The 55,665-nt window shown below is 56.0% G+C and carries 50 protein-coding genes, 1 tRNA gene and 1 pseudogene; 28 read left to right on the top strand and 24 right to left on the bottom strand.

Annotation, left to right across the window (positions count from 1 at the left end; all coding sequences use genetic code 11):
* Positions 1–830 precede the first annotated feature (830 nt).
* Positions 831–1,157: a DUF440 family protein gene (locus ACFOSS_RS09485; RefSeq protein WP_377152092.1), complete on the top strand. Its 327-nt coding sequence runs from the start codon at positions 831–833 to the stop codon at positions 1,155–1,157.
* An 80-nt stretch (positions 1,158–1,237) separates the two neighbouring features.
* Here the strand turns inward: ACFOSS_RS09485 and ACFOSS_RS09480 are convergent, their stop codons facing one another.
* The 3 genes from ACFOSS_RS09480 to ACFOSS_RS09470 form a co-directional block, all read right to left on the bottom strand.
* The gene (locus ACFOSS_RS09480; RefSeq protein ID WP_377152091.1) at positions 1,238–2,077 is read right to left on the bottom strand and encodes a CvfB family protein; all 840 of its coding nucleotides are present in this window, start codon (positions 2,075–2,077) and stop codon (positions 1,238–1,240) included.
* A gap of 101 nt (positions 2,078–2,178) precedes the next feature.
* The gene (rplY, locus tag ACFOSS_RS09475) at positions 2,179–2,466 is read right to left on the bottom strand and encodes a 50S ribosomal protein L25 (protein WP_377152090.1); all 288 of its coding nucleotides are present in this window, start codon (positions 2,464–2,466) and stop codon (positions 2,179–2,181) included.
* Positions 2,467–2,577: 111 nt separating this feature from the next.
* Positions 2,578–3,204, bottom strand: a complete 627-nt coding sequence (locus tag ACFOSS_RS09470) for a LysM peptidoglycan-binding domain-containing protein (RefSeq protein WP_377152089.1) — start codon at positions 3,202–3,204, stop codon at positions 2,578–2,580.
* Between the two features lie 85 nt (positions 3,205–3,289).
* Between ACFOSS_RS09470 and ACFOSS_RS09465 the strand changes: the two genes are divergently transcribed.
* Positions 3,290–4,189, top strand: coding sequence for a DMT family transporter (locus ACFOSS_RS09465; protein WP_377152088.1), 900 nt, complete (start codon positions 3,290–3,292; stop codon positions 4,187–4,189).
* A gap of 45 nt (positions 4,190–4,234) precedes the next feature.
* Here ACFOSS_RS09465 and ACFOSS_RS09460 read toward each other — a convergent pair.
* Positions 4,235–4,322, bottom strand: a tRNA-Ser gene (locus ACFOSS_RS09460).
* Positions 4,323–4,514: 192 nt separating this feature from the next.
* Here ACFOSS_RS09460 and ACFOSS_RS09455 point away from each other — a divergent pair.
* Both ACFOSS_RS09455 and ACFOSS_RS09450 read left to right on the top strand, forming a co-directional pair.
* Positions 4,515–5,249: a DsbA family protein gene (locus ACFOSS_RS09455; RefSeq protein ID WP_377152087.1), complete on the top strand. Its 735-nt coding sequence runs from the start codon at positions 4,515–4,517 to the stop codon at positions 5,247–5,249.
* Between the two features lie 64 nt (positions 5,250–5,313).
* Positions 5,314–6,471, top strand: a complete 1,158-nt coding sequence (locus tag ACFOSS_RS09450) for a ribosomal protein uL16 3-hydroxylase (protein ID WP_377152086.1) — start codon at positions 5,314–5,316, stop codon at positions 6,469–6,471.
* On the opposite strand, the gene ACFOSS_RS09445 is transcribed toward ACFOSS_RS09450, so the two are convergent.
* Together ACFOSS_RS09445 and ACFOSS_RS09440 are read right to left on the bottom strand one after the other, a co-directional pair.
* On the bottom strand, positions 6,454–6,627 hold the full coding sequence (locus tag ACFOSS_RS09445) for a hypothetical protein (RefSeq protein ID WP_377152085.1): 174 nt from the start codon (positions 6,625–6,627) through the stop codon (positions 6,454–6,456). The two genes, ACFOSS_RS09450 and ACFOSS_RS09445, sit on opposite strands and share 18 nt — an antisense overlap.
* A gap of 49 nt (positions 6,628–6,676) precedes the next feature.
* On the bottom strand, positions 6,677–7,213 hold the full coding sequence (locus tag ACFOSS_RS09440) for a YaeQ family protein (protein ID WP_377152084.1): 537 nt from the start codon (positions 7,211–7,213) through the stop codon (positions 6,677–6,679).
* 221 nt (positions 7,214–7,434) lie between these two features.
* Between ACFOSS_RS09440 and ACFOSS_RS09435 the strand changes: the two genes are divergently transcribed.
* Positions 7,435–7,854, top strand: coding sequence for a hypothetical protein (locus ACFOSS_RS09435; protein ID WP_377152082.1), 420 nt, complete (start codon positions 7,435–7,437; stop codon positions 7,852–7,854).
* A 59-nt stretch (positions 7,855–7,913) separates the two neighbouring features.
* Here ACFOSS_RS09435 and ACFOSS_RS09430 read toward each other — a convergent pair whose 3' ends face one another.
* Entirely contained in the window at positions 7,914–8,153 is a 240-nt protein-coding gene (locus tag ACFOSS_RS09430) for a hypothetical protein (protein WP_377152081.1), read from the bottom strand.
* Between the two features lie 259 nt (positions 8,154–8,412).
* Positions 8,413–8,883: a YhcH/YjgK/YiaL family protein gene (locus tag ACFOSS_RS09425; protein WP_377152080.1), complete on the bottom strand. Its 471-nt coding sequence runs from the start codon at positions 8,881–8,883 to the stop codon at positions 8,413–8,415.
* Positions 8,884–9,002: 119 nt separating this feature from the next.
* Between ACFOSS_RS09425 and ACFOSS_RS09420 the strand changes: the two genes are divergently transcribed.
* From ACFOSS_RS09420 to ACFOSS_RS09395, 6 genes are all read left to right on the top strand, one after another.
* The gene (locus ACFOSS_RS09420) at positions 9,003–10,274 is read left to right on the top strand and encodes an MDR family MFS transporter (RefSeq protein ID WP_377152078.1); all 1,272 of its coding nucleotides are present in this window, start codon (positions 9,003–9,005) and stop codon (positions 10,272–10,274) included.
* 282 nt (positions 10,275–10,556) lie between these two features.
* Positions 10,557–11,936: an ethanolamine permease gene (gene eat / locus ACFOSS_RS09415; RefSeq protein ID WP_377152077.1), complete on the top strand. Its 1,380-nt coding sequence runs from the start codon at positions 10,557–10,559 to the stop codon at positions 11,934–11,936.
* Positions 11,937–12,010: 74 nt separating this feature from the next.
* Positions 12,011–13,402, top strand: a complete 1,392-nt coding sequence (locus ACFOSS_RS09410) for an ethanolamine ammonia-lyase subunit EutB (protein ID WP_377152076.1) — start codon at positions 12,011–12,013, stop codon at positions 13,400–13,402.
* A 23-nt stretch (positions 13,403–13,425) separates the two neighbouring features.
* Positions 13,426–14,241, top strand: a complete 816-nt coding sequence (eutC, locus tag ACFOSS_RS09405) for an ethanolamine ammonia-lyase subunit EutC (RefSeq protein ID WP_377152075.1) — start codon at positions 13,426–13,428, stop codon at positions 14,239–14,241.
* Between the two features lie 137 nt (positions 14,242–14,378).
* A complete protein-coding gene (locus tag ACFOSS_RS09400; RefSeq protein WP_377152093.1) occupies positions 14,379–15,368 on the top strand; it encodes a 2-hydroxyacid dehydrogenase in 990 nt (329 codons plus the stop codon).
* Between the two features lie 354 nt (positions 15,369–15,722).
* Positions 15,723–16,793, top strand: a complete 1,071-nt coding sequence (locus ACFOSS_RS09395) for a BMP family lipoprotein (protein WP_377152074.1) — start codon at positions 15,723–15,725, stop codon at positions 16,791–16,793.
* Position 16,794: 1 nt separating this feature from the next.
* Here ACFOSS_RS09395 and ACFOSS_RS09390 read toward each other — a convergent pair whose 3' ends face one another.
* Positions 16,795–17,604 carry a M90 family metallopeptidase gene (locus ACFOSS_RS09390; protein WP_377152073.1) on the bottom strand — a complete coding sequence of 270 codons (810 nt, stop codon included), beginning with the start codon at positions 17,602–17,604 and terminating at the stop codon, positions 16,795–16,797.
* Positions 17,605–17,806: 202 nt separating this feature from the next.
* On the opposite strand from ACFOSS_RS09390, the gene ACFOSS_RS09385 reads away from it, so the two are divergent.
* The gene (locus tag ACFOSS_RS09385) at positions 17,807–18,376 is read left to right on the top strand and encodes an acetate uptake transporter (RefSeq protein WP_377152072.1); all 570 of its coding nucleotides are present in this window, start codon (positions 17,807–17,809) and stop codon (positions 18,374–18,376) included.
* Positions 18,377–18,429: 53 nt separating this feature from the next.
* On the opposite strand, the gene ACFOSS_RS09380 is transcribed toward ACFOSS_RS09385, so the two are convergent.
* The 9 genes from ACFOSS_RS09380 to lrp form a co-directional block, all read right to left on the bottom strand.
* Positions 18,430–18,903 (bottom strand): type II secretion system protein, encoded by a 474-nt coding sequence (locus ACFOSS_RS09380; protein ID WP_377152071.1) that lies wholly within the window; start codon positions 18,901–18,903, stop codon positions 18,430–18,432.
* A 207-nt stretch (positions 18,904–19,110) separates the two neighbouring features.
* On the bottom strand, positions 19,111–20,382 hold the full coding sequence (sstT, locus tag ACFOSS_RS09375) for a serine/threonine transporter SstT (protein WP_377152070.1): 1,272 nt from the start codon (positions 20,380–20,382) through the stop codon (positions 19,111–19,113).
* A 238-nt stretch (positions 20,383–20,620) separates the two neighbouring features.
* A complete protein-coding gene (gene purF / locus ACFOSS_RS09370; protein ID WP_377152069.1) occupies positions 20,621–22,141 on the bottom strand; it encodes an amidophosphoribosyltransferase in 1,521 nt (506 codons plus the stop codon).
* A gap of 39 nt (positions 22,142–22,180) precedes the next feature.
* Positions 22,181–22,663, bottom strand: a complete 483-nt coding sequence (locus ACFOSS_RS09365; protein ID WP_377152068.1) for a CvpA family protein — start codon at positions 22,661–22,663, stop codon at positions 22,181–22,183.
* Positions 22,664–22,791: 128 nt separating this feature from the next.
* Positions 22,792–24,090 (bottom strand): serine--tRNA ligase, encoded by a 1,299-nt coding sequence (gene serS / locus ACFOSS_RS09360; protein WP_377152067.1) that lies wholly within the window; start codon positions 24,088–24,090, stop codon positions 22,792–22,794.
* A gap of 135 nt (positions 24,091–24,225) precedes the next feature.
* A complete protein-coding gene (locus tag ACFOSS_RS09355) occupies positions 24,226–25,566 on the bottom strand; it encodes a replication-associated recombination protein A (RefSeq protein ID WP_377152066.1) in 1,341 nt (446 codons plus the stop codon).
* Positions 25,566–26,174 carry an outer membrane lipoprotein chaperone LolA gene (gene lolA / locus ACFOSS_RS09350; RefSeq protein WP_377152065.1) on the bottom strand — a complete coding sequence of 203 codons (609 nt, stop codon included), beginning with the start codon at positions 26,172–26,174 and terminating at the stop codon, positions 25,566–25,568. The genes ACFOSS_RS09355 and lolA overlap by 1 nt, the downstream gene beginning before the upstream one ends.
* A gap of 19 nt (positions 26,175–26,193) precedes the next feature.
* The gene (locus ACFOSS_RS09345; protein WP_377152064.1) at positions 26,194–28,803 is read right to left on the bottom strand and encodes a DNA translocase FtsK; all 2,610 of its coding nucleotides are present in this window, start codon (positions 28,801–28,803) and stop codon (positions 26,194–26,196) included.
* A 173-nt stretch (positions 28,804–28,976) separates the two neighbouring features.
* Complete coding sequence (gene lrp / locus ACFOSS_RS09340) at positions 28,977–29,468, bottom strand: leucine-responsive transcriptional regulator Lrp (RefSeq protein WP_377152063.1); 492 nt, start codon at positions 29,466–29,468, stop codon at positions 28,977–28,979.
* Between the two features lie 602 nt (positions 29,469–30,070).
* Here lrp and trxB point away from each other — a divergent pair.
* From trxB to infA, 5 genes are all read left to right on the top strand, one after another.
* Complete coding sequence (trxB, locus tag ACFOSS_RS09335) at positions 30,071–31,024, top strand: thioredoxin-disulfide reductase (RefSeq protein WP_377152062.1); 954 nt, start codon at positions 30,071–30,073, stop codon at positions 31,022–31,024.
* 98 nt (positions 31,025–31,122) lie between these two features.
* On the top strand, positions 31,123–32,385 hold the full coding sequence (locus tag ACFOSS_RS09330) for a diguanylate cyclase (protein ID WP_377152061.1): 1,263 nt from the start codon (positions 31,123–31,125) through the stop codon (positions 32,383–32,385).
* A 78-nt stretch (positions 32,386–32,463) separates the two neighbouring features.
* Positions 32,464–33,201: a leucyl/phenylalanyl-tRNA--protein transferase gene (gene aat / locus ACFOSS_RS09325; RefSeq protein ID WP_377152060.1), complete on the top strand. Its 738-nt coding sequence runs from the start codon at positions 32,464–32,466 to the stop codon at positions 33,199–33,201.
* Positions 33,164–33,877 (top strand): arginyltransferase, encoded by a 714-nt coding sequence (locus ACFOSS_RS09320; protein WP_377152059.1) that lies wholly within the window; start codon positions 33,164–33,166, stop codon positions 33,875–33,877. The genes aat and ACFOSS_RS09320 overlap by 38 nt, the downstream gene beginning before the upstream one ends.
* Positions 33,878–33,946: 69 nt before the next feature.
* Positions 33,947–34,165 carry a translation initiation factor IF-1 gene (infA, locus tag ACFOSS_RS09315; protein WP_015879384.1) on the top strand — a complete coding sequence of 73 codons (219 nt, stop codon included), beginning with the start codon at positions 33,947–33,949 and terminating at the stop codon, positions 34,163–34,165.
* Positions 34,166–34,230: 65 nt separating this feature from the next.
* Here infA and clpA read toward each other — a convergent pair whose 3' ends face one another.
* Together clpA and clpS are read right to left on the bottom strand one after the other, a co-directional pair.
* Positions 34,231–36,525 (bottom strand): ATP-dependent Clp protease ATP-binding subunit ClpA, encoded by a 2,295-nt coding sequence (gene clpA, locus ACFOSS_RS09310; RefSeq protein WP_377152058.1) that lies wholly within the window; start codon positions 36,523–36,525, stop codon positions 34,231–34,233.
* 50 nt (positions 36,526–36,575) lie between these two features.
* The gene (gene clpS, locus ACFOSS_RS09305; protein ID WP_377152057.1) at positions 36,576–36,896 is read right to left on the bottom strand and encodes an ATP-dependent Clp protease adapter ClpS; all 321 of its coding nucleotides are present in this window, start codon (positions 36,894–36,896) and stop codon (positions 36,576–36,578) included.
* A 247-nt stretch (positions 36,897–37,143) separates the two neighbouring features.
* Here clpS and cspD point away from each other — a divergent pair, with 247 nt between their 5' ends.
* Positions 37,144–37,362 carry a cold shock domain-containing protein CspD gene (gene cspD, locus ACFOSS_RS09300; RefSeq protein ID WP_377152056.1) on the top strand — a complete coding sequence of 73 codons (219 nt, stop codon included), beginning with the start codon at positions 37,144–37,146 and terminating at the stop codon, positions 37,360–37,362.
* Positions 37,363–37,469: 107 nt separating this feature from the next.
* Here the strand turns inward: cspD and icd are convergent, their stop codons facing one another.
* On the bottom strand, positions 37,470–38,723 hold the full coding sequence (gene icd / locus ACFOSS_RS09295) for an NADP-dependent isocitrate dehydrogenase (protein ID WP_377152055.1): 1,254 nt from the start codon (positions 38,721–38,723) through the stop codon (positions 37,470–37,472).
* Between the two features lie 164 nt (positions 38,724–38,887).
* On the opposite strand from icd, the pseudogene rluE reads away from it, so the two are divergent.
* The 5 genes and pseudogenes from rluE to purB form a co-directional block, all read left to right on the top strand.
* Positions 38,888–39,496 (top strand): annotated as a pseudogene (rluE, locus tag ACFOSS_RS09290) (23S rRNA pseudouridine(2457) synthase RluE); the annotation flags it as partial.
* Entirely contained in the window at positions 39,496–40,026 is a 531-nt protein-coding gene (locus tag ACFOSS_RS09285; RefSeq protein WP_377152054.1) for an NUDIX hydrolase, read from the top strand. The pseudogene rluE and the gene ACFOSS_RS09285, both read left to right, overlap by 1 nt.
* A 103-nt stretch (positions 40,027–40,129) precedes the next feature.
* Positions 40,130–41,239, top strand: a complete 1,110-nt coding sequence (gene mnmA / locus ACFOSS_RS09280; RefSeq protein ID WP_377152053.1) for a tRNA 2-thiouridine(34) synthase MnmA — start codon at positions 40,130–40,132, stop codon at positions 41,237–41,239.
* A gap of 2 nt (positions 41,240–41,241) precedes the next feature.
* Positions 41,242–41,862, top strand: a complete 621-nt coding sequence (gene hflD, locus ACFOSS_RS09275; RefSeq protein ID WP_377152052.1) for a high frequency lysogenization protein HflD — start codon at positions 41,242–41,244, stop codon at positions 41,860–41,862.
* Between the two features lie 24 nt (positions 41,863–41,886).
* A complete protein-coding gene (purB, locus tag ACFOSS_RS09270) occupies positions 41,887–43,257 on the top strand; it encodes an adenylosuccinate lyase (protein ID WP_377152051.1) in 1,371 nt (456 codons plus the stop codon).
* 106 nt (positions 43,258–43,363) lie between these two features.
* Here the strand turns inward: purB and ACFOSS_RS09265 are convergent, their stop codons facing one another.
* Positions 43,364–43,816 carry a GNAT family N-acetyltransferase gene (locus ACFOSS_RS09265; protein WP_377152050.1) on the bottom strand — a complete coding sequence of 151 codons (453 nt, stop codon included), beginning with the start codon at positions 43,814–43,816 and terminating at the stop codon, positions 43,364–43,366.
* Between the two features lie 95 nt (positions 43,817–43,911).
* On the bottom strand, positions 43,912–44,547 hold the full coding sequence (gene pdxH / locus ACFOSS_RS09260; RefSeq protein WP_377152049.1) for a pyridoxamine 5'-phosphate oxidase: 636 nt from the start codon (positions 44,545–44,547) through the stop codon (positions 43,912–43,914).
* A 433-nt stretch (positions 44,548–44,980) separates the two neighbouring features.
* On the opposite strand from pdxH, the gene pulA reads away from it, so the two are divergent.
* The 4 genes from pulA to ACFOSS_RS09240 all read left to right on the top strand — a co-directional run bounded on the left by pulA (position 44,981) and on the right by ACFOSS_RS09240 (position 53,206).
* Positions 44,981–49,138, top strand: coding sequence for a pullulanase-type alpha-1,6-glucosidase (pulA, locus tag ACFOSS_RS09255; RefSeq protein ID WP_377152048.1), 4,158 nt, complete (start codon positions 44,981–44,983; stop codon positions 49,136–49,138).
* Positions 49,139–49,279: 141 nt separating this feature from the next.
* Positions 49,280–49,720: a methyltransferase family protein gene (locus ACFOSS_RS09250; protein WP_377152047.1), complete on the top strand. Its 441-nt coding sequence runs from the start codon at positions 49,280–49,282 to the stop codon at positions 49,718–49,720.
* 342 nt (positions 49,721–50,062) lie between these two features.
* Positions 50,063–51,499, top strand: a complete 1,437-nt coding sequence (locus ACFOSS_RS09245; RefSeq protein WP_377152046.1) for an MFS transporter — start codon at positions 50,063–50,065, stop codon at positions 51,497–51,499.
* Positions 51,500–51,610: 111 nt separating this feature from the next.
* The gene (locus ACFOSS_RS09240; RefSeq protein WP_377152045.1) at positions 51,611–53,206 is read left to right on the top strand and encodes an ABC-F family ATPase; all 1,596 of its coding nucleotides are present in this window, start codon (positions 51,611–51,613) and stop codon (positions 53,204–53,206) included.
* Positions 53,207–53,596: 390 nt separating this feature from the next.
* On the opposite strand, the gene ACFOSS_RS09235 is transcribed toward ACFOSS_RS09240, so the two are convergent.
* A complete protein-coding gene (locus tag ACFOSS_RS09235) occupies positions 53,597–54,598 on the bottom strand; it encodes an integron integrase (RefSeq protein ID WP_377152044.1) in 1,002 nt (333 codons plus the stop codon).
* Positions 54,599–54,826: 228 nt separating this feature from the next.
* Between ACFOSS_RS09235 and ACFOSS_RS09230 the strand changes: the two genes are divergently transcribed.
* Entirely contained in the window at positions 54,827–55,105 is a 279-nt protein-coding gene (locus tag ACFOSS_RS09230; protein ID WP_377152043.1) for a hypothetical protein, read from the top strand.
* Positions 55,106–55,665 lie beyond the last annotated feature (560 nt).

Here is a 55,665-nt window from a genome sequence, read left to right as displayed (position 1 = left end):
AAAATTTTTGACTGCCAATCCTGCGAGTGCCCACACAGATTGCTTGATTTGATTGTTAAAGAGCGTGACGACCGCGTCGTCGATGTGGGCGCATTATAGGGGGGAGATCACAGTTGGCAAGCAAAATTCGTGAAAAACAGATTGATTGCTCACAAAGCAAACAACACCAGTAAATAGCCTGTCCATTTTCATATTTGTAACGGGCCGTAAATGTAAAAAGCTGCCAAGCGGCAGCTTTTTACTGGTGCAGCGCTAACGAATTACTTAGTCTCAGTCGCTGCAGATGTTGCGGCTGAAGTTGCAACTGCAGCAGACGTTGCTGCTGCCGCAGAGGTGGCTTCGGCAGCTGAGGTCGCAGCAGCGGCAGAGGTCGCAACAGCAGCAGAAGCAGCGGCCGGAGCGGCAGCCGCCTCATCAACCTTTTTCTCACCACAGGCCGTCAAAGATACAACCAGCAAACCAGCCAGAACCAGAGCATGTTTCATTTGTCATTCCTTCATTCGTTGTTATTAACTCAAGAACCCTAAATTGACTAGGGCGCACCAAAGTGCAGCGTAATTTTAACAAGAATGATCCAAGAATCCAGCCCCATTTGCGACTAACACTCTAAATTCGCAGCCATAAAATATATAAGCATCTTGTTTTATATATCTGGAGACATTCAGAATCATCTGTTTTTTTTGAATGACAGAGCCCGATTTTTATTCACGAACAAATCTCAGGATAGGCATCTGGTTTAATCAATTTCGATTTTTTGGATCGCGGTCTGCTGATCGCCTCATCATTTACTGTTTAAATAGCAACCTAGATACTGATTAAGAGAGCCAATAATGTCTGCTACTTTATCTCCTGACACCTTGATTGAGTTGGGATATGAATTATTTCTTAAGCATGCAGCTGATCACCTGCCACCGGAAGCGATCGTTGATATCACATTGGAATTTGAACAACGCGGTGCTGTTGATGCGATAGAGCCAGCTGCAGATTGGGTAGATTTCAATGCCGAGCAATGGAGTAAGGATGCTTGGTATGAGATCCTGATCGGTCTACTTAACCATCAGGACGACTTTGAAATCATTTACTGCCGAATACTGATGCCTAAAGATGGCAATACTGCACATGCACAATTGCGCTGGATGGAGCAGGATATCCACTGAGAGCTGAACATCAGCGCAAAATCATCACATTCACCGCGTCGAGGGAAGCCAGCTCAGGCTTCCCGGTTACCAGCGGCATTCTAATCCTCTTTTCCCTGCAGGCGAATGCCATCCTCATCCAACCTGATGACCCCTTTTTTATACAAGGCACCGATCGCTTTTTTGAAGGTCCCCTTACTCATGGCAAACAGCTGATTAATGACTTCAGGTTGTGTTTTATCGCCGACGGGTAGAAAGCCCCCCTGTTTCTGTAAGCGTTGCAGGATCTTCTCCGCCGCTGTATCCGTACCGACTTGCCCACCTTGGTTCAGGGTCAGGTCAATTTTTCCATCATCACGAACCTGTTTGATGAAGGCCTTAACTTCACGGCCGAGCGTGACTTTTCCGAAGACCTCATTGCGATAAAGCACACCCCAGAATTTCCCATCGACAATCGCTTTAATACCTAGCGGTGTTTGTTCTGCAGGCAAGACAGCAACGGAATCCCCTGGCTGATATTCTGGCCAGCCCTCTATCAAAAAGCGGTCCAACTTACTGGTTGCTGAAACCCGGCCATCTTGATCAAGATACAAATACACCACGTAGTAACGGTCGACCTGCATGGGTTGAGACTGTTCTCGAGCAGGGACAAACAGATCTTTTTTTAGCCCCCAGTCCAAAAATGCTCCTAACCGATTGGCACTAACCACCTTAAGGCCAACAAACTCTCCAACTTGCGCATAGGGTTTGAAACCGGTGACGTTGAGTTCCCCTTCGCCATCGAGAAAGACAAATACCTTGACGCCCTGGCCTGGTTTGGCATCGCGAGGTAACTGGCGCAACGGCAGCAAAACCTCACCAAAAGTATCAGCATCCAGCCACCCCCCCTTTTCATCGCGGCGCAGGAGGGTCAATGTATTGAGAGAGCCAAGTCGGATCATGGAAGCCTACCTTGTGTGATTAATCAGCGGTGACATTAGGTTAGCGAATTTTTGACAACAAAAAAGGCGCTCGATGAGCGCCTTTTGGTCACCTATGGTGCTTAAACGCGAACGAAGTCCAGGTGAACAACCTTCGGCTTGACCGGGTGGCGTTGAACTGCAGCAACCTTGACTGCAACTTCCTTGCCGTCGATAACCAGAGTGATGGTTTCGTTGTAGAAAGCGTCGTTGGCTTGAGCAACGATGATCTTGTTGTGATCGACGGTAACAGATACTGCTTCTTGACCAGCGCCATAAACAACAGCCGGAACCTTTTCGTCACGACGCAGGCGGCGGCTCGCACCTTTCCCCAGGTCGGTACGCAGTTGAGCTTCGAAAGAATAAGCCATGATAGTTCTCACTTAACGAGTTTGATTGAGTGGTGGTTAGATGCGACCGTCCAGCCACCTCGAGTAAAACGGCGCGCATATTAACACCGCCGGGGAAATGGTACAAGTTACTTAGTGACGGGACAGCCGGTGACCATACCCCACTAATCGGCGATATAACAATTTTCGCTCCTGCTGCGACAAACGGGCCAGTTGCAGCAGCGCCTGCGGTTGTGGGCAATAGAGTCGATCGCCAATTCTGAGCTCATCGGGGTTATTGTCCAGTTGCTCGCGGTTTGCCGCGAACAATGCCAATATATAGAGATAAGGATCCCCGTTGGGCCCGGCCAACTGTGAGCCAATACCCCATAGCGTCTCTCCAGGCTGAGTGACGCTATGACAGACGGTGTCGTTATTGTTTTCAGAAACATCGGACACCTCAGTGGCAACGCCCAGCCTGGGCTCAACCATTGCGGCTGAACCCGAATCATCAAGTGATAGCTGAACCTGTCCCCGGGCTTGTACATGAAAACGAGCCAGCCAAAGCCCATCCCGCAGCACCACGCTTTCGGCAGGATAGGTCTTCCCTTGCCATAACAGGTGTATTGTTGCCGCCGGAGGCGAACCACTAACCATGTGAACAGGGATACGGATCCAGGTTTCATCCGCGATGGATTGCGCCTGTAATAGCAACACCACCGACATCAATAATGCTTGCAAAATATCCCCCTCGCCGTTTATCTGGAGCTGAGTAAGCATGGCTGGCACTGTGCGATAATCACAAGTAACTTGTGTTACTGGCGCAATACCGCGATCTCACGCTCCCATTGCTATTGGAAAAAACATGCCTTTTGCCAAAAACATACCATCACACGCCGTGGGTGTTTTCCTCGCCTTGCTTGCGGCCTGTGGCTTCGCCGCCAAGGCTATTTTCGCCAAACTGGCATATCGCTACGGTGTGGATGCCATCACCATGGTGACACTACGTCTCGGCTTGCTGGTTCCGATACTGTTACTGATTCGCTGGCGCAGCATGGCATCCGAGCCACCGTTGAACGGAACACAGCGATTATGGCTGCTCATTCTAGGACTCCTGGGCTACTACCTCTCCAGCCTGCTGGACTTCATTGGACTGGAAACCGTCAGTGCCAGTCTGGAACGGATGGTGTTGTGTCTCTACCCAACACTGACGGTATTGCTATCAAGCTGTCTGCATAAGCAACGTCTACACCCTCCGCTGATTTTTGCCTTGGCCTTGACGTATGGAGGGATGGGACTGGTCTTGCTGCCTGACCTTGGCAAGGCTCATGCTGACTTGATGGGGCTGTTATGCGTGCTGGCCAGCACCATTACCTATGCCCTCTACCTGACGCTCAGTCCTACCACCATTCAACAGATAGGCGCCCGCCGTTTCACCGAGCTGGCATTGCTCGTTTCTGCAGCTGCGATGTGCTGCCACTTCCTGTTAACGCGTAGTCCACAACTGATTATCGAGCAACCGTGGCAAGTTTGGAGTTATGCCTGTGCCATGGCCCTCTTATCAACACTGTTTCCCCTTTATGCCCTGAGTGCAGCCATGCTGCAAATTGGAGCCAGTAAAGCCGCCATCATCGGTAGTCTGGGGCCAATATTAACCATTCTCTTCAGCATGGAGTTGCTGGATGAATGGTTATCTGGCTGGCAGTGGCTAGGCGTGTTGCTGGTAATCGGCGGGGTGACCCTGACGAGTCGCAAAGGCAAATAGCAACCAATAGAAAAAGGCCCACTAAACTAGTGGGCCTTCTCAATCTGGCGGAGGGGGTGGGATTTGAACCCACGGATGGTCGCCCATCGACGGTTTTCAAGACCGTTGCATTAAGCCGCTCTGCCACCCCTCCGTAACGGGAGCGAATACTAGCGATATCATAACGGCTTGTAAATGGTGTCGGATCTCAACTGCTGCTATTTGCGGCAATCTTCGCGTTTGTTGTGCAAATAATCGCCCTACTCGCTCTGAAACTTGACTTGCATGCGTAAAGTCAGACTAGATAAGGTCTTGTCTCCACACATTTTAATCTTGGTAATCACTCATGAAGATCTCCCATCGCCTTCTGCCGGCACTCGCCTGTCTCGCACCGCTCGCCTTCCCTGTTCACGCCGCCGAGCTCGAACGGCAGGATGTCGAGAAAATTGTTCACGATTATCTGCTCGCCCATCCGGAATTGTTGATCGATATGTCCAATGCCCTGCGAGCCAAGCAGGAGTCCCAACAGCAAGAGGCGGACGTGCAACTGATTAAAGCGCATCATGATGCGCTATTTGCCGATAAGCGAGACCCTGTTGCGGGCAACGAGAAGGGCAGTGTGAACGTGATTGTCTTTTTCGATTACAACTGCGGCTATTGCAAGCGCGCCACCCCGATGATTGACACCCTGCTGCACGACAATAAGAAAGTCCGTTTGGTATATAAGGAATTCCCCATCCTGAGTGAGACCTCTTACATCGCCGCCAAGGCGGCTTTGGCTGTCAACAGTCTGCATCCGGATAAATACAGCGCGTTTCATGCTGCCCTGATGGCTCATCAAGGTGCGTTGAGCAGTGACAAGGATCTCGCGGTGATCGCCAAGAAAGCCGACCTGAACTGGCCTGCCATCGAGAAGAAGATGCAAGACCCGACCATTGAAAAGCAGCTGCTTGAGACGCGACAACTGGCCGAAAAGCTCGGCCTGACAGGAACACCGGCATTTGTGATTGGCGATCAGATTCTGCGCGGCGCCCCGCGTACCACGGACGATCTGAAAGCCTTGATCAACGACGTAAAGTAAGCGTCCTTATGCCGATCGTCATACGGTCGGCATGAATTTCTCCAAATTCCATCATGGAGCGCGTATGGCGTATCACGTTGCCATTCACTGGCCTGACTTTCTACAAAAATACTGGCAAAAACAGCCTGTGGTATTACGGCGCGCACTGTTTCCGTTTGTGGATCCGCTGAGTGCCGATGAATTGGCCGGGTTAGCCATGGAGGAGCTGATTGACAGTCGTTTGGTCAGTCGCCAGCAAGGCAAATGGCATGTCCAGCACGGTCCGTTCGAATCATTTGATCACTTGGGTGAATGTGACTGGTCGCTGCTGGTCCAGGCGGTAGACCATTGGCATCCCGTTGCAGCCGGACTGATGGAGCCATTCCGTAGCCTGCCCAACTGGCGTCTGGATGATCTGATGATCTCCTTTTCTGTCCCTGGTGGTGGCGTTGGGCCACATATCGATCAATATGATGTATTCATCATTCAAGGGATGGGCCGCCGACGCTGGCGTGTCGGCGCAAAAGGCGATCATCCGCAGGTTTGTCCGCACCCAGGTTTGCTGCAGGTTGCAGATTTTACTCCCATCATTGATGCCGAACTCGAAGCCGGTGACATCCTCTATATTCCACCCGGTTTTCCCCACGACGGCTATGCACTCGAGCCCGCATTAAACTATTCCGTCGGTTTCAGGGCCCCCAATCAACGAGAGTTATTCAGTCATTTTGCAGATTATCTACTGCAGCAGGATGGCGGTAATCAGCGATATAGTGATCCCGAATTGCAGCCGAGCACCGCGGCTGGCTGCATTCAGAATCACGAAGTACAACAGCTGCGTGACATGATGCAGGCGCTGTTGACTCATGATGATTTCGCCCACCAGCTGGCACAAAGTCTGAGTGAAGCCAAGCACGAGCTCGCGCTGGAACCCGTGGAGCCGCCGTTTACCGAAGGCGAAATCTACGACCGGCTCGAGGCGGGTGAACGTCTGGTTCGTCTGGGCGGGTTACGCGCACTTTATCTCGAAGGCGAAGAGTTAGTCTGCTTCATCAATGGTGAGGCCTTTTCCGTACCTGACGGTGCCTTTGCATTGATAAAGCTATTGTGTGACCAGACGGTGACCATGCCTAACCAGCTAGACGCATACCTCAGCCAACCTGAGGTTCTTGCATGGCTGAGCATGCTGATCAACAGCGGCTACTGGTATTTTGAGGCCGATATGCAATCAGAAGACGAGGCGTGATAGCGCCTCACGCTTCATGCCGATAGAACAAAGCACGCGCCGCGTGCTTTGTTCTTTACTGCCCTGGTTGGCTTTTCGTGACGTCGGTGCCAGCAGGCAGATTGTTGGTCGAGAACCGGTAACTTCCAGCTTGTGCAGCCGGCGCATGATGAGCATCGATGCAAGCTCCCGGCTTATCGTGCGCCCAGAGCCCCTGTCTTCTGAGTCAAAGCCAGCGTTCTGGTGTCCAGCATAGCGCTACCTCGCCACTGCTGATCCAGACAGTGCCCTCGCTAATCGTCACCTGAATCGCCATGCTCCGCTCGGCCAATGCCGCCAGCGGCTCCAAAAGTGCATCATCCACATAATAAATCTGCACATTGGATAATTTACTGACCTCGGACTGATGCTGCTGCCACCACACCTGGGCGGCGCGCGCACCATATGCAAACAGATAGACCTGCTGTGCCCGATTACTGGCCCGTTTCAACCGCTTTGGCTCGGGTAATCCCACTTCAATCCACTCGGCAATATCGCCATGCAGCTCATGGCGCCACAGATCCGGCTCATCGTCCGCGCACAGACCGCGAGTAAATTCCAATTCTGGTGCCGACCGTAAACACCATGCCAACAGACGCACCATCATACGTGCATCCGTCTCCGAAGGGTGACGGGCCAGGGTTAATGCCTGTTCCAGATAGACGTGGCGGTCGGTATCGGCCACATTGACAACTGCCTTGAAAATCGTCGCTTTTAGCGCCATGGGTCACAAACCTGACTGAAGGGGTGGCCCAGTCTACTGATCCAACGCACAGGCAACAAATTTATATCGCCAGCCCTCTTTTGTCGTCAGCATTGCCCCATATACTAAAAGCGTCTGCGGGACGACAGGATACACGCAGCTTCTCTCGCCTGCAGCCGCAGCGAAGTCAGGATTATAATCACAACAGCAACAGGCGAGTCTTTTGGACAGAGGGAATGATGATGGAAGTACAAGCCGTGAAAGACCAAGGCAAAGAGCGCATCAAGGTTGTGTGGCTCATCAAAGGGATCGCCAAAAGCAAAATCACCTTGCAACCGGCGCAATTAAATGCAGACGCTCTGCCGACGCGAGTTATCAGTTGGCGAGAGGGTGACCCTCGACCAGTACGTGTGCCTTGGGTCGTGGCGCGAACCAAGTCAGCGACGCTGGATCTGGTCAGCCAGAACAGACTCGAACCTCAAGTAATCGATATGCGCAAGCGTGTTCAGTGGCGCGATACCTTACCGCGGCTTCAAGTCTCGTGGATGACTCGCAACACGCCAGCACCGGTGCATGACGAACGGTTGCTCACTGTTTTGCTGCCCAAGAAGGTCAGCTGGCAATGTGGCGATGAACCCAAACATAACGTCAGCTGGGTTTAACCACCGCCCGTTTGAAACCAGAACGCCCATAATGAGGGCGTTCTGTGTTTTAGCGGGAATTAATTTAGCAAGAAACGCACCGCGGTCTTCATTGAAGAAGCTCGTCCTCGTTCGTCGCCAAGACAGCCACATGCCAGAAACTCGCCCTGTTGTGTCCCTGCCTTCACCTCCCCCACCCGGCATGGCCAGCCTTGTGCATTTTCCTTGCGGATCATCCAGCTAGGGCCGGCCAGCGCTTCGGCATAAACACCAGGGTATATTTCATTGCCCACAAACAGACCGTTAACAAATACGCTCATGGCTCTCTCCTGAAAATCCGTTATCAAGTCGTGATGCATCGCTGAACGCCACTACACTGCCGGCGTATCCAATGTATGAATTAACAGTACTGTATGTGAATACAGTATTCAATCTTTTTTTAACCTGTTTGTGGTCATCAACTAAACAAAACGGGGCGACACCAAGGTGCCGCCCCGTCTGCATTGAGCAGGGATAACCCAATGCTCTCATTATCGCTTCAACCAAAAAGCGCTCTGTACCCCTGCAAAATCGGGGTCATCAGTCGAGCATCGCCGCCTCGACTTTCAAGATTGCCTTGCGCACTGGCGCGGGATCATCGATAGCACATAGCGGCCGATGCGGCTCGCCAGGCAGAAAGACCACCAGTTCACCGGGTGCCAGATCCACAAACTGCTCGCCGACGAGTTGCTCGAAAAACGCTAAGTCCTGTGTCACCAGGCGATCATCATCTGGCGGTGTCGTGGCACGACGAGCACGAATCCCATAACGCTCATGGCCCGCAATCACTAACTGTATATCCAGATATCGAGCATGGATCTCAGGTCGCAGGCTAGCCGCAGGTTTGGTCATCTCTTCACAGACCAGCACAAACGCCTTATCCCCCTCGATAGGATAACGCCCAGGCTGGGGGTGCTGCTCCAGCAATGCCAACATCTGGTGCAGATAGCGTTGCAGTACAGGAGGCAGTAACGCCAAGGTAGACGCATCGTCTTTGTGAGCCAACAACATAGAGTTCAGTCCCTTCATCAAAGTTGACGGCAGCATACCCCTAGCCCAAGCCACTCACCAGCCGTTTGCAGTTGTTAGGGCAGACAGTTAGGCTATCTGTCCAAGCCAAGGAGTTGTCCATGTCATCTCGCCCCACCACGCCTCCCGCTGAACCCGCCAACTCCCGTCTACTCTCTTTCACCCGGTTACGTCATTTGCCACACATAGTGCACGTGATCCTGCTAGGAACCCTGCTGTCGCGGTTTGCATTCTTCATGGTCTGGCCCTACCTGGGATTGATGCTTTACCGTCAGTTCGGGCTGTCGGCGACTGACTCGGGTCTGATACTGGCGTTGTCTTCGGGATTTAGCACCCTGGTCGGTATCTACGGCGGCAATCTCGCCGATCGCTATGGCCGCGGCAGAGTCATGTTAACGGGCAGTGGGCTGGGTATCGCCGGCATGACACTGTTTGCCTGTGCAGGCTCACCAACCGGTTTTGCCTTGGGTGCCATCAGTAACGGTATGATGCGCTCGCTGCTGGAGAATCAAGGCCGCGCCATGATCGCCGACCAGTGCCCGGACGCCATGGACCGCGAGCTGGCGCTGCAATTGCGTTATTATCTCATCAACCTTGGCGGCGCTATCGGCCCGCTGTGTGGCCTCTGGCTCGGCATGGCCGGTCAGCAGAGCACCTTCTGGCTGGCAGCGCTGGGGTATCTACTCTATGGCACCTTACTGGCCGCGACCCTGTGGCACATCAGTGAACAACGCCGTCAAACACTCAGTGCCCTCGGCTTTGGTGCTACCCTGCGCGTACTGGCTCGGGATCGCGCCTTCAAATGGCTAACGCTGGGCAATATCTTGACCATGTTTATCTATGCCCATTTTCAAAGCACGCTCGATCTCTATCTGATGCGACAAGGGATCCCCGGCATCGCCGTCCTGATCACGCAACTGCTGCTGATCAATACGCTGACCATAGTTCTGTTACAACTCCCCCTGGTACACTGGCTGGCACGATTCTCGGCCGCCGAACGGATGCGCTTTGGCACTGCGCTGTTTGGCGTGGCGCAGATTGGTTTCTGGTTGACGCCGGTGCACTGGCCCACTGGCTATCTGCTGGCGGCGTTTGTACTCAGCGTAGGCGAAGTGATCCTGTTTCCGGCGTTGAATCTCCGTGTTGACGAACTGGCGCCCCCACATCTGCGCGGCACCTATGTCGGCGCAGCCTCCCTCTACCTGATGGGATCGGCCTGTGCCCCCCTCATCGGTGGTCTGGTTATCGATCAGCTCGGGGGCGAATGGCTCTTCATGCTCTGCCTGCTATTGGCCATCCTCGCGTGGGGGGGATACCGCTATTCCGAACGGCTGCCCATCTCCTCCCAGCCGAGCCTCGCCGCCGAACCCTAGTCGCTCGTCGTGGTACGCCCTCGTTGTCCATCGATGGTGGTCTAGCTCAAGCGCATGGTGTTGCGCAACATGGCCCATATGCCCCGAGCAGCCTGCACCTGTCTGGCTCGCCCCTGTCGCACCAGATTGGTGATTCTGCGCTGTGACGACTCGTCCCAGCTGGCCAGCTAATTCATATGTACTTGATTTTATTCAATAGAGGCCTCTGTTCTCAGGTTGGTACGCGGTTTGCGATGTGATTGTTACTTGTCATACAAAAACCGCGCCTCAGAGGACATACACATGCATACGGATAGCAATAAACCTGCTCTCAAACGGACCCTTGGCAGCTTCCACCTATGGGGCATCGCCGTCGGTCTGGTCATTTCCGGCGAGTATTTTGGCTGGAGCTATGGCTGGGCCCAGGCCGGCACCCTCGGCTTCCTAGTGACAGCCCTGATCGTAGCGGCCATGTATACCGCATTTATCTTTAGTTTTACTGAACTCACCACCTCGATTCCTCACGCAGGCGGCCCCTTTGCCTATGCCTATCGCGCCTTTGGCCCGGTCGGCGGCTACATCGCCGGTTTTGCCACCCTGATCGAATTCGTGTTCGCGCCCCCGGCCATCGCCATGGCGATCGGCGCCTATCTGAACGTGCAATTTCCAACGCTGGATCCGAAATGGGTGGCTGTCGGCGCCTATCTGGTCTTTATGTCGCTGAACCTAATTGGCATCAGCATAGCGGCAACCTTTGAACTGATTGTCACCCTGCTGGCGATCTTCGAACTGCTGGTCTTCATGGGGGTTGTCAGCCCTGGCTTCAGTGTGGCCAACTTCGTCGCTAACGGCTGGGCCGGCAGTAATGAATTCAGCAGTACCGCGATCTCCGGCATTTTTGCCGCCATCCCGTTTGCCATCTGGTTCTTCCTGGCGATTGAAGGCGCCGCCATGGCGGCGGAAGAGGCCAAAGAGCCGAAGAAAACCATCCCGAAAGCCTTTATCGGTGGCATTCTGACACTGGTGGTACTGGCGATTGGTGTAATGGTGTTTGCCGGTGGTGCCGGTGACTGGAGCAAACTCTCGAACATCAATGATCCCTTGCCGCAAGCGATGAAAATGATTGTTGGTGACAGCAGTGGCTGGTTGCACATGCTGGTATGGCTCGGTCTGTTTGGTCTGATCGCCTCATTCCACGGCATCATCATGGGATACTCGCGGCAAATCTTCGCGCTGGCCCGTGCCGGCTATCTCCCCAAGGGTCTGGCCACCATACATCCGCGATTCCAAACCCCGCATTGGGCCATTCTGGCCGGTGGAGTGGTCGGCATCCTGGCCATCTTCTCTGACCAGCTGATCGTGATCGGCGGCATGCCGCTGACGGCCAACATCGTCACCATGTCCGTGTTTGGTGCCATTGTGATGTACATCATTTCGATGGCTGCGCTCTTCAAGCTGCGCAAGAGCGAGCCCAAGCTAGATCGTCCGTTCGTCGCGCCCCTGTTCCCGTTTGCCCCGGCACTGGCACTGGGTCTGGCCGTGCTGTGTCTGGTAGCCATGGTCTACTACAACCAGCTGTTGGCCATGATCTTCGGCGGCCTCATGCTGGCCGGTTACGGCTACTTCCGCCTGACGCACGATGAAAGCGCCGCCGCCAGCGACGTTGAACTGGCCAAGGCCTGATCCTGTTCCAACCCCAACGTAACATCTGGTGATTTGCCACCGGCTCGGCCGGTGGCCTTTTTCATGAGGTTCCTATGTACCAGACCACGCTCTCGCATCGCCGTTACCACTTCCCCGACCTGCGCAGTCTAATGGCCAAAGCGACCCCTGCCCGCTCTGGCGATTATCTGGCCGGTATCGGTGCCGAATCCGCCGAGGAGCGGATGGCGGCCAGAATGGCGCTGGCCGATCTGCCCTTGACCACCTTTCTCAATCAGACCCTGATCCCCTATGAACAGGATGAGATTACGCGTCTGATCATCGATACCCATGACGCCGCCGCCTTCATGTTGTTGCGACATATGACGGTGGGTGACTTTCGCAACTGGTTGCTCTCCGAAGCCGCAGATAGCATGACGCTGGCTCGTGTCGCACCCGGCATCACCCCTGAGATGGCCGCAGCCGTCAGCAAGTTGATGCGCAATCAAGATTTGATCCTGGTAGCACGCAAGTGCCAGGTGGTAACCCGGTTTCGCAACACCATTGGCCTGCCTGGACACCTGAGCGTCCGTTTGCAGCCGAACCATCCAACCGATGATTGGCAAGGGATCGCCGCCACCCTGCTCGATGGCCTCTTGTATGGCTCCGGCGATGCCGTGATTGGCATCAATCCGGCGAGTGACAACCTGGCCGTGCTCGGCGATCTGAATCGCATGCTTGACGAGGTGATCCAGCGTTTTGCCATCCCGACCCAGTCCTGCATCCTCACCCATGTCACCAACACGCTGCAATTAATCGAACGCGGTGTCCCTGTGGATCTGGTATTCCAGTCCATTGCCGGCACCGAAGCTGCCAATGCCGGTTTCGGCATCAACTTGGCCATGCTGGAGGAGGCGCGTCAGGCGGCATTGGCATTGGGACGCGGCACTGTAGGTGACAACGTCATGTACTTCGAGACCGGGCAAGGCAGCGCCCTGTCGGCCAACGCCCATCATGGCGTCGACCAGCAAACCTGCGAGGCACGAGCCTACGCGGTGGCACGCCACTTTAAACCCCTGCTGACCAATACCGTGGTCGGCTTTATTGGCCCTGAATACCTGTACGACGGAAAGCAGATCATTCGTGCCGGGCTGGAAGATCACTTCTGCGGCAAGCTACTTGGCGTCCCGCTGGGATGCGATGTCTGCTACACCAATCATGCCGAGGCCGATCAGGATGACATGGACACCCTGCTCACGCTGCTGGCAAACGCCGGCTTGACCTTCCTCATCGGGGTGCCCGGCGCCGACGACATCATGTTGAACTACCAAAGCACCTCCTTTCACGATGCGCTCTATATCCGCGAACTGCTGGGGCTTAAGCATGCCCCCGAGTTCGGTGCCTGGTTGCAACAGATGCAATTGACCGATGCGGGCGGACACCTGCTGGCAGCCGGGCAACGTCACCCCTTGTTGACCAGCCTTAGCGGTAGCGGGCGGGCCGCCTGATGTATTTAATTCGAGGAGATGCCATGACACCGACCCTGGTTCAATCCAATCCCTGGCAGGAGTTGCGTCAATTTACGGCCGCCCGGATAGCACTGGGGCGCACCGGAGCCAGCTTGCCAACCGAGGCCTTATTGCAGTTCGGGCTGGCCCATGCCCAGGCCCGTGACGCCGTGCACCAACCACTGGATTTTCCAGCACTGCAGCTGGCGTTAGCCGCGCTGGGATTACCAACCATCACCTTGCACAGCGCCGCCCGGCATCGTGATGAATACCTGCGACGCCCCGACCTGGGTCGCCGGCTCGATAGCGAGAGTGCTGAGCGCCTGACCTCGTTAGCCAATCCGGCTTGTGATGTTGCCCTGGTGATCGCCGATGGGCTCTCCTCGACCGCCATCGCACATCATGCCGAGCCGCTACTGCGCACGCTGCTGCCACAGCTTGAGGCCTGCGGGCTGAGTGTCGGGCCGCTGACGCTGATCGCTCAAGGTCGTGTCGCCATCGGCGATGAGATCGGCGCCTTATTGAATGCTCGCCTGGTCGTGGTCTTGATAGGTGAGCGTCCCGGTTTGTCGTCGCCTGACAGCCTCGGCCTCTACCTGACATGGCACCCCCAGCCCGGACGCATGGATTCAGAGCGCAATTGCATCTCGAACGTACGGCCTGCCGGGCTCGATTACCCGCAGGCGGTGCACAAGTTGCAGTGGTTGATTGACCAGGCCTTTACCCGTCGCCTGACCGGAGTGCAGCTCAAGGATGAGAGCGATGAACTCTTGCTCACCCACGCGCCTGAGCGGCCTTGCGCCATTAGAAGTGAGCAAAACCACACGCCAAATATGTAATTTTATTACATAAACTCGCAGCCAAATAGCGAAGAATAGCGAGCGGCGGCTACATATGCCGCTTTTTATTAACAAGAGTCGTTGACATGGTGCCAGCAAGGTGTAATTTAATTACATATTTTCCTGGAGGTGTAATGATGAAAATTGCCATGTTCAGCGCCAAAGCCTATGACCGTGACCACTTTGAGTTGGCCAACGCCCAGTTTGGCTACAAGGTTGATTATTTTGACGTGCGCCTCGACCTCAAGACCTGTCGCCTGGCTCACGGTTACCCTGTCGTCTGTGCCTTCGTGAATGACGATCTGGGCCGTGATGTGCTGAGCGAACTGGCCGCCAATGGTACCAAGGTTCTGGCCATGCGCTGTGCCGGTTACAACAACGTCGACCTGCAGGCGGCCAAGGCGCTGGGCCTGCGAGTTGTCCGGGTGCCGGCCTACTCTCCTGAAGCCGTCGCCGAACACACCATTGGCCTGATGATGACGCTCAACCGTCGCATTCATAAGGCTTATCAGCGCACTCGTGACGCCAACTTCGCCCTGGATGGCCTGGTCGGCTTCAATATGTATGGCCGTACGGCCGGTATTATCGGTACTGGCAAGATCGGTATCGCCACGCTGCGCATCCTCAAGGGCTTCGGTATGCGCCTGCTGGTGAGCGATCCGTACCAAAATCCGGCGGCGCTGGAGCTGGGTGCCGAGTATGTCGATCTCGATACCCTGTTCCGTGAAGCCGACGTCATCAGCCTGCACTGCCCGCTGTTCAAGGAAAACTATCACCTGCTCAATGCCGACGCCTTCGCCAAGATGAAGAAGGGGGTGATGATCATCAATACCAGCCGTGGCGCGCTGCTCGACTCGGTCGCCGCTATCGAGGCTCTGAAACAGGGCAAGATCGGGGCGCTGGGTCTCGACGTTTACGAAGAGGAGCAGGAGTTGTTCTTCGAGGACAAATCCAACGAAGTGATCACCGATGACGTATTCCGTCGTCTTTCTGCCTGTCACAATGTGCTGTTTACCGGCCACCAGGCATTTCTAACCAAAGAAGCCTTGCTGGCCATCGCAACAACCACGCTGGAAAATGTCCAAGCGTTTGCCGCCGGCACGACAAATGGCAATGAAGTAGAGTAATCGACCGCCGGGTCTGTTAACGATGACAGGCCCGGCGCTCTTATTTTCTGTGCTACGAGACGTTATTTTCCTCTCACACTCCGCATCACGTTAACCTACAGATTATTCGTAAGTTTTTATTTCCGTTCCGACTCTCTTTGATATTCCTGGCACCGATCACCACCACTGGAATATATCTCGTCTACCGACTGAAATATTGCCTCTTGAAAACGTTTGCCAAGACAAATTAATAAATGGAAGCCGTTACATTGCGCCAAAAATCAATCTGACCTTGATCACGGATTCAAAAGCGACAACAATCTGCGGCCATTCGGGCTCCCGGGTTTCAGGAGCCTCTCGCTATGAGGACGTAACATGCTTTCTGTCGCACGGATGATGATGTTCGGGATCGCACTCGCTTTGCCATCGTGGGTTTTGGCCGCCAGCAAACCGGCCGTGGTCTATGGTCTCGGTGGCAAATTCGATGGCGCGGTGAACCAGCAAGTCTTTGAAAAAGGCGTACAACGATTTAGCCAGGAGACCGGTGTCGCCGTGACCGAACGGGAGCCGGCCAGCGTTGCCGAACGTCAGCAGATGATACGAGAGCTCGCTAAGCAAGGTTTCAGCCCTATCGTGCTGATCGGTGACGACGAACCTTCCAGCCTGCTTCCGGTGGCCGATGAATATCCCAAGACACACTTCACGCTGGTCGATGCCCAGCTGAATAAAGCCAATGTTCGCTCTTTGCTGTTCAATGAGCAGGAAGCGGCGTTTTTGATTGGCGCCATCGCCGCAGCGGAGTCGGAGACCGGCATCATTGGCTTCGTCGGTGGCATGGATCTGCCGACCATTCGCCGCTATGCCTGCGGTTATGAACAAGGCGCACTCTTTGCCAACCCGAGCATCGAGGTCAAGCAAAGCTACGTCACCTCGATCCCAAGCATGGCGTTTAATGATCCGGCAAAGGGCACCTTTGTCGCCAAGGGGCTGATCGACGACGGAGCGGATATCGTCTTCGCTGCCGCCCGCGGGACCGGCCAAGGTGTCTATCAGGCAGCGGCGGATGCCGGCGTCAAGGCGATCGGCTCGGACTACAACCAAAATAGCCTTTACCCTGGCACCATGCTGACATCGCTGTATAAAAACAGGCCGCTGGCGGTCTACCTGGCACTGGAGGAAGGCGAAACCGGAACCTGGAAAGCCGGCATTCGCCAGTTGGGGCTGGCCGACGACTATGTGGGCTGGGCGCTGGATAAGCACAACCAGGCCCTGCTCTCGGATGCCCTGCGCAGTAAACTTGAAACCCTCAGAGTGGAGATCCTGACCGGGAAGATCCAGGTTAACGATGTATTGCAACAGGGGCATTGTGAACTGGTGCGGCCGCAACAAGGAGCCCTGTGCGCGGCTATCGAACAGCGCAAGCCGGGCAGTCTGTGCAAGAGCTGACTTATTGGCCACCCAGGCGTGGCCAATGCCGTGTTTCGCTGGGTTGGCGCCGGACAGGATCCTGCTGATACCAGCCTCTGAGCAGATCATAGAGCGCAGGATACTGCTGTTGCAGTGCCAGCGGTTGACAGAAGAAGACTTCGCTGGCTATCGCAAACAACTCATCCAGGCCATCACAGGCCTGCTCATCCAGGCAACAGTTAACACCGGTATCGTGACAGTGACACACAGCGGCATAACTGGACTCCATCACCGACTGCCATCTGGCGATCGGCACACCTGGACGCTCCGGAGGCATGCCGTTGGCTATGCCGTCCGCCAGCATGTCCAACTTGTGGGCCAATTCATGGATGACAAGATGATAGCCATCCCAGTGGCCATCGTGTAACACTTCGGGCCATACCAGCACCACGGGCCCCTGCTCCCAGGCTTCGCCCAGATGCAGGCTGGTTTCCTCGGCGACCAAGCCGGCACCCAACGGGATTTCATCATGCCGCTCGACGGGAGCCGGCAATAAGATGATCTCGTAAAAGTTACGGTACCAGTCCAATCCTAGCTGCATGATAGGCAAACAAGCCTGTAATGCCATTGCTGCCATCTGCTCTGTACGCGGAGTCACGCCGATGCAGGTGATGCTCTTTTGTTGTAAAAACTGCCAGGCCAGATGCTGCAAGTGCTCGCCTTCATCCTCGCTGAGTCCACGCAAAATAGGCACTTGCAGCCGCCAGCAGCGCCAGGCGTCGGCTTGGTAGCGTGTGGCCGCCACCCGCTGTGACTTGCGCTGCCACCAGGTGACCAAACGAGACAACATACGCCTCCAGAAGCGACATGAAATAAAGAATCAGCGACAATCGACAGGGTAACGACACAACGATGATTGGCAAAACAAAATTAATCGTCAAGTCAGCCTCCCCACGCTTGTCAGCCTTGCACCTTCCCTCTAGAATCCGCGCGCTATATCCCTAACCAGCGGCAACCGGATTGCCGCTCACAACCTCATTGGAGATTTTAACGTGAACGAAAAACTGGCCAACCCGGCTCCACTCGGCCTGATGGGCTTTGGTATGACTACAGTGCTGCTGAATATCCACAATGCCGGTTTCATGCCAATCAGCGCCATGATCCTGGCCATGGGGCTGGCCTATGGCGGTCTGGCACAAGTCATCGCCGGTATCCTGGAGTTCAAGAAGGGCAACACCTTCGGTCTGACGGCTTTCACCTCCTATGGTTTCTTCTGGATCAGCCTGGTGTTTTTACTCCTGCTGCCGAAGCTGGGTCTGGGCGAAGCGGCAGATGAGTTCGCCATGGGCTGGTATCTGCTGATGTGGGGTATCTTCACCCTGTTCATGTTCTTCGGCACCCTGAAGGGCCCGAAAGCACTGCAGTTCGTATTTGGCTCTCTGGTCGTGCTGTTCGGCCTGCTGGCCGCTCGCGATTTCCTCGGCAGTGCCACTCTGGGAACCATCGCCGGTTTCGAAGGCATCGTCTGTGGCGCCTCGGCCATCTATCTGGGCATGGCGGAAGTACTGAATGAAAAATTCGGCCGCACCGTACTGCCTATCGGTGAGCCCGCTGCACACTAAGTGCTGGCTCGCTAAAAAAGGCGCCTGTCGGCGCCTTTTTCATTTAGTGCCTGTTATTTGCAGCCGGAAGTCTCGATATCCATCACCGGTTTCTTGCCTGCCGCTGTTGCCTGCCGATACCGCAAGTAACACTGCCCGACCCCCGCATCCTCCTGCAGGGTCCCATGCCAGTAAACCCAGGCGCCGGCATAGACACTCGCGCGTTGATGCCAATCCCCTGCGGGAAATTCAATCAATGACGAAAGACCCGCACTGACGCCGCCAGCCGGGTAACCATAGACCAGCGGGATAGTCTGTGTATTGTTAACGACTGATGCACTGGCACTGTTTTCCAGCCCGCGTACGGCCGCCAGCGCATACGTCTGCTGCCCGACCGCCTCAATCGCCGAGCGCATCCCGTACAGGGTACTGACCAGAGACTCCTTCCGCAGCGAGATCATCTTCGATGCCGCTAGCACACCGAGGATCCCCAGCAACACGATTACTATGACCAGTTCAATCAGGGTGAAACCACGCGCTTTTGTCATGTTATTTAGCTGGTTAGTTCGATAAAGCGAGGAACGGACTCGCATAATACGCAAAAAGTCCGGGATTGGTACATCGAAGACGCGGGAATGTGAGCTCGCATGAATCCGCAGCCTGGGCATCGCTTAACCCCTATCCACTGTGATGCCAAATACAACAGGCGGCCTTGGCCGCCTGTCGTATCGCAATAAACAAGGGTTGAGCACCACTCAGGCGTCGGCAGACTCGATAGCCGGAGTCCCCGCCAGATCGGGTGCTGACGCTTCTGTAAGACAGGCCGCTGCCGTAAACAACACATCGGTGGAGCTGTTAAGCGCTGTCTCAGCAGAGTCTTGCAGCACGCCGATGATGAAGCCAACCGCGACAACCTGCATCGCCAGGTCATTGCTGATGCCAAACAGGCTGCAGGCCATCGGAATCAGCAGCAAGGAGCCGCCAGCCACACCGGATGCGCCACATGCACCCAGTGTCGCCACCACGCTCAGCAAGATAGCCGTGCCGATATCAACCTGGATGCCCAGTGTGGTTACGGCGGCCAGTGACAATACCGTGATGGTAATTGCCGCCCCGGCCATATTGATGGTGGCACCCAGCGGAATAGAGACAGAGTAGGTCTCCTCCTGCAGTCCCAACTTCTCACACAACGCCAGATTGACGGGAATATTCGCCGCCGAGCTGCGGGTGAAGAATGCGGTCACACCACTTTCGCGCAGGCAAGTCCACACCAGCGGATAAGGATTACGACGAATTTTCACGAACACGATCAGCGGATTGACAACCAGTGCCACGAACAGCATAGATCCAATCAACACCGCAAGCAGATGTGCATACTGCCACAAAGCCGCAAAGCCGCTCTCCGCCAGTGTCGATGCCACCAAGCCAAAGATCCCCAGCGGCGCCAGACTAATGATCAAGCGGACCAGCGATGACACGCCATGCGCAAAATCGTCTACAACCTGCCGTGTTGCTGCCGCGGCATGACGCAAGGCCAGTCCCAGTGCCACCGCCCAAGCCAGGATGCCCATGTAGTTCGCTTCAGCGACGGCCTTGACGGGATTGCTGAAGATGTTGAACAACAAGTTACCCAGAACCTCTTTCAAACTGCCTGGCGAGGTCAGCGCCTCTTGTGTCGCAACCAGCGTTAAGTGCGAAGGGAACAGGAAGCAGGCGATCACCGCCACCACAGCTGCACTGAAGGTGCCCAGCAGATAGAGAACCAGGAGCGGCTTGATATTAGTCTTTTGCCCATGTTTGTGACCCGCTATCGCGGACATGACCAGCAGCAGAACCAGCACCGGGGCCACCGCTTTGAGTCCACTTACGAACATGTTCCCCAGCAAGCCCGCTGCACTGGCCCATTCAGGTGCCACTGCCGCCAGCACACCGCCAGCAATCAAGCCAATAATAATGCGAGTAACCAACCCGGTGCGCCGTAGCCAGGCGACAGGACCATGAGCTGAAGATGAAGAATTGTGCGGCATAAACACTCCATGAGTTAAAACAGTTCCATACATTTCCCCGATTGCGCGCGGCAACAGGAAATGCCGACACTATCCCACGTGACATTAACAATATCCAGATAAAGAGAGGAAAACGTGAGTGATACACAACTAATAGTCGTTTCTGCAGGATAAAAATGTTGGGCTTGGTGATGATGGCCTTAGATGATTCAGCTTAAAAAAAACGGCCCGCAGGCCGTCTTGTTCTTTAGGACAGGTTTCAGCTTTCGCCATTGTACAGTTCGAGATCGGCGACGCCTTCACTCCACTCGCGCACCGCCTTGGCATCGTCATTGCGCAGCACATTAAGGTAATTCAGATAACTCTGATCCACATCACCGGTTACATAATGGCCATTGAACACTGAGGTCTCAAATTGCGTCAGCGCCGGATTTTCCTCGCGTACCGCCGCCTGCAGATCATCCAGATCCTGGAAGATCAGACCATCGGCACGGATCAGGCTGCAGATCTCGTCAACATCACGACCATAGGCGATCAGTTCATTGCTGGTCGGCATGTCAATGCCATACACGTTCGGGAAGCGGATCTCGGGTGCGGCTGAGGCGAAGTAAACCTTCTCGGCACCGGCTTCACGCGCCATATCAATGATTTGGCCAGAGGTGGTGCCACGGACGATGGAGTCATCAACCAGTAACACCTTCTTGCCTTTGAACTCGGAAGAGATGGCGTTGAGTTTGCTACGCACGGATTTTTTGCGCTGCTTCTGGCCAGGCATGATGAACGTACGACCGATGTAACGGTTCTTGACGAACCCCTGCCGGTACGGCTTGCCAAGACATTGAGCAATTTCGAGCGCGATATCGCATGACGTCTCAGGAATGGGGATGACGACATCGATATCCAGATCCTGCCACTCACGCTTGATTTTTTCGCCCAGCTTGCGCCCCATGTGCACCCGTGCCGCGTAGACGGATACCTTGTCGATGCAGGAGTCGGGACGGGCAAAATAGACATATTCGAAGATACAGGGTGACAGCTTGGGATTGTCAGCGCATTGCAGGCTGAACAGCTGCCCCTGCTCGGAAATGTAGATCGCCTCCCCTGGCGCTACATCACGCATCAACTCAAAACCAATGACATCCAGCGCTACGCTCTCAGAGGCCACCATGTATTCGATGCTGCCATCTTCGTTGACACGACGACCAAGCACCAGCGGCCGGATGCCATGCGGATCTCGAAATGCCACCATGCCATGGCCGATAATCAAGGCTACCACGGCATAAGCACCGCGGACTTGACGATGCACACGGCTGACGGCGGCGAACACATCGTCTGCACGCAACGGCATGTCGACGGCACGCTCCAGCTCATGGGCGAAAACGTTTAACAACACCTCAGAATCAGAGGTGGTATTGATGTGACGGCGAGCCAGGCGAGTTTGTTGCTCACGCAGATCCTTGGCGTTGGTCAGGTTACCATTGTGCGCCAACGTGATGCCAAACGGCGAGTTGACATAAAACGGCTGGGCTTCAGCAGCACTGGAACTGCCCGCAGTCGGGTAGCGCACATGGCCGATGCCCATGTTGCCTTTCAGGCGCTGCATGTGCCGGGTCTCAAAGACATCCTTGACCAGACCATTGGCTTTGCGCTGCTTGAAATTGCCATCAGCGATGGTAACGATACCCGCCGCATCCTGCCCGCGATGCTGCAGAACGGTCAAGGCATCATACAGGGCCTGATTAACCGGGGTGGTGCCCACAATACCGACGATACCACACATGTCCTTGTTTCCTCGAGGTCACTAGTTTAAATAAATCAGTTACTTAATAAAGCTCGACGAGTTTTTCATAAACTCGAAGAACCAGTCGATGACAACCCCGAATTCGGGTATCAACACCGATTTTTTCCACCACTCCGCACTGGGCGCACTGGTAAAGGTATCCATGAAAAACAGCAGCGCACTGACGATCAATACGCCACGAATCGCACCGAAACAGACACCCAGTGTTCGATCCGTTCCGGACAGGCCGGTCTTGTCGACCAGCGTCGAGATGATGTAATTGACGATAGAGCCCAGAATCAGGGTGGCGATGAACAGCGCCAGAATGGCAGCACCATTGCGGATGAGTGAGTCGGAAATCGAAGTAAAGAAGACGGCAAGATCGCCATAAAAATTGCTGGCCACAAAGAACGCGGCAAACCAGGTCAACAGCGACAAGGCTTCCTTGACGAAACCACGGATCAGGCTGATCAAGGCCGAGAGGGCTATCACCGCCAGTATCGCAAAATCAATCCAGACCACAGCTACTCCAGGAGGGTCAAATTGCGGCGCATTCTAGCAAAAACGATTGCGCTTTGCTTGGAGAAATTCAGACGCCCAAGGCGTCCGCTACTGGATAAACCAGGGGCCGCGATGCGGCCCCTCCTGCACTACCCGATGTGTGTCAAGCCGCCCATGTAGGGTTGCAACACGGCAGGGACCTCAATGCGACCGTCCGCCTGTTGATAGTTCTCCAGCACGGCGACCAAGGTGCGGCCGACCGCCAGGCCAGAACCATTCAGCGTGTGCAGCAAGGTCGGCTTGCCGTCGGCACCGCGCACCCGGGCTTGCATGCGACGGGCCTGGAAGTCGGTACAGTTGGAACAGGACGAGATTTCACGATAGGTGTTCTGTGCCGGCAACCAGACCTCCAAATCGTAGGTCTTGGCCGCAGAGAAGCCCATATCTCCAGTACACAGAGTGATGACCCGATACGGCAAACCAAGCAGCTGCAGTACCTTCTCGGCGTGGCCAACCATCTCCTCGAGGGCGTCCCAGGAAGAGTCCGGGCTGACAATCTGCACCATCTCTACCTTGTCGAACTGGTGCATGCGGATCAGACCGCGCGTATCGCGACCATAGGAGCCGGCTTCGGAACGGAAACACGGGCTATGCGCGGTCAGCTTCAGCGGCAGCGCCTTCTCATCGATGATCTCATCACGCACCAGGTTGGTCAGCGGCACTTCAGCCGTCGGGATCAATGAGAATTTGCGTACCTTGCCCTCTTCATCGCCCTCACCCGTGATGGCGGTATGAAACAGATCGTTGTAGAACTTGGGCAGTTGTCCCGTCCCTTGCAGACTATCGGCATTGACCAGATAGGGGACATAGCACTCGGTGTAGCCGTGTTGCTGGGTATGCAGATCCAGCATGAACTGCGCCAGCGCACGATGCATACGGGCAATCTGACCTTGCATGACCACAAAGCGGGAGCCAGAGAGTTTGGTCGCCGCAGAGAAATCCAGACCACGAACCCCCTCACCCAGAGCGACATGATCCTGCACCGGGAAATCAAACGCGCGAGGCGTTCCCCAGCGACGGGCTTCAACATTATCATTTTCGTCACGTCCGGCAGGCACAGACTCATGAGGCAGATTCGGAATCGTCAGCGCCAAGGCCTCCAGTTCCGCCAACACCTCGTCCTGGCGACGCTTGCAGTCCTCCAGCTCGCTTCCCAACGCGCCAACCTGAGCCATCAACGGTGCCGTGTCTTCACCACGACGCTTGGCATCACCAATCGCTTTCGAGCGACTGTTACGCTCGGCCTGCAACTCCTGGGTTCTCGTCTGCAGCGTCTTGCGCTGCTCTTCCAGAGCATTAATTCGGGCGACGTCGAGGGAAAACCCACGTGCAGCAAGGCGATCGGCGGCGACATCGATATCGGCGCGCAAATATTTGGGATCTAGCATGTCTGACCTGCTTTTTTGTTATTAACCAATGAACGTACTGACATCGATTGTGTCAGCAGGATGCATCAAGAAGGCGTCATGCCTTCGCATCGACAGGGGAACAGTCTATCAAATCTGATCTCGAGCTGCCACGCATCACTTCCCGGGGTAACGCTTGCGCTGGCTGTGGGCATCCAGCTCGGCCAAATAGGCCAACTTCTGGCCGATCTGTTTCTCCAGGCCACGATCCGTAGGGTAGTAATAACTGCGGCCATCCAACTCTGGCGGGAAAAAGCTCTCACCGGCGGCATAAGCGCCAGGTTCATCATGGGCGTAACGGTATTCTGCCCCGTAGCCAAGTTCGCTCATCAGTCGCGTCGGAGCATTGCGCAGGTGAGCGGGTACCTCATAGTCCGGTAGCGTACGGGCATCATCCAGCGCCGCTTTCCACGCGACGTACACGGCATTGCTCTTGGGGGCACAGGCCAGGTAGACGATGGCTTGGGCAATCGCCCGTTCGCCCTCGGCCGGACCAACGCGCTCGAAGCAATCCCACGCGGCCAGAGCCACCTGCATGGCCTTGGGATCGGCATTACCCACATCTTCCGAGGCAATCGCCAGCAAGCGACGTGCGACGTATAGCGGATCGCCTCCGGCATTGACAATGCGTGCATACCAGTACAGCGCCGCCTGGGGGGCCGAACCGCGCACGGATTTGTGCAGTGCCGAGATCAGGTCATAGTAAACATCACCCTGTTTATCAAAACGGGCCATGCGTTCACCACTGACTGCAGCCAACAGCGCGCGGTCAATTCGCTTGTGACCCTGGTTGACCTGGGCCATATCGTTCAACAATTCGAGGTAGTTGAGCGCCTTGCGACCATCGCCATCTACCAGCTGTACCAGCGATGTCAGCACCCCTTCTTCAAACTGCAGGTTTTCGCCTGCCAAACCACGGGGATCGGTCAACGCCTGGCGGATGATCGCCTCGATTGCCTGCTCATCAAGACGTTTGAGCAGATAGACCCGCGCTCGGGACAAGAGTGCATTATTCAGCTCAAACGAGGGATTTTCGGTCGTGGCACCAATGAACGTAATGGTGCCGTCCTCTATGTGCGGCAGGAAGGCATCTTGCTGGCTCTTGTTAAAACGATGGACCTCATCCACAAACAACAGGGTGCGGATCCCACGAAATTTGTTATCACGTGCCTTATCGATCGCTGCGCGGATCTCCTTGACGCCCGATGTCACCGCCGACACACGCTCAACTTCTGCCTGGCAATAATGGGCCATCAACTCGGCAAGCGTGGTCTTGCCTGTTCCTGGCGGCCCCCACAAGATCATCGAATGGCACTGACCCGCCTCCAGCGCTCTACGCAACGGCTTACCTGGTGCCAGCAGATGCTCCTGACCAATATACTGCTCAAATGTCTGCGGCCGCATGCGCGCCGCCAGCGGTCGAAAATCAGCAGCAAAATCCAGCGGTAAGCTGCTCATTAGCGTTGGTCATCAATCGTCACACCATCCGGCACCTTGAAGCTGAACACGGAAGCGGTGACCTGCGGGGACAGGTTAAAGGCCGAAAGTTGAAATTCGCTGCGCTGGCCTTGCGACTCATCGACTTCGAACCGGCTCAGGCGACCTTGTTCATCAAACACGATGCGCAATGACTCGATGCGCTGATTTTTGTTACGGCTGGTGACCATATAGCTGCCGTTTTCCTGATGAACCTGATACTGCTGCCAAATCTGCGGATTGCTGCTGGTGATCAGCAAAAAAGGGGTATTCTCGATCGCCTTGCCCAGTTTGAGCACTGACACCTGCTCGACAAACGGGTCATAAACCCAGACATCCTTGCCATCAGAAACAATCAGGTTCTCATCCGGCTGGCGAGTATCCCAACGAAAGCGATCCGGGCGCGCCACCAGCATCTCGCCACTGGACTTCTGCAGGATCTTGCCCTGGGCATCCAGCACCGTCTGTTCGAAATGGGCCGAAAACTGACTGATTTTAGCCAGCTGGTTGCGCAAATCAGCCGCATCGTCAGCCCAGACAGGAGTCGCAAACAGACACAACCATGGAAGCAGTTTTACCAATTTCATCATTCTCTCCTGTAACCACGGATTAATTGCGCATTGGAGCAGGCGCCAGAACATCACGCTGGCCATTACTGCCTGGCGGACTGACAATCCCCTGCATCTCCATCTGATCAATCAGGCGGGCGGCGCGGTTATAACCAATCTTGAAGCGACGTTGCACGCTGGAAGTCGAGCCACGACGCGACTCGACCACAAATGCCACTGCCTCATCGAACAGAGGATCCAGATCATCATCACTGCCTTCAAGTTGCTCGCCGGGCAACACGGTTTCAGCGGTGATCTCGCCACTGAGAATTTCATCAATGTAATTGGGCTCACCCCTGAGCTTCCAGTCTGCGACCACCTTGTGCACTTCGTCATCATCGACAAAAGCACCATGAACACGGGTCGGCGTGCTATCGCCGGCCGGCAGGTACAACATGTCTCCCATCCCCAGCAGCGATTCGGCGCCTTGCTGATCGAGGATGGTACGAGAGTCGATCTTGGAGGAGACCTGGAACGAAATCCGGGTCGGGATATTGGCCTTGATCAGACCGGTAATCACATCGACTGACGGACGCTGTGTCGCCAGGATCAGGTGGATACCTGCCGCACGCGCCTTCTGCGCGATACGGGCGATCAGTTCTTCAACCTTCTTGCCGACAATCATCATCATGTCAGCAAACTCGTCAATCACCACGACGATCTGCGGCAACTTTTCGAGATCAGGCGCTTCGGCATCCATTGAGTCACCCGGACGCCATAATGGATCCTTAATCGGATTGCCACTGCCCTGTGCCGCCATCACCTTGGTATTGAAGCCCTTGAGATTGCGCACCCCCATGACCGACATCAGCTTATAACGACGCTCCATCTCACCCACACACCAACGCAGGGCATTGGCGGCATCTTTCATGTCAGTCACCACCTCGGTCAGCAGATGAGGTATCCCCTCATAGACCGACAACTCGAGCATTTTCGGGTCGATCATGATGAAGCGCAGATCATCTGGCGTGGCTTTATACAGCATCGACAGGATCATGACATTGACACCGACCGATTTGCCCGAGCCGGTTGTCCCGGCTACCAGCAGGTGAGGCATCTTGGCCAGATTGACGACCACAGGCTCACCCGAGATATCTTGCCCCAGCACCATGGTCAACGGACTTTCCGCTGCCCGGAAACGCTCGCTGTCGAGCACCTCTTTCATGTACACGGTCTGACGCTTGCTGTTTGGCAATTCCAGTCCGACATAGGGTTTGCCGGGGATGACTTCAACCACCCGCACACTGACTGCCGACAAGGAGCGCGCCAGATCCCGCGACAAGCTGGTGATTTTGCTGGCTTTCATGCCGGGAGCCAGCTCCAGCTCAAAACGTGTGATCACCGGGCCTGGATAGACATCCACGACGCGAGCCTGGATATTGTAATCCGCCAATTTGGCCTCAACCAGACGCGCCATCCGCTCCAGCTCGTCATTGCTCATGACCTGGGTTTTGATCGGCGGTGTGTTAAGCAGATTGAGCGACGGGAAGGTCCCCTCCACTTTCGGTTTTGGCTTGATTGCCGCAATGGCCGCAGCCAGTGTCTGTGGCATGGCTGGCGGCTGTACTGCGGCTGTCGGCGCAGCCACAGGTATTGCTGCGCTGGAGGTAGGGACAGACTCGCTCGCAGACAAACCATGCCAAGGTAGATCGACGGTCTGCTCTTGCAAGTCTTCATCGTCGTCATACTGATCCGCTGCGATAACCGGTGCCTCTGCTACAACCGCATGCCCTTCGCGTCCAGCTAGAGAGAAATGTGGCTCCCGACGTCCGGTTATGACGGCAGAGGTCGATACCGCTGGCAGCTCATCGTCATCCTCATCGTCGTCATCGACCGCCAAGAAGGGTTCAGTGACGGCCGGCCGGGTTGCAGGGGTAAAACGCGGCGCTTTTTGCACCGGAGCAGTCGAGGCCATCTCGGCGGCAGCGTCATCATCCTCATCATCGTCATTATCAGCTGCGTTCGCAGAAACGGGTTCATAGCCTGCCTTGCGGGCAAACCAACCGGCAATCCGCTGTGGCAGGGTAGCCACAAAATGCCCAGATCCTGTGACACACTCCCCCAGCTTCTCGGCAATCATGATCCAAGACCAGCCAGTAAACAGCGTGATGCCCGCTGCAACACAACAGAGCAAGACAAGGGTACTGCCAAGCGAGCCAAACAAGGGCTCTATGCTGGTGAAAATCATATCCCCCAACAACCCGCCGGAGGAGAAGTTGTGGATATCGGTAAAATTCATGCTGCCAAGGGCGGCCAGCGAAAGAAACATCAGCAAGAAGCCGATAATACGCAGCCCCAGGGCGAGATAATCCACCTCAAGCAAACGATAGGGGCGCCAGAATACGCTCCAGCCAAAAAATACCAGAATAGCCGGGATCAGATAGGCAAAGACGCCAAATACAAAGAAGGTCAGATCGGCGATCCACGCTCCGGCGCTGCCGGCGGCGTTATGTACTTTGCCACCCCATGCCGTCTGCGACCAGCCTGGATCGGCTGGGTGATAGGTCAACAATGACAACAGTAAAAACAGAGCTCCGACACTCAGGACGATGAGACCTGTTTCAAAGATGCGCTGAAAACCCGAGATTGGTGTGAACTTCCTGGCAGTCAAACCCCGACTCCTTATTATGATACTCACTACCTGTTGCAACAGACCCGACAGCCTGTAGAACAGGACGGCACATTATACGCGGGACTGCTTGCCAGAATGCAAATAGGAAATGAGCGGCAATCCGCTCATTTCCTGTATAAAGATACAGCCTTGTCATCTCGGGGACAAGTGACTCAGCGTGTGCTGATCACCAGACGGTTGGTTTGCTTGACTTCTTCCATCACGACGTAGGTCCGAGTGTCATTGACACCAGGCAGGCGCAACAAGGTCTCGCCCAGCAAGCGGCGATAAGCGGACATATCAGATACGCGTGTTTTCAGTAGATAGTCGAAGTCACCGGAAACCAGATGACACTCCTGGATCTCTTCCAGAGTTTGAACGGCCTTGTTAAATTGCTCGAATACATCTGGCGCGCCGCGATTGAGCGTAATCTCGACAAACACCAGCAAGGAAGCGTCCAGGAAATGCGGGTTGAGAATTGCGGTGTAACCTTCAATAAATCCCTGCCGCTCCAAACGACGCACGCGTTCCAGACAGGGAGTCGGGCTGAGGCCGACACGTTTGGACAATTCGACATTGGAGATGCGACCGTCTTTTTGCAGCTCGTTGAGGATATTTCTGTCGATCCGGTCCAGATCCCGCAGCCTACTGTTCTCTTCCAGCATAATATTCCATCCTTTGATAAACTCTCAGAGTTATATTCCAAAAATCTATAATTTAACCACAATTTGTGTCAACAGAAGCCTAACCGGTAGTTCATAACTTTTTGGAATAACTTCTCGCGATCAGCTATATCACTGTGACGACAACAAAGCACGGCAATATAAATACACGGTTTTCGCATAATTATCCATAATCATGCTGAACAAAAAACGTTCTCCCTATGTATCACAAGCCATAACGCCCGCATTGACAAGTAGATGGCGCTCCCCTGCTATCAGCTACTTGGCAATCAATCTGCATAATAGTGCGAACAAAAGTTTCCACTAACGGCGAAGACTTAACTAACAATTGCCATATTTATGCTTAATATTCAAGAGAAATTGCTTGGTTGGCGATGCAAAACAGCATACTTAACCAAGAGGTCGCACCAGCTTTACGTGCAAATGGGTCTCATGATGGCTGGATGCCGAATATTATGCACTGCTCAATCGGCGCAGCGTCACCACTATCATATATATGGATTACCACAATCGAGTGCGCGTCTCTTTACCCTAGGGGTAGCTTTTGCCTAGAATCGCGATGTCATTTATTGGAGAAACTGCGCATGAGTCAAATCAAGCATACCCGTCTGCTGATTCTTGGATCCGGGCCGGCAGGTTATACCGCAGCCGTTTATGCTGCCCGGGCCAACCTCAATCCAACACTGATTACCGGAATGCAACAGGGCGGGCAACTGACCACCACGACCGAAGTCGAAAACTGGCCTGGCGATGCCGAAGGCCTGACTGGACCCGGTCTGATGGAAAGAATGAAAACCCATGCCGAGCATTTCAATACTGAGATCCTGTTCGACCACATCCATAGTGTGGATCTCTCGTCACGGCCATTTCGTTTGCGTGGTGACAGCGGTGAATACAGCTGTGATGCCCTGATCATTGCGACGGGTGCCTCGGCCCGTTATCTGGGTCTGGAGTCTGAGGAAGCGTTCAAGGGCAAAGGCGTTTCGGCCTGTGCCACCTGCGATGGCTTCTTTTACCGGAAGCAAAAAGTTGCGGTCATTGGCGGCGGTAACACTGCGGTTGAAGAGGCACTCTATCTGGCCAATATTGCCTCCGAGGTTCATCTGGTCCACCGCCGTGATACTTTCCGTGCCGAGAAAATTCTGATTGACCGTCTGCAGGACAAGGTGGCACAAGGGATCATCAAGCTGCATTTAAACCAGACGCTTGACGAAGTCCTCGGTGACGACATGGGGGTGACCGCTGTCAGATTGCGTAACACGCAGGACAACTCGCTGGCAGATCTGGAAGTGATGGGCGTCTTCATCGCCATTGGTCATAGCCCAAATACTGGTATCTTCTCAGGACAGCTGGAGATGCAGGATGGCTACCTTCGAGTCCAGGGTGGCGCTCAAGGTTTCGCAACCCAGACCAGCGTACCCGGTGTCTTCGCCGCTGGTGATGTCGCCGACCACATCTATCGTCAAGCCATCACGTCGGCAGGTACTGGCTGTATGGCAGCACTGGATGCCGAGCGCTATCTGGACAGCCTGGGCTGACAAGCAGACGCTTTGCGCATAAGGGTACCAAGACGGTGCCCTTTTTTTATGGTTTGATTCTCTTGTTCTAGTCTCATCTGAGAAGAAGGGAGATGGCCATGAACCGTATTCTGCTCATTGAAGACAGCCCAACGGTAAGAAGGTTGCTAATCTCGACCCTGCAGCGCGAGCTCGACTTTACCGTGGATGCCGCCGCAACGCTGGATGAAGCGATGCGGGTATTAAGCCATCCAAGCGTTCACTATCTTGCGGCGTTAGTTGACTTAACCCTTCCCGATGCCATGCACGGGGAAGCAGTGCCTGCGGTGATGGCCCACGATGTCCCCGTCATAGTGCTTACCGCCAGTGTCAGTGAGACAAAACGGGAACAGCTGATCGCACAAGGTGTTGTCGATTACATCATAAAAGACTCAAAAGGTTCGCTGCAGTACGCCGTCGCGCTGCTCAAACAGCTTTACCGCCACCGCAGCACCAGCCTGTTGGTTGTCGATGACTCGGTCACCAGTCGCAATCAAACCAGCGCCTTGCTGCAACGTTGGCAATTTAGTGTCTATGAGGCCACGGATGGCTATCAGGCTATCCATATACTGGCCAAACATCCCGACATCCGCCTCGTGCTCACCGATTTTCATATGCCAGGGATGACTGGTCTCGATCTGCTCAAACAGTTACGCGAGCGCTTCGACCGTCAATCCCTCGCCGTGATCGGTATCTCGGCGCAAAATAATCGCACCCTGCCTGCCCTTTTTATCAAACATGGAGCCAATGATTTTCTGCATAAGCCGTTTGCCCCTGAAGAGTTATTGTGGCGTGTTTCGCTGACACTGGAGCACCTGGAGCTGTTTCAGGAAATCCGCGAACTGGCACACCGCGACCCGCTGACTCGTCTGTACAATCGCCGCTTCCTGTTCGAGCAAGGCAATCGACAGTATCTGGCTAACCGCTTGCAGCGCCAACATGCCGTCATGGTGCTAGATATCGACCACTTCAAACGCATCAATGACACTTGGGGACATCAGATTGGCGATCAGATGTTATGCCATTTCGCGGCACTGCTGCGCCTGGCGTTCCCTGATGATTTGATCGCCCGGCTGGGTGGGGAGGAGTTCTGTGTGCTGTTATGGCACTGTTCACCAGCACAGGCCATTGCTAAAGCTCAACAGTTTTTAGCGCAACTTAAAACCAAACCGCTGACCCATAGCGTCGCCGGCGATCTGTTTATCACCACCAGTGCCGGCGTTGAAACCATGCTTCATAACAGTCTGGATGAGGCGCTGCAAGCCGCCGACCGTCTTCTCTACCAAGCTAAAGCTGATGGCCGGGATTGCGTCCGCTATACCCAAGATATGGCGCCGGGTTAACTCCCGGCCTCATGACAGCAGAGCTCACTGGGCGTTATGATGCGGTTATCTATTGCTTCCCCATCAACGCAGGTCATGATGCCCAGAGGATTAACTCAACTGGATGACAGGCTCTGGTTTCCATGTGCGGCCGATGCGCTAGACGAGCCGAATGGTCTGTTGGCCATTGGCGGAGATTTATCACCCGCTCGGCTTTCCCTTGCCTATCGCAGTGGCATATTCCCCTGGTACGGGCAACATCATCCCATCTTGTGGTGGTCACCCGATCCCCGGTGTGTTCTACGGCCAGAGGCGCTGCACATCAGCCGTAGTCTGCAAAAACGGCTGAAGAGACAGGATCTCGTCGTCACACTCAACACCGCCTTTCACGCCGTGGTCGATGGCTGTGCTGGCCCGCGCCGGGATACCGATGACACCTGGATAACTACGGAACTGAAACAGAGCTATGCCTTCCTCCACCACAGCGGTATGGCCCACTCGGTAGAGGTCTGGAAAGAGGGCCAACTGGCCGGTGGACTTTACGGTATCTCCATTGGCCAACTTTTCTGTGGTGAGTCCATGTTTTCCGCTCAGCGGGATTGTTCAAAGGTGGCAATGGTGGCATTGTGTCAGCACTTTCAACGACATGGCGGCAAGCTGATCGATTGCCAGATGCAGACAGATCACCTCGGCTCCCTGGGTGCTCAGGAGTGTCCCAGAGACGCGTTCCTGGAGATGTTATACCAACTCAGAGAACGATCAGTGACAGCAGACTGCTGGGTCCCTCAGCGTATCATCTATGACCGGAATAGCCTTGAAAATCGGCTTGACCCCTGAGCATGCTTGCAGTTACCTGCCTGACGAGCAGGAAAGGCTCATGGTCTTGCTCGAAGACAAATACCGTTCGCCAGAAGGATACGAGGCCTTGCTAAATGCAGGGTTCAGACGCAGTGGCAATGATCTGTATCGGCCACATTGCCAAGCCTGTAACGCCTGTCAGTCACTTCGGCTGGATGTCACCCGTTTTGAACCATCCAGTTCGCAAAAAAGAATTCGACAGCGAAATCGAGCACTGCACATCACGCTGAGCAGTCAGGATAAACCCGAGTACTACGACCTGTTCGCCCGTTACATCCACGAACGTCATCACGATGGCTCCATGTATCCGGCAACCAGAGGCCAATATGATCATTTTCTGCTCTGCGACTGGATGAACCCCTACTTTATCGAGTTCCACCGTCAACAGCAGTTGGTGGCCGTTGCGGTAACCGACCCGTTACCACAAAGCCTCAGTGCCATGTATACCTTTTTTGATCCGGCTCACGCCGATCTCTCGCTTGGCACCTTTGCCATCTTGACCCAGATTGAACTGGCCCGCCGCATGAACCGGCATTGGCTTTATCTGGGTTATCAAGTTGATGGCTGTCGCAAGATGAAATACAAGACCCATTTTCATCCTTACGAGCTTTTAATCGGTCATGAATGGAAAAGTGAGCATTCCTGCGAGGAGTAAACTTTACACAGACCGCTAAATCCGGCATGATCGCGCACGATTTTTATCGGTGGCAATTACGAGGATTAAATGTCTAAAGAAGACAGTATTGAGATGCAGGGTACCATCCTGGAAACCTTGCCAAACACTATGTTTCGGGTCGAACTGGAAAATGGTCACGTCGTTACTGCCCATATTTCCGGCAAAATGCGTAAAAACTATATCCGCATCCTGACTGGTGACAAGGTTACCGTACAGCTGACCCCTTACGATCTGTCTAAAGGCCGCATCGTGTTCCGTTCCCGATAAGCAGGAACAACAAATCGCCCCTCATCTGAGGGGCGATTGCTTTTGAGCATGAGGCCGGTACCCACTCAGTGCACGGTTTCTTCCAGATTATTGGCTTGCGCCGAATGAATCTGAAACTCCAGCTCGTTTAGCGCCAATTCCACTCTGACTGAACCACCCGCGACCAGCTTGCCAAACAACAGCTCGTTAGCCAGCGGTTTCTTGAGTTTTTCCTGGATCAGGCGGCCCATCGGTCTGGCCCCCATCGCCTTGTCATAACCATTTTCTGCCAGCCAGTTTCGGGCCGAGGTCGTGACCTCCAGCGAGACCCCTTTGGCATCCAATTGCGCCTGCAGCTCGACAATGAACTTGTCCACCACCTGATGAATCACCTCCATATCCAGATGGTTGAACCAGATGATGTGATCCAGGCGATTGCGGAATTCCGGACTGAAAGTCCGATTGATTTCCGACATCGCATCAAAGCTGTGATCCTGCTGCTGGAAGCCAATCGACTTGCGTTGCGTCTCCTGCACACCGGCATTGGTCGTCATGACCAATATCACGTTGCGGAAGTCGGCCTTGCGTCCGTTATTGTCCGTCAAGGAGCCGTTATCCATCACCTGCAACAGCAGGTTGTAGACATCGGAGTGCGCCTTCTCGATTTCATCGAGCAACACCACACAATGCGGATGTTTAATCACCGCATCGGTCAGCAAACCGCCCTGCTCAAAGCCAACATAGCCAGGTGGTGCGCCAATCAATCGGGAAACAGTATGTCTTTCCATATACTCCGACATGTCGAAGCGCAACAATTCGACCCCCATCGCCTTGGCCAGCTGCAATGTCACTTCCGTCTTGCCGACACCGGTGGGCCCTGCAAACAGGAATGAACCTACAGGACGGCGCTCATTGCCCAAACCAGAGCGACTCAAGCGAATGGCATCAGTCAGCACCGAAATGGCCTTGTCTTGCCCGAAGACCACCATTTTCAGATTACGCTCCAGATTCTTCAGAATTTCGCGGTCGGACGAAGAGACAGATTTCTCCGGGATCCGCGCAATCTTGGCAACGATCGCTTCAATCTCAGGAATGTTGATCACTTTCTTGCGCTTGCTGACCGGCAGCATACGTTGGCTGGCTCCAGCCTCATCAATCACATCGATGGCCTTGTCCGGCAGATGTCGATCATTGATGTATTTGGCCGCCAGCTCCGCCGCCGCACGCAGCGCCTTGTTGGTATAGCGGACATTATGATGCGCCTCGTAGCGGCTCTTGAGGCCCATCAAAATACGGGCGGTGTCCTCTACTGATGGCTCGACGACATCGATTTTCTGGAATCGGCGAGCCAGTGCATGGTCCTTCTCGAAGATCTGGGCATATTCCTGGTACGTCGTGGAACCGATGCAACGTAACACGCCGGATGACAAGATCGGCTTGATCAGGTTGGCTGCATCCAGTTGCCCGCCCGACGCCGCGCCGGCACCGATGATGGTGTGAATTTCATCGATAAACAGCACAGCCCCTTCTTGCTTCTCCAACTGCTTGAGCAGCACCTTGAAGCGTTTTTCAAAATCACCGCGGTATTTGGTCCCCGCCAGCAACGAGCCCATATCCAGTGAATAAATGGTGCTATTGGCAATGACCTCCGGCACGTCGCCTTTCACGATACGATAAGCCAGACCCTCGGCTATCGCCGTCTTGCCAACCCCTGCCTCGCCAACCAACAGCGGGTTGTTTTTCCGGCGCCGGCAAAGAATTTGCACCGTGCGATTGAGCTCCTCATCACGGCCAATCAGAGGATCAATACGGCCTTCGAGCACGCGCTGATTGAGGTTGGTGACGAATTGCTCCATCTGAATAACGCCGGACTCCTCACCACCACCCTCCTCGGCGCTGTTGTGATGTCCGGCAGCAGGTCCGGAGGCCTCGTCACTGCCGGAGCTGTCCTTGCGAATACCATGAGAAAGGAAATTGACGACATCCAGTCGACTGATATCGCTCTTTTTCAGGAAGTACGCCGCTTGGGACTCCTGCTCGCTGAAAATGGCCACCAGCACATTGGCGCCACTGACCTCGGCATTACCAGAAGACTGCACATGGAATACCGCCCGCTGCAACACGCGCTGGAAACCCAGCGTCGGTTGGGTTTCCCGCTCATAGTCATCTTGCGGGATCAACGGTGTGGTTTGCTGAATGAAGGTCGAGATGTCCTTGCGCATCTGCTCCAGATTGGCACCACAGGCTTGTAGCGCGTCACGTGCGGAACGGTTATCCAACAACGCCAACAGCAGATGTTCCACCGTCATGAATTCGTGATGGGCATCCCGGGCTTCTTTGAATGCCATGTTCAGGGTCTGTTCTAACTCTTTACTCAGCATGGGCACCTCCCCTGAGGAAACAACGAACAACTACTCTTGTATCGAGATACTCAAGCCTGTTCCATTGAGCACAATAACGGGTGTTCATGTACTCGCGCATAGTCGTTAACTTGTCCCACCTTGGTCTCGGCAATCTCCGCTGTATAGATACCGCAGATGCCTTTGCCATGATAATGCACCGAGAGCATCACCTCCGTGGCTTGCTCGATGTTCATCCGGAAAAACTTCTGTAACAGCTCGACCACAAAATCCATCGGTGTGTAATCGTCATTATGGAGTACCACCTTATACATAGGTGGCGGCTGCAACGCCGTTTCGGCTGTCGTTGACTCCTGATGTTGCGGAGCCGCAGCCTGTTTGAACTTCCCCATTCTACGCCACCTTCTCTAATTACTACCTTGTACTGACCCGTTGTCAATATCACATTTCATTTACAACATTCGATAATTTGCTCAGCGTTACAGTGTGTTGTTGCAACGCTTGACTTGGTGACATTTCATACTAGATTGAATGTTCGGTAACCAGCGTCATGAAATCTTGAGGCTTTCCTCCAGTTATAAATGGCCTTGGTGACCGACTCAACGGCTTTAAGGTGATTTTGATTAAGGACGTAGGCGTATGGCTACCGGAACGGTGAAGTGGTTTAACAACGCAAAAGGATTTGGGTTTATTTGCCCGGAAGGCGGTGGTGACGATATTTTCGCCCACTACTCCACTATCGATATGAATGGATACAAGACCTTAAAAGCAGGCCAGAATGTTCAATATGAAATGGAGGCCGGCCCGAAAGGCTACCATGCGGTCAATATAGTGCCGCTGGGTGCACAGGAGTCCTGAGCACACGGATAACAGTTTTGAGCATGAACAAAGCGGGCCTTATGGCCCGCTTTTGTTGGTAGCGCCCAACAAGGGCACCTCACGGTACCCTTGCCTGCGGCGACAAATTACATCTGGGACACGATATCGTCGGCAAACTCGGAACACTTGCGCAGCGTAGCGCCATCCATCAGGCGTTCGAAGTCATAGGTGACCGTCTTGTTACGGATCGCCGCTTCCATCCCCTTGATGATCAGATCGGCCGCTTCAACCCAGCCCATATGGCGCAACATCATTTCCGCCGACAGGATCAATGAGCCCGGATTGACCTTGTCCTGACCTGCATACTTGGGTGCCGTACCATGGGTCGCTTCGAATAACGCCACGCCGTCACCAATATTGGCTCCCGGTGCAATGCCGATACCACCAACCTGAGCCGCGAGCGCGTCAGAGATGTAGTCGCCGTTGAGGTTCATACAAGCGATGACATCATACTCCGCCGGACGCAGCAGGATCTGTTGCAGGAACGCATCAGCGATCACGTCCTTGACGATAATCGTCTTGCCGCTCTTCGGGTTCTTGAATTGGCACCAGGGGCCACCGTCGATCAGTTCGGCGCCGTATTCATTTTGTGCCAGCTGATAGCCCCAATCCTTGAAGGCACCTTCGGTGAACTTCATGATGTTACCCTTGTGCACCAGGGTCACGGAGTCACGATCGTTATCAATGGCGTATTCGATGGCAGCGCGTACCAGACGCTCGGTACCAGCCTTTGACATCGGTTTGATGCCGATACCACAGTTGTCCGGGAAGCGAATCTTCTTGACGCCCATTTCCTGCTGCAGGAACGCAATAACCTTCTTGGCCTCGGCAGAATCAGCCTTCCACTCGATACCGGCATAGATGTCTTCTGCGTTCTCACGGAAGATCACCATGTCAGTCAGCTCCGGATGTTTAACCGGGCTAGGCGTTCCCTCGTAGTAACGCACCGGACGCAGACAGATGTAGAGATCGAGCTCCTGGCGCAGCGCTACGTTCAGCGAGCGGATACCGCCACCGACCGGCGTGGTCAGCGGGCCCTTGATCGCAACACAATACTCGCGGATGAAATCCAGTGTCTCTGCCGGCAACCAGACATCCTGGCCATAGACATGCGTTGATTTTTCACCCGTGAAGATCTCCATCCAGGCGATCTTGCGCTCACCGTTGTAGGCTTTGGCCACTGCGGCATCGACTACCTTGAGCATGGCCGGCGTTACGTCCACACCAATGCCGTCACCTTCGATGAACGGAATAATCGGATTATTCGGCACCACCAACTTGCCATTGGCATCCGCGGTGATCTTAGCGCCTGCGCTGGGTACGACGACTTTGCTTTCCATCAGTGTCTCCTAACTTCCGGTTGTTATCATAGTGTCACGTGCCGGTCATCTTAGCCCAACCGGTCTCAGAAGCAAGACGCCATCACGTGTTGCACCTTGGCCGATAGGCAGCCAGGTTGCATTTTGTTAACATGCGCGCGGATTTTCTGTGTGATGATTTTGTGATGAAAAGCACCTCCCCTGCGCGCCGGCCGAAGCGCCCCGCGCGGCCCAAACCTTCCCGCCCGGCACCCGCGGCCCCACCTGTTGTGGTGCTGCTGAACAAGCCTTACATGGTGCTGTGTCAGTTCAGCGACGATCAAGGCCGCGCCACGCTGAAAGACTATGTTCCGCTCCCGGGCATTTATGCCGCCGGCCGCCTCGATCGCGACAGCGAAGGACTCTTGTTGCTGACCAACAATGGCGCCTTGCAATCGTCGCTGACCGAGCCCGGCCGCAAGGTATGGAAGACCTACTGGGTGCAGGTTGAAGGCATCCCCGAAGAGTCCGCCCTGCAAGCACTGCGTGATGGTGTGCAGCTGAACGATGGACCGACATTGCCCGCTCAGGTGCGCCGCATCGACGAGCCAGCCCAATTGTGGCCTCGCAACCCGCCCATCCGCGAGCGACAGGCCATACCCACCAGCTGGCTGGAAATCCGCATCTGCGAGGGGCGAAATCGCCAGGTCAGACGCATGACGGCGCACATCGGGCATCCGACGCTGCGCCTGATCCGTTATCAGATTGATCACTACACCCTTGATGGCCTGGCACCGGGCGCATGGAGACAACTATGATCCGCTTCCGCCCCAATGTGACTGTGGCTGCCGTCATCCGCTGGCAGGACAAATTCCTGCTGGTTGAGGAACGCGATCACGGCCATCAGGTTTTCAATCAACCGGCCGGACACCTGGAAGCCGGCGAGAACCTGCTCGAAGCCGCCTGTCGCGAGATCCGCGAAGAGACAGGTCTGAATCTGCAACCGGATGGCTGGCTCGGCACTTATCTCTATTCAAGCCCCTATCGCAAACTGACTTACCTGCGCTTTTGCTTTTACTGTGAACTGACGACGGCGCCAGGCGAACATCAGCCCGATGATCCCGACAACGACATCGTGGCCTGTCACTGGTTGACCGAGACCGAGATCCGCGCGTTGGGCAAAAAACTGCGCAGCCCGCTGGTGCTGGAGTGTCTCGACGATTACCTGTCCGGTGTGCGTCTGCCCCTCTCGACGCTCAAGGACAGACGAAAACCGCTGCAACCCCGACGTTATTTCAAGCCGCGGCGGCAACATAACCAACGCGATAACCCCTCTGGCTCGTAGCCGGATAGCCAGGAGTGAAGTTTGTCTGCTTTGCAACGTGATCGCCGAGCCTGGTTTCTGTTAGAATGCGCACAGTTTTTTTCACAGGTAATGATCAAACGCAATGACAGACAAGCGCCAAATCAAGGTGGTCATCGGCATGTCCGGTGGCGTTGACTCTTCCGTTTCCGCCTATCTGCTCCAGCAGCAGGGCTATCAGGTCGAAGGCCTGTTCATGAAAAACTGGGAAGAGGATGACTCGGACGAATACTGTTCCGCAGCCCAGGATTTGGCCGATGCGCAGGCCGTGTGTGACAAGCTGGGGATCCCGCTGCACACCATCAATTTTGCCGCCGAATACTGGGACAACGTATTCGAGTTATTCCTGGCCGAATACCGGGCCGGACGCACCCCAAATCCCGACATCCTGTGCAACAAAGAGATCAAGTTCAAAGCCTTTCTCGAGTTTGCCGCCGAGGAGTTAGGTGCCGATTACATCGCGACCGGCCACTATGTGCGCCGGGACGACAGCACTGGACAACCGCGTCTGCTGCGCGGGCTGGATAACAACAAGGATCAGAGTTATTTCCTGTATACCTTGAGCCAGCAGCAGATCGGACAAAGCCTGTTCCCGGTGGGGGATCTCGAGAAGCCGGAAGTACGCCGTATTGCCGAGCAGCTGGATCTGACCACTGCCAAAAAGAAGGACAGCACCGGCATCTGTTTCATCGGCGAACGCAAGTTCCGCGATTTCCTCGCGCGCTACCTGCCAGCACAACCGGGAGCTATCGAGACGGTAGACGGTGCCATCATCGGCGAACATCAGGGGCTGATGTACCATACCCTCGGCCAGCGTAAGGGGCTGGGGATTGGCGGCATGAAGGAGAGCAACGAAAATCCCTGGTATGTTGTCGACAAGGATGTAGCACGAAATGTACTGATCGTCGCCCAGGGCCACGATCACCCGCGCCTGTTTTCGGACGGCCTGGTTGCCAGTCAATTACATTGGGTCGATCGTCAGGTGGTTCGTGCACCGTTCGATTGCACCGTCAAGACCCGCTACCGCCAGCAGGATATCCCCTGCCGTGTCGAGCCACTGGACGACGACCGGATTCGCGTGACGTTTACCAGCCCGCAAGCCGCCGTTACCCCGGGACAATCGGCCGTTTTCTACCTGGGTGATGTCTGCCTGGGCGGCGGCATTATTGAACAGCGTTTTCGTCATCAGGAGTGAAGATGAGCGAGAAACAACAGATTCGGACCATGGCCTTCGCGGCCATCTGCCAGGCTGCGCACCTGGTACAGCAAACGGCTCGTAGCGGCCAGTGTGATGACGATCAACTGCGCGAAACGCTGAACGGCATCCTGGTCACCGATCCGAAGACCCCTGAGGAGGTCTTCCCCCCCGCCATGCTACGTGAAGGCTACCGTGCCATCGTCGAGCAGTTGGGGAACAGCAGCAATCCCAAAAATGCCGAACTGACCCGTTATGTGGTCAGTCTGGTCGCGCTGGAGCGCAAGCTGGCAGGACGCCGCGACGTGCTCAACATGCTGGGTGAGCGTATTACCCAGGTCAAGCGTCAGCTGCACCACTTTGACTTGCTGGATGAACCGGTCCTTGCCAACCTGGCCAGCATCTACAGCGAACACATCAGCCCGATTGGGCCTCGCATCCAGGTCGCAGGCACGCCGCTTTACCTGCAGCAACCGCTGGTACAGCACAAGGTGCGCGCCCTGCTGCTGGCCGGTATCCGCGCCACTGTGCTGTGGCGTCAGGTCGGTGGCCGTCGCCGGCATATCCTGTTCAGCCGACGCAAGATGGTCGAAGCGGCACGCAACACCTTGAATCACCTTTAACCCCCACTTCAGGAGCTTAATTTCATGGACTTGTCAGCACTGACAGCGGTATCCCCCCTTGATGGCCGCTATGGCGACAAATGCACGGCACTGCGGCCGATCTTCTCCGAGTTCGGTCTGCTGCGTTTCCGTGTCGAAGTCGAGGTCCGCTGGTTACAACAGTTAGCCAGCCACCCGGGGATCCCGGAAGTCCCGGCCTTCTCCGCCGACGCCAACGCCGTGCTGGACGCCATTGTCAGCGGATTTTGCGAGGCCGATGCTGCCCGCATCAAAGCCATCGAGCGCACCACCAACCACGACGTCAAGGCGGTCGAATATTTCCTGAAGGAAAAGGTGGCGGATCACGCCGAGCTCAACGCCGTCAGCGAGTTCATCCACTTTGCCTGTACCTCTGAGGACATCAACAACAACTCCCATGGCCTGATGCTGATCACGGCACGGGAAGAGGTGGTGCTGCCCTACTGCCAAAAATTGGTCGACGAAGTAAAACGTTTGGCTCACGAGTATCGTGACATCCCGCTGCTGTCGCGCACCCATGGTCAGCCAGCCTCCCCGACCACCCTCGGCAAGGAGATGGCCAACGTCGCCTACCGTCTGGAGCGTCAACTCAAGCAGATCGCCAGCGTCGAAATCCTCGGCAAGATCAACGGTGCCGTCGGCAACTACAACGCCCATATCAGCGCCTATCCGGAAGTGGACTGGCACGCCTTCTCCGAGCAATTCGTGACCAGCCTCGGCCTGACCTGGAACCCGTACACCACCCAGATCGAACCGCACGACTACATTGCCGAACTGTTTGATGCCATCGCCCGCTTCAACACCATCCTGATCGACTTCGATCGCGATGTCTGGGGCTACATCTGCCTGGGGCATTTCAAGCAACGCACCGTGGCTGGCGAGATTGGCTCCTCAACCATGCCGCACAAGGTCAACCCGATCGATTTTGAAAACTCCGAAGGCAATCTGGGTCTGGCCAATGCGCTGTTTGACCACCTCGCCGCCAAGCTGCCGATCAGCCGCTGGCAGCGCGACCTGACCGACAGCACTGTGCTGCGTAACCTGGGCGTCGCCATCGGCTATTCGCTGATTGCCTACCAGGCCACGCTGAAGGGGATCTCCAAGCTGGAGGCCAATGTCGCCAACATGGCCAAGGATCTGGACAGCAACTGGGAAGTGCTGGCCGAACCGATCCAGACCGTGATGCGCCGCTACGGCATCGAAAAACCGTATGAGAAGCTCAAGGAGTTGACCCGAGGCCGCCGCGTCGATGCCGATGGCATGCGTGAATTCATCGATACGCTGGCGCTGCCGGACAATGTTAAGGATGAGTTGAAGAAACTGACTCCGGCCAACTACATCGGCCGCGCCGTGACGCTGGTCGACGAGCTGAAGTAAGCCGTCAGCACAGAACCCAACGGGGAGGCTCAGGCCTCCCCGTTGTCATTCCCGGCGGCGCGGCAGATGGCCCCCGGGCCACAGCGCAAATGGCAGTGAGCGACCGCTAAGCGAGACGATTGTCCGCATCGCGGTAGATCTCCTCATGGAAGATCTCCAGCATGCGCTCGGGGTATTTCAGCTCGCCGAAGCCCAGCTTGCGGTAGAGATCATGCGCATCCAGTGTCGACAACAGTATGCGCCGCAGCCCCTGCAGATCCGGATGCGCCAGCACGCAGCTCATCAGCCAGAGACCCAATCCCTGGCCCTGAAACTCGGCCAGCACAAACACATCGCTGACATAGGCAAAGGTGGCGCTGTCGGTAATGATGCGCGCCAGACCAATCTGCCGCTCGCCCTGATACAGGCCAAAGCAGAGTGAATTCTCCATCGCCCGCACCAGCAGATCGGCGGGAATGTCCCGAGCCCAATAACACTGGCGCAGAAAACCGTGGATTACCGCAGGCTGCAGCAGGGCAGGATCCGTGCTCACCCGGTACTCATAGCGTTGCCATTCCATAGTCCAGACTCCACAGACAGATTGATGACTCAAGTCTAGACCCGTCACAGGCTAACGCCCAACCGGATTGGCGTCATGCCGGCCCGCTGCACACCTCAGGGGGCCAGACGATCGATGTGCCAGTGTTCACCGCTGCGGCTGTAGAGGAATCGATCATGCAGGCGATGCTCGCCTCCTTGCCAGAACTCGATGCTGTCGAAGTTGACGCGGTAGCCGCCCCAGAAACTCGGCAGCGGGACTTCACCGTTGGCAAACTTCTGCTTGAGCTCCATGAATTTGGCCTCCAGCAATCCGCGCGCCGAAATGCGCGTCGACTGCTGGCTGACCCAGGCGGCAATCTGGCTATCTTTCGGCCGCGAATGGAAATATTTGACCACCTCCAACGGCGACAATGCCTCGGCCACACCGGTGACATGCACCTGACGGTCGAGGTTATGCCACGGGAACAGCAGGCTGACATGCTGATTCGCTGCTATGTGCTGTGCCTTGCGGCTACCGAGATTGGTATAGAACACAAAGCCCTTGGCATCATAGTGCTTGAGCAGCACGATGCGCTGGAATGGCCGTCCTTCCGGACTGACGGTGGCCACACTCATTGCCGTCGGATCCGGCAACTTGGCCTCACAGGCCTGAGCCAGCCACTTTTCAAACAACAGCAGTGGATCGACCGGCAAATCATCACGGTGCAGACCACCTCGGGTATATTCACGGCGCAGATGCGCAACATCCATCGCAAACTATCCTTCTTGCTACAGCCTCAATAGCTGCATTTTGCGCCCTCCACCCCGCCAGCACAAGGCAACCCGTACCGGTCGTCATCGCTTGCCGGTTTTATCAACAACCAGCCCCGGCCACCCACAGTGTAAGCCGGCGTCATAGCGACGTTAATTTTGGTTAACTTACGTAATCAAATTACACATTTTTTGAAATCGTTTTCAGTTTTGGCGATTTGACCGCGATCCCATTCAGCTGCTACCGGTTCGCACCACAACCAATTACAGCCGTTTTTTTGCTTGTAGATCACAAATCTAACTGTTTTCGCTCCGTATAGTGCGCCGCCAGACGGGATTAATGACACACCTGTCAATTGTAAATCGACGTTAAGAACGAGTCAGATTTTGTTGTTATTAAATTAGAAATGACTCTTATCAGAAGGACGAAGGAATGGAGTTCAAATTCAAGATACTCGCCAGAATGCTGATGCCGACCCTGGTCGCCATGGCCATGGCCGCCTGCGGCAGCGACGACAGCTCGACCACCACCACCGACGACCCCGTGGCCTCGCTGCCCAGCGTCAGCACCCCGACCGAAGCCGTGACCGCGGGCGACAATCAACTGGTGATCAACGTCGTCGACACCTCCCAACTGGCCAGCAGCGCCTCCAGCAAGAGCAGCAAGAGCGTCAGCAGCGATAGCCGCTACGCCGCCTGGAACCTCTACCTGTGGAACGACAGCAGCTGCTCGGCGCTGGATGCGAGCGGGACCACGCCGGTGGTCGGCTCCTGGAGCGACACCAGCAACATCCCCACCGGTGAAGACAGCTATGGCCCCTACTGGTCTCTGCCGCTGAGCAACACCACAGGGTGTATCAACTTCATCCTGCGCAATGGTAGCGACAAACTGATCGACGCCGACATGAAGGTCGATCTCTCCACCTTCACCGATCGCACCGTCTCCGTCGTCGTCGGCAAGTCCACCGTCTACGACACCCGCGCCGAAGCATTCTATGCCGCATTCGGGGTTGCCCAGGCCACCGCCCATCTGGTCGCTGGCGATACCCTGTTGTGGCCGGATGGTGCGGATCAGGACATTGTCCGCCTCTACTACTCCACCAGCGGTGGCATTGGCCCGGACGAGACGGATGGCACCTTCAAGGACAGCTATGTCAATCTGACCGCCACCACGCTGAGTGACGAGCTGAAGGCCAAATACCCGCACCTGGCCGGTTACGCCGCGTTCAAGGTGCCGAGCACGGTCGATATCAAGACACTGCTCAAGGGGGAACTGGTGGCCATCGCGACCAACTCCAGTGGCATCGTACAGGCCGCGACCCAGGTACAAACCGCCGGGGCCCTCGATGATGAATATGCCAGTGCAGCCAAGGCACTGGATTACGGCGCCATCGTCGCGGACGATGCCGTGACCTTCCGCCTGTGGGCGCCGACCGCCCAGAACGTGCAACTGGTTATCTACAACGATGACAAGAGTGTGGCCGCGACCCAGCAGATGACCTTCGACAGCGACTCCGGCGCCTGGAGCTATGCCGGCAGCAGCGACCTGAAGGGCAAATACTATCGCTATGCGTTGCAGGTCTATCACCCGGTCAACCGCACGGTAAACAGCTACGAAGTCACGGATCCCTATTCGCTGAGCCTGTCGCAGAACTCCGAGTACAGCCAGGTCATCGATCTGGACGACGCCAGCCTCAAACCGGATGGCTGGGATGCGTTGACTGCACCCCATGCCCAGGCCACCAAGAGCGATCTGGCGAAGATGGTGATTACCGAATCTCATGTCCGGGATCTCTCCGCCTGGGATACCACTGTCACCCACCAGGGCAAATACCTGGCGCTGACGGAAACCGGCAGCAATGTCGTCAAGCACCTCAAGGAGCTGGCCAGCGATGGCGTGACCCACATCGAGTTGATGCCGGTATTCGATATCGCCTCCGTCGACGAAGACAGCAGCAAGGTGGTCAACCTGACCGATGCCTTCAGCAAGCTGTGCAGCGCCAACAGCGCCGTGGCGGCGGACAGCCATTTCGCCAGCTACTGCGACGGCAACGAGACCATCGCCTCGGTATTGACCACATTGCAGGCCAGTGACAACAGCAGCACACCGTTGGTGCAATCGCTGTACGGATACCTGCGTGACTACGACTCCTTCAACTGGGGTTATGATCCTTTCCACTACACCACACCGGAAGGCTCATACGCCTCCAACCCGGATGACACTAGCCGTATCCTCGAATTCCGCAAGATGATTCAATCCATCAAGCAGAATATCGGCATGAACGTCATCATGGACGTAGTCTACAACCACACCAATGCGGCCGGCCCGACCGCCACCAGCTCGGTGCTGGACAAGATCGTGCCCTGGTATTACCAGCGCCTGAACGAGACCACGGGCAGCGTCGAGAGCGCTACCTGTTGCTCCGACAGCGCACCGGAACACACCATGTTCGCCAAACTGATGGTTGACTCCCTCAAGACCTGGACCGACGCCTACAAGATCGATGCCTTCCGCTTCGATCTGATGGGCTATATCCCCAAGGCGGTGATGGTCGATGCGCTGGCTGAAGTGAAGAAGATCGACGCCAACATGTACTTCCTCGGCGAAGGTTGGGATGCCGGCCAGAGTGATCGCTTCACCATGGCCAGCCAGTTGAACCTCGGTGGCGAGGGCATTGGTACCTTCTCCGATCGTCTGCGCGATGCGGTACGCGGTGGTGGTCCTTTCGACTCAGGAGATAGCATCCGCAACAATCAGGGCTTCGGCAACGGTGCCTACGTGGCGCCGAACGAGAAGGATGCCATCACGCTGGATTCAGCGTTACACCAGTCCGATCTGACCATGCTCGGCATGGCCGGCAACCTCTCCGCCTTTGTATTGCAAACCAAGGATGATATCCCGCAAGCCGGTGCCGACATCCTGTATGGCACGGCAGCGGCCGGTTATGCCACCGACCCGATCGAAGTGCAAAACTACGTCTCCAAGCACGACAACCAGACCATCTGGGACATCATCAACTACAAGGCGGCCAAGGATGTCGACCTGGCAACCCGGGTGAAGATGCAGGCCATCTCCGAAGCCACAGTGCTGCTCGGTCAGGGCATCGCCTTTGATCAGCAAGGCTCGGATCTGCTGCGTTCCAAGTCGTACGAGCGTGACTCCTATAACTCCGGCGACTGGTACAACAAGGTCGACTACAGCTATCAGGACAACAACTACGACAAGGGGATGCCGCGCCAGGACAAGGATGGTGACAACTACAGCCTGATTGAGGAGGTGAAGTCCTATGGCGCCAACGTCGGCAGCACGGAAATTGCCCAGATGCGCAGCTTCTACAAGGAACTGCTGCAGTTGCGTCAGGCATCACCGCTGATGACATTGGGCGCAGGCAGCGAGGTCATCAACCGTGTCGACTTCCGCAACACCGGCTCGGAACAGACCCCGGGGCTGATCGTCATGACGATCGACAACGGCACTGGCCAGGCGAGCGATCTCGACAGCAGCAGCGATGGCCTGGTGATCATCGTCAATGCCACCGCCGACAGCCAGAGCACGGGAACCTTCACCGATGGCAGCGGCAATGCCCTGACCCTGAGCGGGTTTGAGCTAAGCAGCGTGCAAACCGCCCTCGGTAGCGCATCCCTTGGTTATGGCGCCAGCTTCGCCGATGGCAAGTTCACCGTGCCGGCCTGGTCGGTTGCCGTGTTCAGCAAGGTGCGCAGCGGTGATCGTAGTGTCGGTCTGCCGGTGTCCAAGAAGCAGGATATGAGTACAGTGGCGCCGTTTGGTGACACCGCCCTCTACCTGAAGGGGTTGTATGGTTCGCACTGGACCGCAGAAGATGCTATGGCCTTTACCTCCAACTATCAGTACGAGTTCGATGTCACTGTGACGGCCGCGGATCTGACCAGCGCAGGTGTCACTGAGCTGTTCCCGTACGGCGTCAAGGTCGCCACCACCGACTGGAGCACCTACAACTTCGGCAAGTGCAGTGACGATGACACCGCCTTGGCGGTGGGGACAGCGGTGACCCTGTGCAACAGTGCCAGCGACAATGTGACCTTCAGTGCCACGGCGGCAGGGACCTACCACTTCACACTGACGGCGAAGGACAAAACCAACCCGACGCTGAAAGTCACTTACAGTGAGCCGGCCGCCGCCTGCGAGCTGCTGGCTGACTCCAGTGAAACACCGACCCTGGGCGCGGAGACGCTGCTGGCATTGCGCGGCAATCACTCCAGCTGGAACTGGGATGCCCAGTATCAGTTGACCTACAAGGGCAGCGGCATCTACGAAGCCAAGATCTCGGGTGTGGATCTGACCGGGGGCTTCAAGATCGCCGCCAATACCACGGCCTGGGATCCGCAGTTCATCGCCACCGCAGACGATGCCCTGGTGACCGACATGCAACCGGATGTGGTCTACGATGCCTTCGCCCGCTTTGCCAGCGCCGGTAGCGATCCGGGTAACAACACCATGACGCTGGGTGACGGCAACTGGCTGTTCCGACTGAAGCTTGACACCAGTGCCGAGATGAGTGGCTCCGGCGTCAAGGGCACCATCGATGTCTGCGCATTGCCGAGTGACTGATTAACCAGATGTGCTGATGCGACGGGGCCGCGAGGCCCCGTTTTTTTGACCCCGGCGACGGATGTTCCACGCCACGCTGGACGGCGGCTCGCGCTCTGCCGACACTGCAGCCACCCCGAGCACGGTGAAGTCAGGTGCTGCATGTTACCTCCCCCCCTATTGTTCGTTGCCGCCGCTGCGACCATGCTAGCGTTGCCCGGTGTGCCACTGTGGCCGTTGTGGCCCCCGTCAGCCAGCCAGCTCCTGGCCGCCGTGCCTGCCGGACTCGGCCTGCTGCTAGCGGTCTCGGCCGTGCTCGCACTGCGCCAGGCACAGACCCAGATCGATCCGCGTCACCCCGAACGCAGCCGGGTGCTGGTCACTCACGGCATCTATCGGCTGAGCCGCAACCCCATGTACCTGTCGTTGCTGCTGACCTTGCTGGCATTGAGCATCTGGCGACAGAGCCCGAGCACCCTGCTGCCGCTGCTGGCCTTTGTGCTGGCCATCCGCGTGCAGATCCGGCGTGAAGAGCAGGCCCTGGCACGGTTATTCGGCATCCACTTTACTCGCTACTGCCAACGGACCCGACGCTGGATTTAGGTGCTGGCTTGCCGCTGCCGGGCACGCCCGCACTATGCTGGTAATCCATCAATTCAATTTGTGCGAGTTACCGCTGGCTTGCCGCTGCGAGACAAACTCACACTAAGCGGCCATCAATTCAATTTGCGCGAGTTACCGATAGCTTGCCGCTGCCGGGCACGCCCGCACTATGCGGTAATCCACTCAATTCAATTTGTGCAAGTTACCGATGGCTTGCCGCTGCCGGGCACGCCCGCACTATGCGGTAATCCATCAATTCAATTTGTGCGAGTTACCGCTGGCTTGCCGCTGCCGGGCAAACCCGCTAGGGTGAAGATCAGTCTGCCGATTCGGACCAGGTTTATGCCGCGCGCTGTTTTTCACCGTCTTTTCAATTGGTTTCATCACGCTTCCGCGGCGCCGCACGTCGCAGAGGGCAGTGACGGTCTGCCACTGGCCCTGCGCTGGGGCGCCATCTTCACCATTGCGCTGGGCATTACTATGGCAGTGCTCGATGGCGTAGTGGTGAATGTCGCCCTGCCGACGCTGGCCCGCGAGCTGCACACCTCCGCCGCCAGCTCAATCATCATCGTCAACGCCTACCAACTGGTGATCACCATGGCGCTGCTGTCACTGTCTTCGCTGGGTGACATCCTCGGTTACCGGCGCATCTACCTGGCCGGCCTGCTGCTGTTCGTCGTCATGTCGCTGGGTTGTGCCACCGCAGACTCGCTGACCGGCCTGACGCTGGCGCGCATGCTGCAAGGGCTGGGCGCCGCCGCGCTGATGAGCGTCAACACCGCGCTGATCCGCCTGATCTACCCGACCAGCAAGCTGGGACGTGGCATGGCCATCAACTCGCTGGTCGTGGCCGGCGCCGCGGCCGCCGGACCAACGGTTTCCGCCGCCATCCTGTCCGTGGCCTCCTGGCGCTGGCTGTTTGCCATCAATATCCCGTTTGGGTTACTGGCCCTCTATCTGGGCTGGCGCTACCTGCCGCGCAGTGAAGGCGTTGCCGCCCAGCGTTTCGACAAGCTCAGCAGCCTGCTCAATGCGCTGACCTTTGGCCTGTTCTTCGTCACCCTCAGTGCCGTGGCCCACCAGCAGCCGCTGCACTGGATCCTGCCCGGCCTGCTGGCCACCCTGGGCATCGGCGTGATCTTTGTCCGCCGCCAGTTGCGCCAGCCCTACCCGCTGCTACCGGTGGATCTGCTGCGCATCCCGCTGTTCAGCCTGTCGATCACCACCTCGGTGGCCTCCTTCTGCGCCCAGATGCTGGCCATGGTGTCGCTGCCCTTCTTTCTACAACAGCAGCTGGGGCTCAGCGCCGTCGAGACCGGTCTGCTGCTGACCCCCTGGCCGATCGCCACCATGTTGCTGGCACCGGTCGCCGGCCGCCTGCTGGAGCGCGGCACCCATGCCGGCCTGCTTGGGGCCATCGGCATGGCGCTGTTTGCCTGCGGACTGCTGTGGCTGGCCTGGCTGCCAGCCACGACATCGCACCTGCTGTTGTGTCTGCCGATGCTGCTGTGCGGCGCCGGTTTCGGCCTGTTCCAGTCGCCGAACAACCACACCATCATCAGCGCAGCACCGCGCCACCGCAGTGGCGGAGCCAGCGGCATGCTCGGCACCGCGCGACTGGTGGGCCAGACCACGGGGGCGGCACTGGTGGCGCTGGCCTTCAACCTGTTTGCACCGCACGGCACCCATGCCTGTCTGCTGGCAGCCGGCATCCTGGCGGCGCTGGCGGCCATCATCAGCCTGTTACGGGTTGGCACAGTGCGTCCCCAGGCGCAATAACACCTCGCCGCTGGCCGGCATCTCGCCGACCAGCCAGCGTGAACGGGAGAGGAGATGTGATCAAACGCATGGTATACTGCGCGGCAAATATGGCAGACAGGACCCATTCCCGTGCTCAGTACCAACAACATCACGATGCAGTTCGGCAGCAAGCCGCTGTTTGAGAACATCTCCGTCAAATTCGGTGAAGGCAACCGTTACGGCCTGATCGGCGCCAACGGCTGCGGCAAGTCCACCTTCATGAAGATCCTCGGTGGCGATCTCGAGCCCACCGCCGGCAACGTCGCCCTCGATCCGAACGAGCGCATCGGTAAGCTGAAGCAGGATCAGTTCGCCTACGAAGACAACCGCGTACTCGACGTCGTCATGATGGGCCACACCGAGCTGTGGGCCGCGATTCAGGAGCGTGATGCCATTTACGCCAACCTCGAGGCGACCGACGAAGATTACATGCGCGCCGCCGAGCTGGAAGGCAAGGTCGCCGAGTATGATGGCTACACAGCCGAAGCCCGCGCCGGCGAGCTGCTGCTGGGTGTCGGCATTCCGGTGGAACAACATAACGGCCCGATGAGCGAAGTGGCCCCCGGCTGGAAGCTGCGGGTCTTGCTGGCCCAGGCGCTGTTCTCCAATCCGGATATCCTGCTGCTGGACGAACCGACCAACAACCTCGACATCCACACCATCAGCTGGCTTGAGCAGATGCTCAATAGCCGCAACAGCACCATGATCATCATCTCGCACGACCGTCACTTCCTGAACATGGTCTGCACCCACATGGCTGACCTCGACTACGGCGAGTTGCGCGTCTACCCGGGTAACTACGACGATTACATGACCGCGGCCACCCAGGCCCGCGAGCGCCTGATCGCCGACAACGCCAAGAAGAAGGCCCAGATCGCCGATCTGCAATCCTTCGTCAGCCGCTTCAGCGCCAACGCCTCCAAGTCACGCCAGGCCACCTCACGCTTGAAGCAGATCGACAAGATCAAGATCGAAGAGGTGAAGGCCTCCAGCCGGCAGAACCCTTTCATCCGCTTCGAGCAAGACAAGAAGCTCTACCGCAACATCCTCGAGATCGAAAACCTGGCCAAGGGTTACGATGCCGGCCCGCTGTTCCAGGGCTTCCGCATGATGATGGAAGTGGGCGAGAAGGTCGCGGTGATCGGCACCAACGGCGTCGGTAAATCCACCTTCATCAAGACCCTGGTGGGCGAACTGGCGCCGGATGCTGGCGAGATCAAGTGGTCGGAAAATGCCAAGATTGGCTATTACGCCCAGGACCATGCCGCAGAATTCGACTGCGATCTGACGGTATTTGACTGGATGGCACAGTGGAAGCAGGAAGGCGACGACGAGCAGGCGGTGCGCAGCATCCTCGGCCGTCTGCTGTTTAGCCAGGACGACATCAAGAAGAACGTGCGCGTGCTCTCCGGTGGCGAAAAGGGCCGCATGCTGTTTGGCAAGCTGATGCTGGAAAAGCCGAACATCCTGATCATGGATGAACCGACCAACCACCTGGATATGGAATCCATCGAGTCATTGAACATGGCGCTGGAGATGTACCAGGGCACCCTGGTGTTCGTCTCCCACGACCGGGAATTCGTCAGCTCGCTGGCCACCCGCGTGCTGGAGATCACCCCGCAGAAGGTCATCGACTTCGGCGGCAACTATGAAGACTACCTGCGCAGTCAGGGGCTTGAGGGCTAACTATCAGCCCCCACAGCTTACCTACCTAAACGGGCACTGCGGTGCCCGTTGTTATTGGCTCCGGCGCTAACCCGCCAGACCTGACAAGACGCCGACCGCCCTTCCCCAGCGCGACTGTCCGCCGGCGAGAGCCGGACGAATGCCATAACCCAAGCCCACCGCAATCGCCTGGCGGCATTAGTGCCAGCGGCAACCTGTGCAAGGCGGCCAAATTCGAGTGCCAGCTCAAGTTTTGCGATTAAATCCATTCGAGGCCCTTTGGCTTTATGAGACCCCGCGGTAGCATATTTCGGTTAATCTGCAAGGCGTCTGTTAAGGATGGCAGACATCAGATCAGGGAGCGATCGGCAAGGTGGCAGCCGCAAGCCAGTGCGGTAGCCATGCCAGCGCTCAGGTCTGGTCATCGGGCTGCACTGCGCGCCAAAGATCCGACAGCGGACTGCGCACCCCATTGGCCCCTTGCTGCAACACATGGGTGTAGATCTGCGTGGTTCGTACATCGCTATGCCCCAGCTGTTCTTGCACGGTGCGAATATCGGCGCCGCGCGCCAGCAGATGGGTGGCAAAACTGTGGCGTAACGTATGACACGAGACCGGCTTGCCCAGTTGTAGCTGCCGCGCTGCCTGACGGATCGCCTTTTGCACCACACTGGCATCCAGATGATGGCGGCGTAACACACCGTTTGCCGGATCCCGGCTTAATTGCCGCGCCGGAAACAGGTAGTGCCAGCCCAGCTCCTGCGGGGCGGCCGGGTACTTGCGTGCCAGTGCGTCAGGCAACCAGACACCGGCGTAGTCGCTACGCTGCAGATCGGCCTGATAGTAGTAACGAACTTGCGCAATCTGTTGCTGCAAGGCGGGTAACAGCTCGGAGGCCAGCGTTACGCGTCTGTGCTTGCCACCCTTGCCGTTCCAGATCATCAACGACAGATAATGGCGGTCGATGTCCTGTACCCGCAACCGCATCGCCTCCATCACCCGCAGCCCGCTGCCATACATCAGTTGCGCCGGCAGCAGCAGGTGGACCGGCAAGTGTGATAGCAATGCCTGCACCTCGGCAGGTGTCAGCACAGTGGGTAGTTTTGCGGCTTTTTGGCTGTGCCGAAACGCCAGTTGCAACGTAAACGGTCGGTTCAGTACCTGCTTATACAGGAACACCAGCGCATTCAATGCCTGAGCCTGAGTCTTGACCGCCACCTGTCGCTGCTCGGCGAGAAACGTGAGGAAGGCGCTGACCTCGGCCTCGCCCAATGTCGCGGGATGAACCAGGTGATGGAAACGGATGTAAAAACGGATCCAGTACAGGTAGGCTTCAATGGTGCTCATCGCGTAACGCGAAGTCAGCATCTGTTCGTAGATGGCCGCCAGAAATGGCGATGTGGGTTTACGCATGGCGTTCCACCGATAACTGTATTTAAATACAGTGTAAATTCGATCGGGACCCTTTGCTCGATAAGTGGCAAATTTGCCACCTATCCACACACGATAAAAAAGTGGCGCAATTTTTGATGCCACATCAGACGGTTACGCGGAGCTGTGCTCCACCCCACGGAAGACTAAGCGGCCAGTACCCCGTGGATATAACGCAAAGCGCCGGTTAAGAAATTGTTAGGCAATTACATGCATTATCATCTCATGCAATTAATGAACACTTACGGATTGGATATAGTTTCTCCGTTTGAATACGAAAATAATAACACCGTGTACACATTCAAATGTTTGATTCGAGGTTATGGCGAAAAAGCAGGGATGGTTATAGATCCTGATTGGAAAAAACTAGATAGTTTAAAACAAGCTCTTTCAGATGATGGCTTTGGTTATTCATGCATGGATATAGAAGGCAGTATAGATATTCCAAGCTTTTCTGACGTCTTGGCCGATTGGTGCAAAAGCGCCTAACCAATAGTTTAAGTCGTTCGCTTCGCTCACTGGGACGCGCATAAAGCCGCGCGCCCCATAACTAAAATGTTGTGCGGTGTTCAAGCAATACAGGTTGTAGTGGCAAGAGCGGTTTAGATAGCTGGAAATTTTGAATCCTGCTGGCCTTCGAGCTCGGTCGTTGAGGTTGGGTGAAACATCCAAACCAATTCGTTGTCAGCGGCATCTTGGTGACCCATTGAAGTTCAGTTTGAATAGCAACATTGGCGCTGTTTTCTTCTGTGGTGTTAGCGGTCCAAGTTAAACATCAGTATCAGCGCCCTGCTCTTCTTTGTTCCAAGAAAATCCGCTAACCATGCCAGCTTCAGCGGCGATTCTTTGTGTTATCAGGTTCGCTTGGCTCGGGTAAATCAGCGTTCTATTCTTCGTGACGCTGCTCAGGCCAGTCTGTTTCAGCGGCTTAATTTCGTTGTTGCCCAAGCGGCTGTCATAGCCAGCTTCGTTGCAGCTCACAACAAATAGTTTAAGTCGTTCGCTTCGCTCACTGGGACGCGCATAAAGCCGCGCGCCCCATAACTAAA

It is taken from the genome of Pseudaeromonas sharmana, from assembly GCF_042649925.1.
GTDB lineage: Bacteria > Pseudomonadota > Gammaproteobacteria > Enterobacterales > Aeromonadaceae > Pseudaeromonas > Pseudaeromonas sharmana.
Note: the sequence above shows the minus strand (reverse complement) of the source record. Positions and strands in the feature narration are given on the sequence as shown.

What these genes read in the sequence shown, in the direction of transcription:
- aat (WP_377152060.1), top strand. Translation starts at nt 32,464, where the DNA reads ATGCCCAGAGGATTAACTCAACTGGATGACAGGCTCTGGTTTCCATGT.
- icd (WP_377152055.1), bottom strand. Translation starts at nt 38,723, where the DNA reads ATGGAAAGCAAAGTCGTCGTACCCAGCGCAGGCGCTAAGATCACCGCG.
- ACFOSS_RS09400 (WP_377152093.1), top strand. Translation starts at nt 14,379, where the DNA reads ATGAAAATTGCCATGTTCAGCGCCAAAGCCTATGACCGTGACCACTTT.
- lolA (WP_377152065.1), bottom strand. Translation starts at nt 26,174, where the DNA reads ATGATGAAATTGGTAAAACTGCTTCCATGGTTGTGTCTGTTTGCGACT.
- ACFOSS_RS09395 (WP_377152074.1), top strand. Translation starts at nt 15,723, where the DNA reads ATGCTTTCTGTCGCACGGATGATGATGTTCGGGATCGCACTCGCTTTG.
- ACFOSS_RS09480 (WP_377152091.1), bottom strand. Translation starts at nt 2,077, where the DNA reads ATGATCCGACTTGGCTCTCTCAATACATTGACCCTCCTGCGCCGCGAT.
- ACFOSS_RS09470 (WP_377152089.1), bottom strand. Translation starts at nt 3,204, where the DNA reads ATGCTTACTCAGCTCCAGATAAACGGCGAGGGGGATATTTTGCAAGCA.
- ACFOSS_RS09235 (WP_377152044.1), bottom strand. Translation starts at nt 54,598, where the DNA reads ATGCGTAAACCCACATCGCCATTTCTGGCGGCCATCTACGAACAGATG.
- ACFOSS_RS09440 (WP_377152084.1), bottom strand. Translation starts at nt 7,213, where the DNA reads ATGGCGCTAAAAGCGACGATTTTCAAGGCAGTTGTCAATGTGGCCGAT.
- ACFOSS_RS09445 (WP_377152085.1), bottom strand. Translation starts at nt 6,627, where the DNA reads ATGCTCATCATGCGCCGGCTGCACAAGCTGGAAGTTACCGGTTCTCGA.
- ACFOSS_RS09420 (WP_377152078.1), top strand. Translation starts at nt 9,003, where the DNA reads ATGTCATCTCGCCCCACCACGCCTCCCGCTGAACCCGCCAACTCCCGT.
- rplY (WP_377152090.1), bottom strand. Translation starts at nt 2,466, where the DNA reads ATGGCTTATTCTTTCGAAGCTCAACTGCGTACCGACCTGGGGAAAGGT.
- hflD (WP_377152052.1), top strand. Translation starts at nt 41,242, where the DNA reads ATGAGCGAGAAACAACAGATTCGGACCATGGCCTTCGCGGCCATCTGC.
- sstT (WP_377152070.1), bottom strand. Translation starts at nt 20,382, where the DNA reads ATGCCGCACAATTCTTCATCTTCAGCTCATGGTCCTGTCGCCTGGCTA.
- lrp (WP_377152063.1), bottom strand. Translation starts at nt 29,468, where the DNA reads ATGCTGGAAGAGAACAGTAGGCTGCGGGATCTGGACCGGATCGACAGA.
- cspD (WP_377152056.1), top strand. Translation starts at nt 37,144, where the DNA reads ATGGCTACCGGAACGGTGAAGTGGTTTAACAACGCAAAAGGATTTGGG.
- ACFOSS_RS09320 (WP_377152059.1), top strand. Translation starts at nt 33,164, where the DNA reads ATGACCGGAATAGCCTTGAAAATCGGCTTGACCCCTGAGCATGCTTGC.
- ACFOSS_RS09435 (WP_377152082.1), top strand. Translation starts at nt 7,435, where the DNA reads ATGGAAGTACAAGCCGTGAAAGACCAAGGCAAAGAGCGCATCAAGGTT.
- serS (WP_377152067.1), bottom strand. Translation starts at nt 24,090, where the DNA reads ATGCTAGATCCCAAATATTTGCGCGCCGATATCGATGTCGCCGCCGAT.
- ACFOSS_RS09425 (WP_377152080.1), bottom strand. Translation starts at nt 8,883, where the DNA reads ATGTTGTTGGCTCACAAAGACGATGCGTCTACCTTGGCGTTACTGCCT.
- ACFOSS_RS09465 (WP_377152088.1), top strand. Translation starts at nt 3,290, where the DNA reads ATGCCTTTTGCCAAAAACATACCATCACACGCCGTGGGTGTTTTCCTC.
- trxB (WP_377152062.1), top strand. Translation starts at nt 30,071, where the DNA reads ATGAGTCAAATCAAGCATACCCGTCTGCTGATTCTTGGATCCGGGCCG.
- ACFOSS_RS09245 (WP_377152046.1), top strand. Translation starts at nt 50,063, where the DNA reads ATGCCGCGCGCTGTTTTTCACCGTCTTTTCAATTGGTTTCATCACGCT.
- pulA (WP_377152048.1), top strand. Translation starts at nt 44,981, where the DNA reads ATGGAGTTCAAATTCAAGATACTCGCCAGAATGCTGATGCCGACCCTG.
- ACFOSS_RS09390 (WP_377152073.1), bottom strand. Translation starts at nt 17,604, where the DNA reads ATGTTGTCTCGTTTGGTCACCTGGTGGCAGCGCAAGTCACAGCGGGTG.
- ACFOSS_RS09430 (WP_377152081.1), bottom strand. Translation starts at nt 8,153, where the DNA reads ATGAGCGTATTTGTTAACGGTCTGTTTGTGGGCAATGAAATATACCCT.
- purB (WP_377152051.1), top strand. Translation starts at nt 41,887, where the DNA reads ATGGACTTGTCAGCACTGACAGCGGTATCCCCCCTTGATGGCCGCTAT.
- ACFOSS_RS09285 (WP_377152054.1), top strand. Translation starts at nt 39,496, where the DNA reads ATGATCCGCTTCCGCCCCAATGTGACTGTGGCTGCCGTCATCCGCTGG.
- infA (WP_015879384.1), top strand. Translation starts at nt 33,947, where the DNA reads ATGTCTAAAGAAGACAGTATTGAGATGCAGGGTACCATCCTGGAAACC.
- ACFOSS_RS09450 (WP_377152086.1), top strand. Translation starts at nt 5,314, where the DNA reads ATGGCGTATCACGTTGCCATTCACTGGCCTGACTTTCTACAAAAATAC.
- clpS (WP_377152057.1), bottom strand. Translation starts at nt 36,896, where the DNA reads ATGGGGAAGTTCAAACAGGCTGCGGCTCCGCAACATCAGGAGTCAACG.
- pdxH (WP_377152049.1), bottom strand. Translation starts at nt 44,547, where the DNA reads ATGGATGTTGCGCATCTGCGCCGTGAATATACCCGAGGTGGTCTGCAC.
- mnmA (WP_377152053.1), top strand. Translation starts at nt 40,130, where the DNA reads ATGACAGACAAGCGCCAAATCAAGGTGGTCATCGGCATGTCCGGTGGC.
- ACFOSS_RS09410 (WP_377152076.1), top strand. Translation starts at nt 12,011, where the DNA reads ATGTACCAGACCACGCTCTCGCATCGCCGTTACCACTTCCCCGACCTG.
- ACFOSS_RS09355 (WP_377152066.1), bottom strand. Translation starts at nt 25,566, where the DNA reads ATGAGCAGCTTACCGCTGGATTTTGCTGCTGATTTTCGACCGCTGGCG.
- ACFOSS_RS09330 (WP_377152061.1), top strand. Translation starts at nt 31,123, where the DNA reads ATGAACCGTATTCTGCTCATTGAAGACAGCCCAACGGTAAGAAGGTTG.
- purF (WP_377152069.1), bottom strand. Translation starts at nt 22,141, where the DNA reads ATGTGTGGTATCGTCGGTATTGTGGGCACCACCCCGGTTAATCAGGCC.
- ACFOSS_RS09230 (WP_377152043.1), top strand. Translation starts at nt 54,827, where the DNA reads ATGCATTATCATCTCATGCAATTAATGAACACTTACGGATTGGATATA.
- eutC (WP_377152075.1), top strand. Translation starts at nt 13,426, where the DNA reads ATGACACCGACCCTGGTTCAATCCAATCCCTGGCAGGAGTTGCGTCAA.
- ACFOSS_RS09250 (WP_377152047.1), top strand. Translation starts at nt 49,280, where the DNA reads ATGTTACCTCCCCCCCTATTGTTCGTTGCCGCCGCTGCGACCATGCTA.
- ACFOSS_RS09265 (WP_377152050.1), bottom strand. Translation starts at nt 43,816, where the DNA reads ATGGAATGGCAACGCTATGAGTACCGGGTGAGCACGGATCCTGCCCTG.
- ACFOSS_RS09380 (WP_377152071.1), bottom strand. Translation starts at nt 18,903, where the DNA reads ATGACAAAAGCGCGTGGTTTCACCCTGATTGAACTGGTCATAGTAATC.
- eat (WP_377152077.1), top strand. Translation starts at nt 10,557, where the DNA reads ATGCATACGGATAGCAATAAACCTGCTCTCAAACGGACCCTTGGCAGC.
- ACFOSS_RS09485 (WP_377152092.1), top strand. Translation starts at nt 831, where the DNA reads ATGTCTGCTACTTTATCTCCTGACACCTTGATTGAGTTGGGATATGAA.
- ACFOSS_RS09455 (WP_377152087.1), top strand. Translation starts at nt 4,515, where the DNA reads ATGAAGATCTCCCATCGCCTTCTGCCGGCACTCGCCTGTCTCGCACCG.
- clpA (WP_377152058.1), bottom strand. Translation starts at nt 36,525, where the DNA reads ATGCTGAGTAAAGAGTTAGAACAGACCCTGAACATGGCATTCAAAGAA.